General features: G+C 45.5%; 57 protein-coding genes and 1 pseudogene (2 of these 58 running past the window's edge). 22 read left to right on the top strand and 36 right to left on the bottom strand.

All coding sequences use genetic code 11. The annotated features are described in order from the left end of the window. A protein-coding gene (locus tag H7708_RS06490; RefSeq protein WP_223669664.1) for a DUF885 domain-containing protein crosses the window boundary here: on the bottom strand, window positions 1-1,085 show its 5' portion. The gene continues 697 nt to the left of window position 1, outside the view; the window shows 1,085 of its 1,782 coding nt (coding positions 1-1,085); its start codon is at window positions 1,083-1,085; the stop codon falls past the left edge of the window. A 168-nt stretch (window positions 1,086-1,253) separates the two neighbouring features. On the opposite strand from H7708_RS06490, the gene H7708_RS06485 reads away from it, so the two are divergent. Then, window positions 1,254-1,736, top strand: a complete 483-nt coding sequence (locus H7708_RS06485; protein ID WP_223669663.1) for an RDD family protein — start codon at window positions 1,254-1,256, stop codon at window positions 1,734-1,736. Here the strand turns inward: H7708_RS06485 and lptG are convergent. Together lptG and lptF are read right to left on the bottom strand one after the other, a co-directional pair. Then, window positions 1,733-2,839, bottom strand: coding sequence for an LPS export ABC transporter permease LptG (lptG, locus tag H7708_RS06480; protein WP_223669662.1), 1,107 nt, complete (start codon window positions 2,837-2,839; stop codon window positions 1,733-1,735). The genes H7708_RS06485 and lptG overlap by 4 nt on opposite strands. After that, window positions 2,836-3,948, bottom strand: coding sequence for an LPS export ABC transporter permease LptF (lptF, locus tag H7708_RS06475; protein ID WP_223669661.1), 1,113 nt, complete (start codon window positions 3,946-3,948; stop codon window positions 2,836-2,838). The genes lptG and lptF overlap by 4 nt, the downstream gene beginning before the upstream one ends. 122 nt (window positions 3,949-4,070) lie before the next feature. Between lptF and H7708_RS06470 the strand changes: the two genes are divergently transcribed. The 5 genes from H7708_RS06470 to H7708_RS06450 all read left to right on the top strand — a co-directional run bounded on the left by H7708_RS06470 (window position 4,071) and on the right by H7708_RS06450 (window position 10,086). After that, window positions 4,071-5,561, top strand: coding sequence for a leucyl aminopeptidase (locus H7708_RS06470; protein ID WP_223669660.1), 1,491 nt, complete (start codon window positions 4,071-4,073; stop codon window positions 5,559-5,561). Between the two features lie 4 nt (window positions 5,562-5,565). Then, window positions 5,566-6,006, top strand: coding sequence for a DNA polymerase III subunit chi (locus tag H7708_RS06465; RefSeq protein WP_223669659.1), 441 nt, complete (start codon window positions 5,566-5,568; stop codon window positions 6,004-6,006). A gap of 185 nt (window positions 6,007-6,191) precedes the next feature. Beyond that, on the top strand, window positions 6,192-6,749 hold the full coding sequence (locus tag H7708_RS06460; RefSeq protein WP_223669658.1) for a class I SAM-dependent methyltransferase: 558 nt from the start codon (window positions 6,192-6,194) through the stop codon (window positions 6,747-6,749). 178 nt (window positions 6,750-6,927) lie between these two features. Beyond that, entirely contained in the window at window positions 6,928-9,711 is a 2,784-nt protein-coding gene (locus H7708_RS06455; protein WP_223669657.1) for a valine--tRNA ligase, read from the top strand. Window positions 9,712-9,723: 12 nt separating this feature from the next. Beyond that, entirely contained in the window at window positions 9,724-10,086 is a 363-nt protein-coding gene (locus tag H7708_RS06450; RefSeq protein WP_223669656.1) for a hypothetical protein, read from the top strand. On the opposite strand, the gene H7708_RS06445 is transcribed toward H7708_RS06450, so the two are convergent. The 5 genes from H7708_RS06445 to guaB all read right to left on the bottom strand — a co-directional run bounded on the left by H7708_RS06445 (window position 10,083) and on the right by guaB (window position 17,954). After that, window positions 10,083-10,880, bottom strand: a complete 798-nt coding sequence (locus tag H7708_RS06445; RefSeq protein ID WP_223669655.1) for an oxygen-binding di-iron domain-containing protein — start codon at window positions 10,878-10,880, stop codon at window positions 10,083-10,085. The two genes, H7708_RS06450 and H7708_RS06445, sit on opposite strands and share 4 nt — an antisense overlap. Before the next feature lie 82 nt (window positions 10,881-10,962). Continuing rightward, window positions 10,963-13,521, bottom strand: a complete 2,559-nt coding sequence (locus tag H7708_RS06440; protein WP_223669654.1) for a bifunctional aspartate kinase/diaminopimelate decarboxylase — start codon at window positions 13,519-13,521, stop codon at window positions 10,963-10,965. A gap of 237 nt (window positions 13,522-13,758) precedes the next feature. Further along, window positions 13,759-14,226, bottom strand: coding sequence for a tRNA adenosine(34) deaminase TadA (tadA, locus tag H7708_RS06435; protein WP_223669653.1), 468 nt, complete (start codon window positions 14,224-14,226; stop codon window positions 13,759-13,761). Window positions 14,227-14,673: 447 nt separating this feature from the next. Beyond that, complete coding sequence (guaA, locus tag H7708_RS06430) at window positions 14,674-16,251, bottom strand: glutamine-hydrolyzing GMP synthase (RefSeq protein WP_223669652.1); 1,578 nt, start codon at window positions 16,249-16,251, stop codon at window positions 14,674-14,676. Between the two features lie 242 nt (window positions 16,252-16,493). Continuing rightward, window positions 16,494-17,954 carry an IMP dehydrogenase gene (gene guaB, locus H7708_RS06425; RefSeq protein WP_223669651.1) on the bottom strand — a complete coding sequence of 487 codons (1,461 nt, stop codon included), beginning with the start codon at window positions 17,952-17,954 and terminating at the stop codon, window positions 16,494-16,496. A gap of 113 nt (window positions 17,955-18,067) precedes the next feature. Between guaB and xseA the strand changes: the two genes are divergently transcribed. Further along, entirely contained in the window at window positions 18,068-19,423 is a 1,356-nt protein-coding gene (gene xseA, locus H7708_RS06420) for an exodeoxyribonuclease VII large subunit (protein WP_223669650.1), read from the top strand. Window positions 19,424-19,427: 4 nt separating this feature from the next. Here the strand turns inward: xseA and der are convergent, their stop codons facing one another. From der to H7708_RS06315, 21 genes are all read right to left on the bottom strand, one after another. After that, window positions 19,428-20,843: a ribosome biogenesis GTPase Der gene (gene der / locus H7708_RS06415; protein ID WP_223669649.1), complete on the bottom strand. Its 1,416-nt coding sequence runs from the start codon at window positions 20,841-20,843 to the stop codon at window positions 19,428-19,430. A 5-nt stretch (window positions 20,844-20,848) separates the two neighbouring features. Further along, window positions 20,849-22,012 carry an outer membrane protein assembly factor BamB gene (gene bamB, locus H7708_RS06410; protein WP_223669648.1) on the bottom strand — a complete coding sequence of 388 codons (1,164 nt, stop codon included), beginning with the start codon at window positions 22,010-22,012 and terminating at the stop codon, window positions 20,849-20,851. Between the two features lie 38 nt (window positions 22,013-22,050). Then, entirely contained in the window at window positions 22,051-22,683 is a 633-nt protein-coding gene (locus H7708_RS06405) for a YfgM family protein (RefSeq protein ID WP_223669647.1), read from the bottom strand. Between the two features lie 30 nt (window positions 22,684-22,713). Beyond that, window positions 22,714-23,982 (bottom strand): histidine--tRNA ligase, encoded by a 1,269-nt coding sequence (gene hisS / locus H7708_RS06400; RefSeq protein WP_223669646.1) that lies wholly within the window; start codon window positions 23,980-23,982, stop codon window positions 22,714-22,716. Window positions 23,983-24,094: 112 nt separating this feature from the next. After that, window positions 24,095-25,231, bottom strand: a complete 1,137-nt coding sequence (gene ispG / locus H7708_RS06395) for a flavodoxin-dependent (E)-4-hydroxy-3-methylbut-2-enyl-diphosphate synthase (RefSeq protein WP_223669689.1) — start codon at window positions 25,229-25,231, stop codon at window positions 24,095-24,097. A gap of 91 nt (window positions 25,232-25,322) precedes the next feature. Continuing rightward, entirely contained in the window at window positions 25,323-26,288 is a 966-nt protein-coding gene (locus tag H7708_RS06390; protein WP_223669645.1) for a RodZ domain-containing protein, read from the bottom strand. A gap of 4 nt (window positions 26,289-26,292) precedes the next feature. Beyond that, entirely contained in the window at window positions 26,293-27,084 is a 792-nt protein-coding gene (gene pilW / locus H7708_RS06385; RefSeq protein WP_223669644.1) for a type IV pilus biogenesis/stability protein PilW, read from the bottom strand. A gap of 48 nt (window positions 27,085-27,132) precedes the next feature. After that, a complete protein-coding gene (gene rlmN / locus H7708_RS06380) occupies window positions 27,133-28,257 on the bottom strand; it encodes a 23S rRNA (adenine(2503)-C(2))-methyltransferase RlmN (protein WP_223669643.1) in 1,125 nt (374 codons plus the stop codon). Window positions 28,258-28,946: 689 nt separating this feature from the next. Next, window positions 28,947-29,378 (bottom strand): nucleoside-diphosphate kinase, encoded by a 432-nt coding sequence (ndk, locus tag H7708_RS06375; protein WP_223669642.1) that lies wholly within the window; start codon window positions 29,376-29,378, stop codon window positions 28,947-28,949. A 226-nt stretch (window positions 29,379-29,604) separates the two neighbouring features. Beyond that, window positions 29,605-30,588, bottom strand: coding sequence for a BsuPI-related putative proteinase inhibitor (locus H7708_RS06370; RefSeq protein ID WP_223669641.1), 984 nt, complete (start codon window positions 30,586-30,588; stop codon window positions 29,605-29,607). Between the two features lie 193 nt (window positions 30,589-30,781). Further along, on the bottom strand, window positions 30,782-31,465 hold the full coding sequence (gene queC, locus H7708_RS06365; protein WP_223669640.1) for a 7-cyano-7-deazaguanine synthase QueC: 684 nt from the start codon (window positions 31,463-31,465) through the stop codon (window positions 30,782-30,784). Between the two features lie 527 nt (window positions 31,466-31,992). After that, entirely contained in the window at window positions 31,993-32,634 is a 642-nt protein-coding gene (queE, locus tag H7708_RS06360; RefSeq protein ID WP_223669639.1) for a 7-carboxy-7-deazaguanine synthase QueE, read from the bottom strand. A 100-nt stretch (window positions 32,635-32,734) separates the two neighbouring features. Further along, window positions 32,735-33,484: a tol-pal system protein YbgF gene (gene ybgF / locus H7708_RS06355; protein ID WP_223669638.1), complete on the bottom strand. Its 750-nt coding sequence runs from the start codon at window positions 33,482-33,484 to the stop codon at window positions 32,735-32,737. After that, window positions 33,484-34,002 (bottom strand): OmpA family protein, encoded by a 519-nt coding sequence (locus H7708_RS06350; RefSeq protein WP_223669637.1) that lies wholly within the window; start codon window positions 34,000-34,002, stop codon window positions 33,484-33,486. Before H7708_RS06350 ends, ybgF begins: the two co-directional genes overlap by 1 nt. A gap of 39 nt (window positions 34,003-34,041) precedes the next feature. Beyond that, a complete protein-coding gene (gene tolB / locus H7708_RS06345) occupies window positions 34,042-35,406 on the bottom strand; it encodes a Tol-Pal system beta propeller repeat protein TolB (RefSeq protein ID WP_223669636.1) in 1,365 nt (454 codons plus the stop codon). A gap of 22 nt (window positions 35,407-35,428) precedes the next feature. Beyond that, a complete protein-coding gene (tolA, locus tag H7708_RS06340; RefSeq protein WP_235727533.1) occupies window positions 35,429-36,349 on the bottom strand; it encodes a cell envelope integrity protein TolA in 921 nt (306 codons plus the stop codon). A gap of 24 nt (window positions 36,350-36,373) precedes the next feature. Next, window positions 36,374-36,814 (bottom strand): protein TolR, encoded by a 441-nt coding sequence (gene tolR / locus H7708_RS06335; protein WP_223669634.1) that lies wholly within the window; start codon window positions 36,812-36,814, stop codon window positions 36,374-36,376. Between the two features lie 14 nt (window positions 36,815-36,828). Beyond that, a complete protein-coding gene (gene tolQ, locus H7708_RS06330) occupies window positions 36,829-37,491 on the bottom strand; it encodes a protein TolQ (RefSeq protein WP_223669688.1) in 663 nt (220 codons plus the stop codon). Between the two features lies 1 nt (window position 37,492). Continuing rightward, a complete protein-coding gene (gene ybgC, locus H7708_RS06325) occupies window positions 37,493-37,954 on the bottom strand; it encodes a tol-pal system-associated acyl-CoA thioesterase (RefSeq protein ID WP_223669633.1) in 462 nt (153 codons plus the stop codon). A 182-nt stretch (window positions 37,955-38,136) separates the two neighbouring features. Continuing rightward, entirely contained in the window at window positions 38,137-39,159 is a 1,023-nt protein-coding gene (gene ruvB, locus H7708_RS06320; protein ID WP_223669632.1) for a Holliday junction branch migration DNA helicase RuvB, read from the bottom strand. 370 nt (window positions 39,160-39,529) lie between these two features. Beyond that, complete coding sequence (locus tag H7708_RS06315) at window positions 39,530-41,452, bottom strand: ATP-binding cassette domain-containing protein (RefSeq protein WP_223669631.1); 1,923 nt, start codon at window positions 41,450-41,452, stop codon at window positions 39,530-39,532. A gap of 170 nt (window positions 41,453-41,622) precedes the next feature. Between H7708_RS06315 and H7708_RS06310 the strand changes: the two genes are divergently transcribed. Next, a complete protein-coding gene (locus H7708_RS06310; protein ID WP_223669630.1) occupies window positions 41,623-42,624 on the top strand; it encodes a cupredoxin domain-containing protein in 1,002 nt (333 codons plus the stop codon). 130 nt (window positions 42,625-42,754) lie between these two features. Then, window positions 42,755-43,063 (top strand): hypothetical protein, encoded by a 309-nt coding sequence (locus tag H7708_RS06305; protein ID WP_223669629.1) that lies wholly within the window; start codon window positions 42,755-42,757, stop codon window positions 43,061-43,063. Between the two features lie 21 nt (window positions 43,064-43,084). On the opposite strand, the gene H7708_RS06300 is transcribed toward H7708_RS06305, so the two are convergent. Further along, window positions 43,085-43,495 (bottom strand): hypothetical protein, encoded by a 411-nt coding sequence (locus tag H7708_RS06300; RefSeq protein ID WP_223669628.1) that lies wholly within the window; start codon window positions 43,493-43,495, stop codon window positions 43,085-43,087. Window positions 43,496-43,868: 373 nt separating this feature from the next. Between H7708_RS06300 and H7708_RS06295 the strand changes: the two genes are divergently transcribed. The 11 genes and pseudogenes from H7708_RS06295 (at window position 43,869) to H7708_RS06250 (ending at window position 49,158) form a co-directional block, all read left to right on the top strand. Then, entirely contained in the window at window positions 43,869-44,369 is a 501-nt protein-coding gene (locus H7708_RS06295; RefSeq protein WP_223669627.1) for a VF530 family protein, read from the top strand. Between the two features lie 44 nt (window positions 44,370-44,413). After that, entirely contained in the window at window positions 44,414-44,806 is a 393-nt protein-coding gene (locus H7708_RS06290) for a hypothetical protein (RefSeq protein WP_223669626.1), read from the top strand. A gap of 96 nt (window positions 44,807-44,902) precedes the next feature. After that, window positions 44,903-45,280, top strand: a complete 378-nt coding sequence (locus H7708_RS06285; protein WP_223669625.1) for a cupin domain-containing protein — start codon at window positions 44,903-44,905, stop codon at window positions 45,278-45,280. A 99-nt stretch (window positions 45,281-45,379) separates the two neighbouring features. Then, window positions 45,380-46,012, top strand: coding sequence for a Vat family streptogramin A O-acetyltransferase (locus H7708_RS06280; RefSeq protein WP_223669624.1), 633 nt, complete (start codon window positions 45,380-45,382; stop codon window positions 46,010-46,012). Window positions 46,013-46,043: 31 nt separating this feature from the next. Beyond that, window positions 46,044-46,304, top strand: coding sequence for an acyl carrier protein (locus H7708_RS06275; RefSeq protein WP_223669623.1), 261 nt, complete (start codon window positions 46,044-46,046; stop codon window positions 46,302-46,304). 24 nt (window positions 46,305-46,328) lie between these two features. After that, window positions 46,329-46,628, top strand: a complete 300-nt coding sequence (locus tag H7708_RS06270; protein ID WP_223669622.1) for a hypothetical protein — start codon at window positions 46,329-46,331, stop codon at window positions 46,626-46,628. Window positions 46,629-46,702: 74 nt separating this feature from the next. After that, on the top strand, window positions 46,703-46,945 hold the full coding sequence (locus tag H7708_RS06265) for an RNA recognition motif domain-containing protein (protein ID WP_223669621.1): 243 nt from the start codon (window positions 46,703-46,705) through the stop codon (window positions 46,943-46,945). A 120-nt stretch (window positions 46,946-47,065) separates the two neighbouring features. Then, complete coding sequence (locus H7708_RS06260) at window positions 47,066-47,644, top strand: GNAT family N-acetyltransferase (protein ID WP_223669620.1); 579 nt, start codon at window positions 47,066-47,068, stop codon at window positions 47,642-47,644. A 257-nt stretch (window positions 47,645-47,901) separates the two neighbouring features. Beyond that, a pseudogene (locus H7708_RS13535) lies at window positions 47,902-48,042 on the top strand (tetratricopeptide repeat protein); the annotation flags it as partial. A gap of 71 nt (window positions 48,043-48,113) precedes the next feature. Further along, entirely contained in the window at window positions 48,114-48,716 is a 603-nt protein-coding gene (locus tag H7708_RS06255) for a YdeI/OmpD-associated family protein (RefSeq protein ID WP_223669619.1), read from the top strand. Window positions 48,717-48,768: 52 nt separating this feature from the next. After that, window positions 48,769-49,158, top strand: a complete 390-nt coding sequence (locus H7708_RS06250) for a VOC family protein (RefSeq protein WP_223669618.1) — start codon at window positions 48,769-48,771, stop codon at window positions 49,156-49,158. Window positions 49,159-49,185: 27 nt separating this feature from the next. On the opposite strand, the gene H7708_RS06245 is transcribed toward H7708_RS06250, so the two are convergent. Next, entirely contained in the window at window positions 49,186-49,692 is a 507-nt protein-coding gene (locus tag H7708_RS06245) for a hypothetical protein (RefSeq protein WP_223669617.1), read from the bottom strand. Between the two features lie 145 nt (window positions 49,693-49,837). Between H7708_RS06245 and H7708_RS06240 the strand changes: the two genes are divergently transcribed. After that, window positions 49,838-50,386, top strand: coding sequence for a hypothetical protein (locus H7708_RS06240; RefSeq protein WP_223669616.1), 549 nt, complete (start codon window positions 49,838-49,840; stop codon window positions 50,384-50,386). Window position 50,387: 1 nt separating this feature from the next. Here H7708_RS06240 and H7708_RS06235 read toward each other — a convergent pair whose 3' ends face one another. The 5 genes from H7708_RS06235 to aspS form a co-directional block, all read right to left on the bottom strand. Next, window positions 50,388-51,833, bottom strand: a complete 1,446-nt coding sequence (locus H7708_RS06235) for a tetratricopeptide repeat protein (RefSeq protein WP_223669615.1) — start codon at window positions 51,831-51,833, stop codon at window positions 50,388-50,390. A gap of 3 nt (window positions 51,834-51,836) precedes the next feature. Beyond that, entirely contained in the window at window positions 51,837-52,457 is a 621-nt protein-coding gene (ruvA, locus tag H7708_RS06230) for a Holliday junction branch migration protein RuvA (RefSeq protein ID WP_223669614.1), read from the bottom strand. Beyond that, on the bottom strand, window positions 52,454-52,984 hold the full coding sequence (ruvC, locus tag H7708_RS06225; protein WP_223669613.1) for a crossover junction endodeoxyribonuclease RuvC: 531 nt from the start codon (window positions 52,982-52,984) through the stop codon (window positions 52,454-52,456). The genes ruvA and ruvC overlap by 4 nt, the downstream gene beginning before the upstream one ends. Window positions 52,985-53,361: 377 nt before the next feature. Further along, window positions 53,362-54,105 carry a YebC/PmpR family DNA-binding transcriptional regulator gene (locus H7708_RS06220; RefSeq protein ID WP_223669612.1) on the bottom strand — a complete coding sequence of 248 codons (744 nt, stop codon included), beginning with the start codon at window positions 54,103-54,105 and terminating at the stop codon, window positions 53,362-53,364. Between the two features lie 121 nt (window positions 54,106-54,226). Continuing rightward, the gene (gene aspS, locus H7708_RS06215) at window positions 54,227-55,987 is read right to left on the bottom strand and encodes an aspartate--tRNA ligase (RefSeq protein WP_223669687.1); all 1,761 of its coding nucleotides are present in this window, start codon (window positions 55,985-55,987) and stop codon (window positions 54,227-54,229) included. A gap of 261 nt (window positions 55,988-56,248) precedes the next feature. Here aspS and H7708_RS06210 point away from each other — a divergent pair, with 261 nt between their 5' ends. Next, a protein-coding gene (locus H7708_RS06210) for a lysophospholipid acyltransferase family protein (protein ID WP_223669611.1) crosses the window boundary here: on the top strand, window positions 56,249-57,671 show its 5' portion. Its footprint extends 281 nt past the window's final position; the window shows 1,423 of its 1,704 coding nt (coding positions 1-1,423); its start codon is at window positions 56,249-56,251; its stop codon lies beyond the right edge, outside the window.

The following is a 57,671-nucleotide window of genomic DNA, read 5'->3' as shown; positions in this document are numbered from 1 at the left end:
TAGGGTTGGCGAGGCAACTTACCAAAAAACTTTGGCAACTGATGATCCATTTTCTTGGCCATATAAGCCGCTTCTTTCAGCAGCTCTTCGGGCGTTTCGGCATAAAACTGTTCATCGGTACGAAGGAAGTGTAAAAACTCTTCGAAGCTACCTTCAAACCCTGTCGTTTCAATAACCTCTTCCATCTCCTTGCGAATTCGAGCTACTTCTTTTAAACCGATTTCATGAATCTCATCAGGTGTTAAATCCAAAGTGGTATAGAGCTTAATCTGATTTTGATAGAAAGCTTCACCATCTGGGTAATCCGTTGCGGCTATGGTTTTCTTAGCCGCAGGTAGGTATTCGTTTTCGAAGAATTCCAGATAAGCTTGGTACTGAGAAACGACTTTTGAATTGATCACTTGAGCAGCTTCTTTTCGCAAAGCCGCTTGCTCGTTACTATTTATCGTTTTCGGCATCGAGCTCAATGGGCGATACCATACGGTCTCCTCGGCGTTATCCTTAATATAAACCTTTATACCATCAGTGTAACCATCCAGCACCGCTCTTGGCACTGTAAAGCCGCGCTCCATTCCCGCTCGCATGTTAGCAATATTCTGCTCAAAAAATGTCGGGATAGCACCTAAAAGAGCAATGTAATCCTTATAATCCTGAACCGTTCGGAAGCGGAAAGAATTGGCAAGGTTAGTGGTCTGAGCATGGAAGCCATATTCAGATGTTAACGGCATTTCATACGTTTTAAAATCTATTTCTGCCACGGACTGCTTCAGCTGAGTCATCATCATGTCATAGCTGATTTGTTCATCAGCAGAAAGATCATCACGATGGATCGCCTTCAGCTCTTTAATAAAAGCTAAGTATTGTTTTTTACGCTGCTGATATGCTTCAGGGCTCACATCCCGGAGCTTGCCTTTAGCTGACTCGTCGCCTTCACGCGCCGCCCATACTGGGTTTTGTGATTGCTTATATTCTTGGACGTCCTCGAAGAACTCACCTAACCACTGACTGTAATCTTCACCGGCGCTGGCATTAAAGCTACCAGCCAATAGTGCACCACAAACAATTATTTCTTTTATTAATTTCATAGGAAACCTACCTTAACTCACAATTCGTCATTTATAGCAATATTTAGGTAGGGTTAAAAGCTCAAGGTAGAAAAAGCTCCGCTCCTATATCGTAAGCGGATGTTTCAAGTGGTGGACTTCATAAGGTTTTGCTAGACTAGCGTCCATTACAGACAACTGAATACGACTATGAGTACCGAAGCTCAACCTTCTCTGATTACGACTCCCGCGCCGCTAACCAAAAAACTCGGCGCATGGCTTTATGACATGTTGATCAGCGTTGCGATATGGTTTCTATGGGGCCTCTTCACCTTTCCACTGATCCGCTGGTTTTATGGTGTCGAGGATATGCATGCACAAGGTGGTTGGGAAGGCAGCTTAGCTCACCAGATATACTCAGCTTTGCCAGTTTTATTGCTGCTGTTCTATTTTGTTGGCACCCACGTACGCTTTGGACAAACGGTTGGTATGAGTGCCTGGAAAATCATGTTGGTGCAGAATGACGGACGACCGGTGACCTTTAAGCAGGCACTACCGAGAACTCTTTTATCGGTGTTAGGAATCGGTATGCTGTTCAGCCCCTTTAACAAAAAGAACCTGGGTTGGCATGACATGTTGACGAATACTCGAGTGGTCGCACTACCTGATAAAGACAAAAACAAGAAAGGCTAACCCGCTTTTTTAAGCAAATACCATGCCGCAACTGCAAAAATCAGTGGCGGCATCATGGCTCCCAGAAAAGCCGGCACGCCAGCAACCAGGCTGACAGGACCAAACGAGCGCACCGCAAAGAAGTACACCATTCCAGTTAGCACCCCAACCAGAACTCGAGCTCCCATGGAGACACTGCGCATCGGGCCAAAGATAAAGGAGGCGGCCAGAATAATCATAACGGCTGTACTGATTGGCTGAAAAACCTTTTGCCAGAAAGCCAGATCATAACTCTTCGTATCCAAGCCATTGCCTGCTAAATACTGTCGATACTGATAGAGATTCACAATATTCATGTTTTCCGGCTCAACACGCAGCGCAGACAGGTTGTCCAGATTGATTGAGGTTTCCCATTGCTGATTACTGAACGGTATCCGGCTCACGACATTCGTCCCTAACCTGCTTTCCTCGTCTGAATTAGTTTCTACTTCAACGCCTAGCTGGGTCACGTCACCATTTTGCAAAGTCCACACCGCATCATTCAGGCGAGCCGTGTCAGCATGGATCAAGCGCGTAAGCTCATTAGCACGATTGAATTCATAAACCGTCACATCGCTCAGCTGCGACGAACCCATGACCTCGCCCACATGGACCATATGTGCCCCGTCTTTTAACCACAGTCCCTGATTACTGTCTACAAACTGTTCACCATAGAGCGCGCGATTCCGTATGTTTTCTGCCATCAGGGTCGTTTTTGGGGCAACATACTCCCCGAGGAATACCGAAAAAGCGATCAGCAATAAACCATAACTTAAAGCGGCGCCAATAATTTGCCAGGTGGTTTTCCCCGCTGCTCGCATCACGGTGAGTTCACTGTGTGAAGCCAGTATCCCCAAGCCGGCAATACTACCGATAAGGATAGCCATCGGGAAAAACTCATAAATATATTGGGGAGACAGTAGTAGCGCATAGGACAAACCATCCATGAAGGCATAGCTACCCTTGTCAAAATCACCACTTTCATCAATGAGCGCGAACAAGACGCGAATAATAGCTAACGTCACCAAGGTAATAATCGACGTTGCTAAGATGGTTTTGCCAATATAAAAACGCAAAATATTCATGATGATTGCCTCTGGGATTTCTTTTCTTTCCCATTTTTCTTAGTATTAGCGCGGCCGTGAGCATGCAGTAAGCGGAAACCAAACAGTGCCATCACCAAGTAAATCGGCGTAAAGCCTAACCAACCAGGAATTTTTTCCGCCTCAACCCACTTTCTAAAGACAACGATCAACACGATATAACCGATGTACACCATCAGTGCTGGTAACATCTTGGCAAACTTACCCTCTCTCGGTCGAACCCGACTTAAAGGAACGGCCAGTAGAAGCAAGAAAGGTACGGACAAAGGCACTGCAAGTCGCCAATGGAATTCCGCCCAGCTGGCTCCATCGGCAGTTGCTAATAACTCCATGGTCGGTGTCGCTGAAATTTTGCGGCGAGAGACGATGGAGCGCTCGGCTTCCAGCCTCGCGTAATAGTGTGCGAACTCGGTGATTTTACGCACGTTCTTATTGCCATCCAGCTCATACACATAACCATCATTCAACTGTAAAAAGTTTTTATCCAAGGCCTCATCATAATAGCGCTCAGCAGATTTAGCCGAAATGATCCGGGTAAAAGGACTGTTATCGGTTGGCAGTTCCGCCAGAAAAAAGTTACCTAAATGACTGGAGCTTTCTGAGGAATCTGCATAAACCACGCCCTCGCCTTCCTGAAAGATCTGAAAACGCCCAGGCTCCAACATACTCAATTCCAATTTGCTGGCATGCTCATCACGAATTTGGTAAGTGGTCTCGTTAGCCATCGGTGCTAACCACATGGATACAGCGCCACCACTCAGAGCAACAATTACGGAAATGGGCAGCAGTAAACTGATTAGTTTTTTCTCGCTGACGCCAACGGATCGTAACACCGCCATTTCGCTATCAACGTACAACCGGCTAAAGGCAAGCAGACAACCGAGAAAGAAAGCCAGCGGCAATAAAAACCCCAGTAAAACAGGCGAATATAACAAGACCATCTGCCACACCATGGTACCGGAAATATCACCGGACGCGGCCTGTGCCAAATACTTTACAATGCGCTGACTGATAAAAATAGCGAATAAAACCCCAAGAATTGCCAGGGTACTGGTAAAAACTTCGCGATTTAAATAACGACTTAGAATCAAGGTTTTCTCAGTATGTTAGCCCGCTTGAGAACTGGTATTTATGACAATATCAGTTAAACTATGGGCACGGTTTATGCCAATATCGGCATTATAAACGAAAATTAACAATTTGCAGGTGATCTATGGAATTCTTTGTAAAGAGTGGTAACCCAGAAAAACAAAAAACGGGTTGCTTAATCGTAGGTGTTTTTGAATCTCGTAAACTCTCTGCTCCAGCACAGCAGATCGACGATATTAGTGAAGGCTACATCAACGCTATCGTGAAACGCGGCGATATGGAAGGTAAGTTTGGACAAACTCTGTTGCTTCACAGTATTCCGGGCACCAGCTGTGATCGCGTATTGCTTGTGGGTTGCGGTAAAGAGCGTGAATTCGACGCAATTAAATACAAAGAGATTTGCGGGAAAGTCATCAAACTACTCAACGAAACAGGCGCTACCGACGCCATTAACACCCTGCCGTTACTGAACGTCAAGGGCCAGGAGCTCTATTCAAAAGTTCGTTTTGCTGTCGAAGCAGCGAACAACACCCTGTATCTGTTTGAACAATTGAAGAGTGAAAAATCAGAAACCCGTCGTCCATTGCGTAAAATGACGCTGTTCATTGAGTCGCGCGCCGACTTACAGGAATCAGAAAGTGCCATCAGACATGCCTGTGCCATTACGGCGGGTCAATCACTAACTCGTGATCTGGCGAACCTGCCAGGCAATATCTGTAACCCAACGTTTCTGGCAGAGACAGCTGAGCAGCTGAGCCAGGACTACTCATCGATCACGACCAATATTATTGATGAAGCCGAGCTTAAGGAAATGGGTGCAGGTGCTTTTGTTTCGGTTTCACAAGGCTCTGATCAGCCTGGTAAATTAATCTGCATGGAATACAACGGCGGCGATAAAGGCGATAAACCTATCGTTTTCGTGGGTAAAGGTATCACTTTCGACACTGGTGGTATTTCCTTAAAACCTGGCGCCAAAATGGACGAAATGAAATTTGATATGGGCGGTGCCGCTTCTGTCTTTGGTGCCATTAAGTCAGTAGCTGAAATGGGGCTGTCCATTAATGTTATCGGTGTTGTTGCCGCGGCAGAAAATATGCCAAGTGGTAAAGCCAGCCGTCCGGGTGATGTCGTAACATCATTATCAGGTCAAACGATTGAAATTCTGAACACTGATGCCGAAGGACGTTTAGTCTTGTGTGACGCTCTAACTTATATTGATAAGTATGATCCTGAGATTGTAATTGATATTGCGACACTGACTGGTGCCGTTATCGTTGCTCTGGGTCACGAAGCGTCAGGCGTGATGAGTAACAACAACTCTCTGGCAAACGAAATCGAGACAGCCAGTGACATGGCAACCGATCGCGTATGGCGTTTACCGTTGTGGGATGAATACCACCAGCAGCTTAAGAGTAATGTCGCCGACTTTACAAACTTAGGCGGTCAACCAGCAGGCACAATTACCGCCGGTTGCTTCTTGTCGAAGTTTACTAAGAAGTATCGCTGGGCCCATATTGATATCGCCGGTACAGCATGGAAAAGTGGCGCGGAAAAAGGAGCAACAGGTCGTCCAGTACCGCTGTTATCACAAATCATGTTGAACCGAGCGAAGTAATCATATGACGCAAGTCGGTTTTCACTTGTTAGAAAGTCAATCAGGCGAAGAAGCGTATCTTCGCCTGATTGGTAAGTGCGTTCAAAGTTTATACAAACAGGGACGCAAAGTTTATATCCATGCCAAAGATGAAGAGCAAGCTCACGCTGTCGACGAATGGCTCTGGACGCAAGAGCTTGATCAGTTTGTACCGCACAATTTAGTCGGTGAAGGCCCGAACAAAGCACCGCCTGTCCAAATTGGTATTGCCAGTTCCGAGCAACAACCTCCAGAAAACCAGCATGACTGCTTAATCAATCTCAGTGGTGAAGTACAACCATTTTTCAGCTACTTCCTCAAGTGCTTTGAAATCGTACCCAACCAGGAAAAAGATAAAGAACTCGCGCGGGAACGTTATAAATTCTACCGCGGCAGAGGTTATCCACTGGATCATAAAAAATACTAGGAACCACTTACCGTTACGTTCAATTTAAAAAGCTGAACAAACGGATGATACAGCAAACCTTACACAAAATTCATATGAATGGGTTCAACAGAAAGTTTGTATTCTTTTTTCAGGGGTGATATTACTTCTGGAAATAAAGACAAAAAAACGCCACACTATAGAAATATGATCTGGTTAGGAGCAACATGAAGGGCTTTACACGATACGCACTAAAAAATTTAAAAAGCACAGGCAGTGTTGCCCGTAGTTCTAAATTTTTAGCTAAAAACCTGGCAAAACAAATCCCTGCTGACGCAAAGACCGTTATTGAATTAGGTGCTGGAGATGGCATTATTACCAAACAGCTGCTGGAGTATATGCCACAGAATGCCACGCTAACTGCTTATGAAATTTCAGAACAGCTGTTACCGTTATTAAAACGCATCGATCACCGGAGGTTTAAACTCAAACACGCTTCGGCAATGGATATTGTTCAAGATTTTGCAATCGACAGCGTCGACTGTCTCGTATCCTGCCTGCCTTTGGCTTTATTTCCTCTGGAAATGAAGCATGAATTACTGAGCCATATCAAAGCAGTACTGAAACCCAACGGCACGTTTTTGCAGTACCAGTACTGGCTGAGCGACAAGGCTTTAATTCAAGAGTACTTCCCTCAACTGAAACTCAACTGGGTACCTCTAAACATTCCACCATCGTTTGTCTATACCGGAACCAAAGACAACAACCTTGAACCAAGAAAATAACTCAGAAAATCAGCAGGTTAGCTTTTCCACCCAGATAAAGTACTGGCTAACCATCGCTACAGGCTCGTCCAGCAGGGCAATCTTTTACGATAAATTCAGTGTCTGATATAGATATCTAGCGCACAGGCGTTATAATTCAAGGCTTTGTTACAGAAACTGCATAAGATCCGATAAAACCATGGAAAAAGCATACAACCCGCAAGCAATCGAGCAAGAAACCTACAAAAAGTGGGAAAGTAACGACTACTTTTCTCCTAAAGGCGGCGCCACTGAGAATAGCGACAGCTATTGCATCATGATTCCTCCGCCAAACGTCACTGGCAGCTTGCACATGGGACATGCTTTCCAGCATACGATCATGGACTCCCTGACCCGCTATCACCGCATGAAAGGTGACAACACCTTGTGGCAACCGGGCTCGGATCACGCCGGTATCGCGACACAGATGGTAGTCGAACGTCTTTTAGACCGCGAAGGTAAAAGCCGTCATGACCTTGGTCGTGAAGCCTTTATCGACAAGGTATGGGAGTGGAAAGAGCAATCTGGCGGTACCATCAGTCAGCAAATGCGCCGTATGGGCGACTCCTGTGACTGGTCGCGCGAAGCTTTCACCATGGATGACGACCTGTCTAACGCAGTTCTGGAGACATTTGTTCAGCTTTATGATGAAGGCTTGATTTACCGCGGCGATCGTTTGGTGAACTGGGATCCGAAATTATTAACCGCAGTGTCGGATCTGGAAGTTGAGTCACATGAAGAGAACGGTCACTTATGGCACATGCGCTACCCGCTTAGCGATGGTTCGGGCTATGTCATTATTGCTACGACCCGCCCAGAAACCATGCTCGGTGACAGTGCAGTTGCAGTTCACCCTGAAGACGAGCGTTATAAAGACTTAATCGGTAAAACCATCGACTTGCCACTGACCGGCCGCCAAATCCCGATTATCGCCGATGACTATGTAGAAAAGGACTTTGGTAGTGGTTGTGTCAAAATCACTCCTGCGCATGACTTCAATGACTATGAAATGGGTCAGCGTCATGATCTGGAAATGATCAATATCCTGACGCCAACAGCGCATGTCAATGATAATGCGCCAGAAACATATCGTGGCCTGGATCGCTACGAAGCGCGTAAGAAAATCGTAGAGGATTTTGAAACGCTCGGCTTAATGGAAAAAATTGAGCCGCATAAACTGAAAGTCCCACGCGGTGACCGTAGTGGCGTGGTTATTGAGCCATACTTAACGCCGCAGTGGTACGTGAAAATTGCCCCTCTTGCTGAGCCCGCATTAAAAGCAGTCAAAGATGGCGACATTAAGTTTGTGCCTGAGAACTGGTCAAACACTTATTATCACTGGATGGAAAACATTCAGGACTGGTGTATCAGCCGCCAGCTATGGTGGGGACACCAAATCCCAGCCTGGTACGATAACAGCGGCAAGGTTTATGTCGGTCGTAGCGAAGAAGAAGTTCGAGAAAAATATGACCTGGGTGATATCGAGCTGCGCCGTGATGAAGACGTCCTCGATACCTGGTTCTCTTCTGCTTTATGGCCGTTTGCCACACTTGGCTGGCCGGAAGAAACTCCTGAACTGGAAACGTTCTTACCCACAAGCGTGTTAGTTACCGGTTTTGACATCATTTTCTTCTGGGTTGCCAGAATGATCATGATGGGTCTTAAATTTACCGGCAAGATTCCATTCAAAGAAATCTATATCACTGGTCTTATCCGCGATGAGCAAGGCCAGAAAATGTCGAAGTCCAAGGGTAATGTACTCGATCCGATAGATATTATCGACGGCATTGATATTGAGTCATTAGTTGCCAAGCGTACGACCGGTATGATGAATCCGAAAGCCGCGGAAAAGATTGCCAAGCGTACTCGTAAGCAATTCCCTGAGGGTATCGAAGCCTATGGCACTGACGCAATGCGCTTTACTTTCTGTGCCATGGCGTCGACTTCACGCGACATCAACTTCGATCTTAATCGTGTCGAAGGTTATCGTAACTTCTGTAATAAAATCTGGAATGCAGCGCGTTATGTGCTGATGAATACTGAAGCTCAGGATACCGGATTAAGCAACGACTCCATGGAGTTTAGTCTGGCCGACCGCTGGATTAAAAGTGAGCTACAAAAAACGATTGTCGAGTTTGAAAAAGCTATCGAGACCTACCGTTTTGACTTAGCATCTAACGCCCTCTACGAATTTACCTGGAATACCTATTGTGACTGGTATTTAGAGTTATCTAAACCGGTTCTTTACAGCGATGAATATTCCGAAGAAGCAAAGCGTGGCACTCGCCATACTCTAGTGAATGTGCTTGAGTCACTAATGCGTTTATTACACCCGTTCATGCCATTTATCACCGAAGAAATCTGGCAGCGAGTAGCGCCACTGGCAGGAACCAGCAGCGAAGAGCGTCCAAGCGTTATGCTACAGGACTTCCCTCAGGTCAATGAAGCGCTAATTGATGATAAGGCAGAAGCCGATATTGAATGGCTGAAGAAAGTCATCGTCGGAGTGCGCAATATCCGTGGTGAAATGAATATTGCTCCGGGCAAGCCTTTAGATGTCATGTTTAGAAATGGCTCTGAGTCAGATAAAGCTCGACTGGAAGCTAATAAAACTTTCCTGTCAAAGCTGGCAAAATTAGAATCGACCCAATGGCTTGAGGCTGGCGAAGAAGCTCCTATGTCGGCGACAGCATTGGCTGGTGACATGGAGATACTGATCCCTATGGCTGGGTTGATTGATGTCGAACAGGAACTAGCTCGTTTGGATAAAGAGTCGGAGAAACTGGAAAAGGATCTACAACGTATCTCTGGTAAATTAAATAACCCTAACTTTACCGATAAGGCTCCAGAAGCTGTTGTTGAAAAAGAGCGAGGCAAACTTGCAGAAGTTGAGTCAACGATAAAGAAAATCGAAGAGCAACGTACTCAATTAAAGGCACTATAAGTGAGGAGAAATATGATGCGAAACACTCTACTGTTAGTTGGTTTAACCGCTGGCCTGTTACCGATTCAATCCGTCAGTGCAGAAGAAGAGTCATCGCATCATATTATCGTCACGACAAACCAAAGACAGATTGGCGAAGCCTGCCCTGAGCTCAAAGCTGGGCAGGTGTTACAGTTTGAATTTAAAGCCAAGCGTACAGTTGAATTTAACCTGCACTATCATCAGGGTGATAAAGTCAGCTACCCAATAGAGCGCCAAGAGTTAAAAACCTTAAAGCAAAGCTATACCGCTCCAATTGACCAAACCTACTGCTTGATGTGGGAAGGTCTTAAAGATGATACATTGGTCCAAGTCAAATACAGCATCAAGGATTAAACCGGTACGGTATAGTCCCTTTGTGAAAACAAGTCGACGCCACAGTCGAGTTCACTAATCCAGTCAAGAAACTGACTAACCACTTTCTTGCCTTTAAATGGCGCGCCGTGTTGAGGCACAATCATTTCCACGTCCAAATCACGAATCATATTAGCCCAAAGTTTGCAGGTTTTATTCGCCACCATATAGCGCTGGTGGAAGCCTTTCATATATTGAGTATGCTCTATAAAGCTTTCTACTGGCGCAAAATGCTCAGAGTCTTTTAACGACGCTCCCATATCACCACTGAATAATATTTTACTGACAGGATCATACACCTGAAAGTTACCCACCGAGTGTAAAAAGTGCGCTGGCACCATCACTAAATTGGCAGAACCTAATGACAGTATCTCCCCTCGATCATCCAGTGGTTTAATGCGTTTCCCAAGCTCGAGATGATCAATCTGTGAGAAGTACGATGAAGCAAAGTGGGGTAAAAATCGTTGCCACAGTTTTGAACAGACGACTTTTGCATCCGTTTGCATCATCCAGCGACCAATAGAAGCAATAATATCCGGATCCTGATGAGACGCGACGATATACTTCAGCCCTTGGCGCAGATCAATTAACTTGTTGAGCTCAATACTGAGTTTAGCAAACGTTAAATCACCTCCCGGATCAATTAATGCAGCTTTATCCCCGTTAACGATTAGAAATTGGTTGGCCTGAACCGCTTCGCCTGCCACCAGTTCATGAAAAGCGTAGCATTTATGGTGTCCATCATTATAGAGCTCAGTTGCTTTTGTCGAAAACATAAAATAGTCCCAGCTTTGTTTTGCTAGGACTATAAAGACTCCCATCGGTGATATATTGATTTAGATCAAGAGAGCTTGATGATTAGATACAAACTTCTTCTGCTGGTGAGCGCATATTATATTGAGTCGCCATAACACGACCATAAGCCCCGGCATTTTCGATTAAAACCAAATCTCCTTCCTTTGTTTCAGGAAATGGTATTTCAACGCCTAACTTATCGGTACTTTCACAAATCGGGCCAACGATTGTTGCGAGATGCTCCTTGCTTTCGTCCAGACGACTTAAGTTGACAATATTGTGGTAAGAGCCGTATAGCGCCGGACGCATCAGGGAGTTCATCCCAGTACTCAAGCCAACGTAATAATAGTTCTGCTTTTGTTTTACTTGAGTTACTCTCGATACTAACACCCCTGTATTGGCTGAAATATACCGCCCCGGTTCAATCCACAATTCATAGTGAGGGTACTCTGCCTTCACTTGCTGTAGAGTATTATCGATTTGGCTCATAGTTAACTCAGTCTGTTGTGCTCGCTCCTTGATACCAAAGCCTCCGCCCAGGTTTAAATACTTAACGCTTGGGAATATTGATGCGGTTTCAGCCAGTAACCGGGCATGCTCCGCCCAATGCTCGTTTGTCAAGATACCGCTACCTGCGTGGGCATGCAGGCCGACCACCTTGATATCATACTGCTCAATAATCGGCTTTAACTCTTCCAGCTCATAAATCGGAATACCAAACTTGGACGTTGCTCCCGCAGTACGGACATTCTCATGGTGTCCTTTACCAATATTCGGATCGACTCTTAAGAAAACTTCTTTACCACTGAATATTTCAGGCCATTCCTTGATTGGGTAAGTACTATCCAAAGTTAATCGAATGCCCTTTTCAAGAATCGTCTGATACTCCTGCCTTGCTGCAAAATTAGGCGTAAAGAAAATTCTCGATTTATCGATTGTCGGGAACAAGTTAAGAATATGCTCCACTTCTCCGCAAGAGACAGTTTCAAAGCCTATTTCATTATCGTAAGCAACCTGAAGTACGTCTGGATTATTATTCGACTTAACCGCAAAGAAAATTCGCTCGACAGCATCAATAGACTGCAGATTATGAATATTTTGTCTCACCGAATCGAGATGATAAATATAGGCGCTGTCCCGCTTAGCCAGACACATACTGATAGTCTCTTTGTTATCCTGCCACCATTTGCTGCCGGTATCAGCTTGCTCAACCTGCTTAAGCTCCTTAGCGGTCGGTCCCAATATTTCACTGTTAGGGTTATTGGTAATCAATAACTCATGAAGCGCCGTAATGACTTTATTACAATGTTCATCGTCAATGACAAAAGTCAGGTTCAAGTCTGAAGCCGCTTGCGATAACAGGTAGACTTTGTAGGTTTCAAAAATAGAAAATGCCGGTGCGATTTTATGCAGAATAGCGCGGACATTTTTCCCCACGATAGAGACGGCTGAGCAGTTTTTCATGATGTTAACACGACACATCCTTGATAAGTCTAGCGACAGATTTTTGATTTGCTTTTCTGAGACGACCTGAGTCAAGTTATCCAAACTCACCGTGATATTGGTTTCTGAGGTCGACACTAAATCAACCGAGACCTGGTGCTGTTTAAAGATAGAAAAAATATCGGCTAAGAAGCCTGGCTGTTGCCACATCCCCTGGCTCTCCATGGAGATCAGGGTAATATTTTCTTTAGCAGTAATCGCTTTTACCATACCCCAACGATTTTCTACGTCATTAATAATGGTGCCAGCAATACCGGGCTCGATAGTCGAACGAATATACAAAGGAATATTGCTGATTTGAGCTGGCCTGATGGCTCTTGGGTGCAAGATCTTGGCCCCGGCCGAGGCCATTTCCTGTGCTTCATCATAGTTGAGCTGTTTCAGTAAACGAGCGTTATTGACGTGATTGGGGTTAGCTGTAAAGATACCGGGCACATCGGTCCATATTTCAAGCCGCTCAGCTGCGATCTTTCCAGCAAAATACGCCGCTGAAGAATCTGATCCTCCTCGCCCTAACAGTACCGTTTCCTCTTCACTGGTACTGGCAATAAACCCCTGGGTAATCACAACCGGCGTTGCATTAATCGTCTGAATTAAAGCATCATCCTGCAAGAAGTCGCAGCTCGCACAAAGGTAGTCAACCCTATACTCTTCGTTAGCTACCAGAAAGTCTCGAGCGTCTAACCGATTAACCGGTTCTTCTAACTGTTGATTCAAATAGGTCTGCCCTATGGTAGTCGACCACAACTCACCTTGCGACATGACCAAAGCCCTGATGCGATCGCTTACCTCCCCCAACAAGTGAATACCGTCCAGCAAGCGCTTTAAATAGGCGTACTGCTCATCCAGTAACATTGCCGGCAACTCCATCTCCTGCAGCAATCGTTGGTGTAAACTCACCAGCTCCTGATAAGGCTCGTCATAATGACCGCTTTGCGCCAACGTGATAAGCGCTTCCAGCCGGTTTGATACAGAACTGACCGCCGAGTGAACAACAAACACTTTTTTACCCTTAGCTCGTTTTCGTTTGATGATAGCCGCGATCGTATTCCAGTTATCACGACTGGATACACTGGTTCCACCAAACTTAAGCACCTGCCAAGAGTTATTATTGCTCATTCCCACTTCCTCAAATCATTGTCATCATTATCGAATTTAGGCACAAAAAAACCCGCAGAGGATTTTCCTGTGCGGGTTTAATAAATGCGTATTTATCGTTTTATTTACCCACAGCAGTACAGGACGCGTTTTTTTAGCGCCTTCTTGCTGTGGATCTCTTTGTAATTAGCAACGATTAATACAGTATTCATAATTTCGAATATAATTTAAAACTGAAATTTGTCAAATATAAATTGGTTATTTACTTCTTTTCGCCTTAAAAAATGCTTTTAACTGCGATGAACACTGCTCCTTTAGTAATCCAGAAACAACATCGCAGCGATGATTAAAAGCATCATTATTCAGGACATTAAGCACACTACCGCCAGCTCCGGTTCTAGGATCTTCCGTGGCATATACTACACGCTCTACTCTGGCATGCACCAGCGCCATGGCACACATTGCGCACGGCTCCAAAGTTACGTAAAGCGTCGTACCAACCAAGCGATAATTCTCCAGACTCTTACCCGCCTCACGCAAAGCCACGACCTCTGCATGTGCTGTTGGGTCATTACCCAGTATTGGCTGATTAAACCCCTCCGCAATGATTTCGTCACCCTTCACCAAAACCGCACCCACAGGCACCTCGCCCTTCTCCTTAGCTATTTCAGCTAACTCAAAGGCTCGTTGCATATAGTGTTCGTCAAGTTCAGTGAAGTCGTTCATATCGATTATGTATTAACTAATGTCCCTAATTGATAATGTTCCTAGTTTAATGATTACCCTTTTCTTTACTCGTCTAAAGAAAAGGGAGAAAAGAAATGACGTCCCAGTCGTTTGATGCTTCGCATTTCCCTCTATTACTAAAATTATTACGCGTCGCAAAACGAAACCTCCTGTTTCGGCTTTGCTAAATCAGGCAATCCCTGCCTGATTTACGCTATAATTTTATCAATCTCGGCAAACTCCAAAGGGGAATCCGCTCAGCCTTTAGGCTAGATGCAATTCTTTAAAGCTCTAAACAGTTTTGTCCATTAGCGAGAAGAAACGTTAGATTTTTCTATTTTTGCTAGGCGGAAACTCGCGCAAAGAAAGAGTGTACCAAGAGTACATGACTGATTGAGCAAGTTTCTAACACCGCAAAAAATGAAAAAGATATGTTTATTCCGCTAATTATTCCCATTCGATCGTAGCTGGCGGCTTTGAGGATATATCATACGTAACACGAGATATACCATCGACCTCGTTAATAATACGACCCGATACATGCTCCAGGAAGTCATACGGTAAGTGCGCCCAACGCGCTGTCATAAAGTCGATAGTTTCAACCGCTCGTAGTGCAACCACATAATCATACTTACGGCCATCACCCATGACCCCCACCGAACGCACCGGCAAGAAGACCGTAAACGCCTGGCTGGTTTTATGGTATAGATCGTTTTTATACAGCTCTTCAATAAAGATGGCATCCGCTTTACGCAGCAAATCAGCGTACTCTTTCTTCACTTCACCCAGAATACGAACGCCCAGACCCGGTCCAGGGAAAGGGTGGCGATATAGCATGTCGTATGGCAAACCGAGCTCTAAACCGATCTTACGTACTTCGTCTTTAAATAGCTCACGTAATGGCTCAACCAGTTTCAGGTTCATTTTTTCGGGCAAACCACCTACATTGTGATGTGATTTAATCACGTGCGCCTTGCCAGTCTTAGCCCCAGCCGATTCAATCACATCGGGATAAATCGTGCCCTGAGCCAGCCATTTTGCATTAGTCAGTTTATGCGATTCCTCATCGAAGATATCAATGAAGACTTTACCGATTATCTTACGCTTCGCTTCCGGTTCATCGACACCTTTCAGCTCATCGAGGAAACGGTCTTCAGCGTCTATACGAACAATGTTCAAGCCAAAGTTATCACCGAACATGGTCATCACCTGATCGGCTTCGTTAAGTCGCAACAAGCCATTATCAACGAAAACACAGGTGAGCTGCTTTCCGATCGCGCGGTGTAATAACATCGCCGTTACCGATGAGTCGACACCGCCCGACAATCCCAGCACAACTTCGTCATCACCAACCTGTTCTTTGATCTGCTCAACGGCATCTTCAATAATATTTTCTGCTGTCCATAAACGCTCACAGCCACAAATCTCAGTAACGAAACGCTCCAGTATACGACCACCCTGCTTGGTGTGCGTGACCTCAGCGTGGAACTGGATACCATAAAATGGCTTTTCTTTGTGTGCCATAGCAGCGATAGGCGCATTATCACTCGATGCAATAACTTCAAAGCTTTCAGGCACTTCTAATACTTTATCACCATGACTCATCCAAACGTCCAATAGTGCCTTGCCGGATTGATTAAAGCGATCTTCAATACCATCTAGCAAAGCATTGTGCGTATTGATATAGACTTCGGCATAACCAAACTCTCGTTTCTCTGAGCCACCAACTTTGCCACCGAACTGATACGCCATGGTCTGCATGCCATAACAGATGCCAAGTACCGGAATACCTAACTCAAAAACCAACTCTGGTGCACGCGGTGTACCTTCTCCGGATACCGACTCAGGTCCACCAGAAAGGATGATACCTTGTGGATTAAACTCACGAATATAATCGTCGCTAACATCAAAAGGTACCAACTCACAGTAAACACCAATTTCACGAACACGACGCGCAATAAGCTGCGTGTACTGAGAGCCAAAGTCAAAAATCAATATACGATGATCATGAATATCTGTTTGCATATTCTTACCTTTCTCGGTTAGGTATCCAATCGACGCTTAGTACCCCAAACGCCTTATTAAAAAAATCAAAAAGCCGCAGTCTAATTTCTGCGGCTCAAAAACTTAGGACTAAGGAGTCCTTATTTTAACGCAGGTAAAATGTTTAAGATCGAGGAAAATTAAATTGAGTTTGCGGAGTTTGTTTATAACAAATGAGCAAAAACTCAATTTAATTTAACAAAGATATTAAGCACTTTAGCCAGTTATACGCGGTAGTTTGGTGCTTCCTTGGTGATAGAAACATCATGCACATGACTCTCACTCATGCCCGCATTCGTGACACGAACAAACTGAGCTTTGGTACGCATTTCTTCAATGTTCTTACAGCCAGTAAGTCCCATGCTTGAACGCAAACCGCCCATCATCTGATGCACAATACTCGTCATGTAACCTTTATAAGGAACACGACCTTCGATACCTTCAGGTACCAATTTGTCAGCCGCATTAGAGCTCTGGAAATAACGGTCTGCAGAGCTATTCTTTTGAGACATAGCTCCTAAAGAACCCATACCACGGTATGACTTATAGGAACGGCCCTGATATAGCTCGACTTCGCCCGGCGCTTCCTCGGTACCAGCCAGCATAGAGCCAACCATCACGCTGTAAGCACCAGCGGCTAATGATTTACACATATCACCTGAGAATCTAATACCGCCATCTGCGATGAATGGTATACCGCTACCTTCCAGCTCTTTAGCAACACTTGAGATTGCAGAAATCTGCGGAACACCGACGCCCGTTACAATACGCGTGGTACAAATCGAGCCAGGTCCAATACCGACTTTCACGCCATCGGCACCTGCATCTACCAATGCTCTGGCACCAGCGCCAGTGGCAACGTTACCGCCAATAACCTGCTTGTCCGGGTAATTGTCTTTAACCCACTTTACGCGGTCTAGAACACCTTGTGAGTGACCATGAGACGTATCGACCAGAATAATATCGACACCGGCTTCAACTATTGCAGAAACGCGATCCGGGGTTTCTGCACCAGTACCAACCGCGGCACCAACACGTAGATGGCCATAACGATCTTTGCAGGCATTTGGCTTGGTCTCGGCGTTATTAATATCTTTAACTGTGATTAGCCCTTTCAAATCAAACTTATCATTGACGACAAGTAGCTTCTCGATGCGGTTCGTATGCAACTTATCCAGGATTTCTTCCTGACTTGCACCTTCTTGCACCGTCACCAAACGCTCTTTTGGCGTCATCACTGATGAAACAGGTTGCCCATCTCGGGTTTCAAAACGGATATCACGGTTCGTTACGATACCGACTAACTGATCCCCCTCAACAACTGGCATTCCTGAGATTCCATGTTGCTGAGTCATTTGTTTCAGTTGGCCAACCGTAGTTTCAGGAGTTACCGTTATAGGATCGCTAACAATACCGCTCTCAAACTTTTTCACGCGGCGAACATGATTGGCCTGCTGCTCAATCGACATGTTTTTATGGATAAAGCCCATCCCACCTTCTTGCGCCAACGCAATTGCAAGACTTGATTCAGTCACAGTATCCATCGCGGCGGAAACAAGTGGAATATTTAGAGCGAACTCGCGGGTAATTTTAGTACGCAGGTCTGCATCCGCAGGCAGGACAGTCGAATGTCCAGGTACTAATAAAACATCGTCAAAGGTTAGAGCTTCCTCTATAATGCGCATAAGGTGTACCACGTATTATTTAGCGTCAGCACGACAGGCGCTGACTAGATGAAGCGCGTTATTATAACGTGCCTGCACCGCTCAGGTAAATAACTAATTCAGCGATTTAAGGCATGATACAACCGATTTTAAAACCTCAAGAGCCCACAGAACAGCGTAAAGTCTATTCGGTGACGGAAATAGCGCTAAAAGTCCGCCGTCAGCTGGAAAGTGAAATTGGGCAAATCTGGATTACAGGCGAAATTTCTAACCTGGCAACCCCTCGCTCCGGTCACTGGTATTTTACCTTGAAGGATGCTGATGCCCAACTGCGCTGTGCCATGTTCAAAAACCGTAACCGCAGTGTACGCTTCACCCCTGAAGACGGCCAGCAGGTGCTGCTGAGAGCCAAACTGAGCCTATACGAACCTCGCGGCGACTTACAGCTGATTGCAGAGTATATGGAGCCAGCGGGCGAAGGGGCGCTGCAAATCGCCTTTAATCGACTCAAGGAAAAACTTAATAGTGAAGGGCTGTTTGCCCCTGAACTCAAACGCCCAATTCCAAGCTTTCCTAATAAAATCGGCATTATCACCTCTCCCACGGGAGCAGCGATACGCGACGTATTAACCGTTCTAAAACGCCGCATGCCGCAAGTGCCAGTCATGATCTACCCCAGCCAGGTACAGGGTGATAAAGCAGCCAAGACCATTATCGAACAGCTACATATTGCGAATGAGCGTCAAGAATGCGACGTTTTGCTGGTTACCCGTGGCGGTGGTTCCTTAGAGGATATGTGGTGCTTTAATGATGAGCAGCTGGCCAGAGAAATCCGTAACAGTGACATCCCGGTGGTTTCAGCAGTCGGTCACGAGGTAGATACCTCTATCAGTGATCTGGTCGCCGATCTGAGAGCCCCGACACCCTCTGCGGCAGCCGAAATGATGGTCCCCAATCGCATGGATATACTTCATAAATTCCAGACCCTCGAACGGCGCATGCTAAACGAATTCCAGCACAGGCTCGAAGTTACTCATGCCAGGCTGGATAAACTAACCTCTCGCATCGTTCACCCTAAGCAGCGACTGGCGCAAAGTCAGACAGACCTGCAAAGGCTGAGCAAGCAGCTGAATGCCGCACAAAACCGTTATTTAGAGCAAAAAGACACTAGCCTGGAATCACTATCAGCCCGTCTGAAAAGTTATCAGCCACATAAACATCTGGAGCAATCTAAAGAAAGATTAAGTACAAGAGAAAAACAACTGCAGCAGGCAATGAAGCAGCAACTGAACCGCTCACAACAAACCTTCGCCCTGGCAGCGCAAAAACTCAATGATATCAGCCCCTTGGCGACGCTCAAGCGTGGTTACAGTATTACGCAGGATGAAAGCGGCAAAGCGCTAAAAACAGCTACAGAAGCGAAAAAAGCCAAGGTATTAGTAACGAGATTAGGTGAAGGTACAGTGAAGAGCAAAGTGATCGATAGTTAGTCGATCACTTCCTACCAAACTTTTTAATCGCGCGTTTTTTCTTTAAGCGTTGTCGACGTGTTAATTCACGACTCTTGTTTGCCTTATCGGCAAACGGGTTATCGCCTTCCTTGGTTTCCAGGCGGATTGGCGTTCCGATCAGGTTCAGTTTTTTTCGGAAGAAATTAATCAGGTAACGCTTATAACTTTCCTGCAATTTACTCACTTGTTTGCCATGCACCACAATAATCGGCGGGTTATGGCCTCCCGGGTGAGCATAGCGTAACTTAATACGACGCCCTTTAACCGCATGTGGCTGGTGCCGCTCGTACGCCTGCTCCAATAAACGAGTCAACTTAGATGACGTCATCTCCACTAATGCGCTTTTCCATGCCTCATCCACAGAGTCCCACAAATGACCCACGTTCGAGCCGTGTAGCGCAGAAATAAAGTGAATACGGGCAAAATCGACAAAGCCCAGGCGGCGATCGATTTCCAGCTTAACATCATCGCGATCTTCCTCGGTCATGCCATCCCATTTATTGATAGCGATCACCATGGAACGGCCAGCCTCGATAATATGGCTGATTAAGCTTAAGTCCTGATCGGTGATCGGCTCGCGTGCGTCCATCACCATAATCACCACATTAGCGTCGCCAATAGCCTGTAGTGTTTTTAAAACAGAAAACTTTTCGACCGCTTCTTTGACCTTACCGCGGCGTCGTACGCCGGCGGTGTCAATTAACGTATACGGCTTACCACGACGCTCCATCTCAATATAAATACTGTCACGCGTCGTTCCCGGCATATCAAAAACGACCACTCGTTCTTCACCGAGGAAACGGTTGATCAGGGTCGACTTACCAACATTTGGGCGTCCCACAACCGCCAGCTTAAGGCCCTGAGCCTCAAGCTCTTCAACACTTTGCTCTTCCTGTTCTTCCTGCGCCAGATTAAGTTCGCCCAGCACAGTATCAATTAACGTAGATACGCCTCGTCCATGCTCGGCAGCTATAGGCAGAATCGTCTGGTAGCCAAAACTATAGTACTCGGCTAAAGCAGCATCGGCATGAACGCCATCCACTTTGTTTACTAACAAAATCACTGGTTTCTTCTGACGTCTTAACTCTTCGGCAACATACTCATCAGCCGCAGTCATACCGGTCCGAGCATCAACCATAAATAAAACAATGTCGGCTTCTTCCACCGCCAGCAGCGACTGTTTCGCCATCAGGTCATCAATGCCTTCTTCATCACCCGCAATACCGCCGGTATCAATGATAATGAAAGGGTGCCCTTTTAATTTAGCCTGCCCATACTGTCGGTCACGAGTTAATCCAGGAAGATTAGCCACAAGGGCATCGCGCGACTTGGTCAGTCGATTAAACAGCGTTGATTTACCGACGTTGGGACGACCAACGAGCGCAATGACAGGAAGCATATCGTTTACTCTTCAGAATCTTCTTCAGCTTTGTTGATGACGTACATAAAACCAAAGCGGCTTGTCATAACTACTTCATCATCAGTTACAAGTGGCTTATGGGCAAAGCCATAATCATCCAGGTGATCACGGGCAACAAATTGCCCAGTGGATTTATCCATGAAGTGCACGTACCCCTCAAAATCGCCGACCACAATATAATCACCAAAATCGGCAGCAGCCGTTGGTCTACGGTAAAGCAGCCCTTCCTGCTTCCAGGATACATCACCCGTTGCACGGTTTATTGCTACAATCGTACCGTCATTTGTCACAGCGTAAACACGAAATGCATCAACCAGCAAATCTTTTACTGTCGAAAGTTCCTCTCGCCACAAATAACGCCCGGTGGTTAAATCCATGGCAATGGCATAGCCATTATAACCGGCAGCGTACAGAGTATCGCTGTACACCACAGGGGTCGCATCCACATCGACGATACGTGAGATTTCAGAGCTACCTCGAGGGGAGGAAATACGTTGTTCCCACAACATATCCCCGGACTCAAGGTTAAAGGCGGCCAGTTTACCGTTCGCAAAGCCAGTCAGCACAACACCGTTAGTTGCCAGTGGTGCCGAAGTACCACGAATGGTCAAATTAGGGATAACACGATCATAAAACCACTCCTGCTCACCATCAGTAATATCGAGTGCAAAAATACGTCCGTCCGATGTTCTCACCACGACCTTGGTGCCATCAATAGCCGGCTTAGCTAAGACTTCACTGGAAACGTCTGCCCGCCACAACTCACTGCCATCATCAACATTCAGCACAATGACCTGAGCTTTCTTGGAGCCCACGGCGACTAATCCGGCATTTGCCGTAATACCGCCAGACAAAGGTTGCTCCAGATTAACTTCCCACACAATATCGCCAGACTCACGATCGAATGCTGTAACCAGACCGGACACATCCGCCATGATGACATAATCGTTCCAGATAGCAGGCATTAAGTCGCTATACTTTTCTCCAACTCCATCTCCTACTGACTCAGACCAGCGCATATCAAGCTCAAACTGAGACTCGATATCCTCAAGCTCTGTTGGCACATTGATTTCCTCATCGGAACAGGCGACCAACAATGCACAGGCGGCGAGTGATGTTAAAAGTTTTGACTTAATGTTCAATATCATACTGTTATCCTATATTTAGAACGATTTTGTATTTTTGGTTATTTTTCGATCCCAAACTCAGACAAACGTAGCGCTAATAATGGATGAGGCGCCGCTTCTGAAGCATCACGCGCTTCAATAAATGCATTTTTAGCCGCTTCGTTATTGCCTTTGGCCAACAATGCCTCGCCTTTAATAAACAAGGCGCTGGACTTATAAGCTTCGTTACTGACACTATCCGCCAGCTGAATGGTTTCATCGTATTTTTCCTGAGCCAGAAGTACTCGACCCAATCGTATTTGCGCTACCGGAGCAAAGGTCTTGTTACCTTGGTCAACAACCCAGCGTAATTGTTCCGCTGCGGCATCTAAATTATTGTCTGAAACTTTGATTTCAGCGAGCTTTAACGCGGCTAGAGCGGCATAACTGGTCGCACTATGTTCTTGCTTAATAGCTTCTGCCTTTTCAACAAACTGGCTTTGCTCATCACTTCCCGCCTCGATGGTTTGCATCGCTTCGGCATACTGCTGGGAAGCGATTTCAGCCTGTGCTTGTTTATAATCTTTGTAATAGTCCCAACCGAAAATACCACCAAAGCCAATAATTGCCCCTAAGATAATGGCCTTGCCATTCTCTTTCCAAAACTCTTTGATCGCTTCAACCTGTTGTTCTTCTGTTTCATACTGAGCCATTGCTGGCCTCCTGACATCTTACGTTTTCTGTTAAATTAATGATTTCAGCGTCTCAACCAACTCTGACTGAGAAACTTGTAACTGCTCTTTTTGCTCGCGCAAGAATTTAATACCGATAGTGGCGTCCTGAACTTCCTGCTCACCCAGCACTAAAGCAATGCCCGCACCGCTTTTATCGGCACGTTTAAATTGCTTCTTGAAGTTACCGCCGCCAAAGTTATTGCGAATGCGCAGCTGCGGCATCTGGTCACGCAATGTCTCCGCGACCTGGATTGCGTTAACCTCTGCACTATCCCCTAACGCTACTAAATATACATCAGCGACGCTAGGCTTAATTGGCTCGATTTCTTCGATTAAGGCCACGATACGCTCAATCCCCATGGCAAAGCCACTGGCAGTCGTGGCGTGGCCACCAAGCTGCTCGGTCAAACCGTCGTAACGACCACCTGCACAAATCGTACCCTGCGCCCCTAATTTATCGGTAATCCACTCGAACACAGTCCGGTTATAATAATCCAGCCCCCGCACCAGATTGGTATTCACTTCATACTCAATACCGTTGGCCTCAAGAATACGACACAGTGTTTCAAAATGTGCTTCCGATTCTTCATCCAGATGCTCTGACATTTTCGGAGCATCTTTAACCAGCTTCTGCACTTCTGGGTTCTTGCTATCCAGAATGCGCAGCGGGTTGGTCCCCAGGCGACGTTGGCTGTCTTCATCCAGCTGATCTTTAATAGGCTCTAAGAAAGCTAACAATTTATCACGATAGGCAACTCGCGCTTCATTCGACCCCAGCGAGTTAATCTCGAGACGGACCGAATCAGCGAGCCCTAATTCCCGCCATAAGCGTGCTGTCATCAAAATCAATTCGGCGTCGATATCCGCGGTAGCGATCCCAAACGTTTCTACGCCCAGTTGGTGGAACTGACGATAACGTCCTTTTTGTGGACGCTCATGGCGAAACATGGGGCCCATATACCATAAACGCTGCTCCTGGTTATACAGCAGACCGTGCTCAATGCCTGCACGTACGGAACTGGCTGTACCCTCTGGTCGTAAACTCAAACTGTCGCCATTGCGATCCGCGAAGGTATACATCTCCTTTTCAACAATATCCGTCACTTCGCCAACGGCGCGCTTGAACAGTTCCGTTTTCTCCACGATGGGCGTACGGATCTCTGAATAGCCGTAACTGTCCATTAGACGACGTAAAGTCGACTCCAGTTTCTGCCAATATGGAGTTTGCCCCGGCAAAATGTCATTCATGCCGCGAATTGCTTGAATTTTTTGCGCCAAAATCAATCCCGATTCATTATGAGTGAATTTTTAGATAAGTGCGGAATTATAGCGAATTTGGCGAAAAACAGTAGTTATTTCGCCGGAAATTCGGTAAATACTGGATTTTTGATTAAATTTCTTCGACTGGAAGCTGCTCAGCGCCTTTCGTTTTTTCGTCCTTTTGTGCCAACTTCTCCGCAATTTGCTGACGAATCCGGGCCTCCAGCTCATCGACCAGGTCTTCGTTAGCAATTTTATGGCTTTTCTCACCGTCCTGATAGAGCATACTTTTCTTAAAGCCACCGGTCAGACCGACCGATACTTCCTTGGCTTCTCCCGGACCATTAACGACACAACCAATAACGGCCACATCCAAATGCTCATTAACATCTTCCAGGCGCTCTTCCAGGGCATTAACGGTCTTAATGACGTCAAACTGCTGGCGCGAGCATGATGGGCAGGCAATCAGGTTAATGCCACGTTGGCGCAGGCCTAAACTTTTTAGAATATCGTAACCAACTTTAACCTCTTCTACCGGATCGGCTGCCAGAGAAATACGGATAGTATCGCCGATACCTTCGGCTAACAACATACCCAAACCTACGGAAGACTTAACAGTTCCCGAGCGGAAGCTACCCGCCTCGGTAATCCCCAGATGTAGCGGATTATCGATTTCTTTAGCGAGAATACGATAGGCCGAAACCGTCATAAAAACATCAGAGGCTTTAAGACTGATCTTATAATCTTTAAAGTTGTGACGCTCCAGGATTTCGATATGACGATAAGCCGATTCAACCAAGGCTTCTGGTGTTGGCTCACCATACTTTTCCTGTAAATCTTTTTCCAGAGAACCGGCATTAACACCGATACGAATCGGAATATTACGTTCTTTAGCCGCATCGACCACAGCTTTGACGCGCTCTTCGGCACCGATATTACCCGGATTGATACGCAAGCAATCAACGCCATACTCGGCAACTTTCAGCGCAATACGGTAATCGAAGTGAATATCTGCCACCAGCGGCACTGGAGATTGCTTTTTAATCTCTTTAAATGCTTCCGCAGCCTTCATGGTCGGCACAGAAACGCGCACAATATCGGCGCCAGTCGCTGCCAAGGCTTGAATTTGCCTGACCGTGGCGTTGACATCGCAGGTATCCGTATTCGTCATACTTTGTACTGCAATCGGGGCGTCACCACCTACTGGAACATTACCGACCATGATTTGACGCGATTTGCGGCGTTGAATCCAGGATTGACCGTTCATACTCTTACTCACTGGTTGCTTGAAAAAGCAACATGTTAAATCAATTAGTTACAATAAAATGGGCTCTAGGGTATAACCAGGATTACAGAGGCTATTCGTCGCCCAAAGTTAACTTGGCTGCGCGGCTATCCGGGTAACCCGACAAATCAACCATTTCACCATTATAGGTTAATTGTACCGCTGATGCCTTACCCAACGTCAAGCGATATGGAGGTTGTCCTGATAATTGCAAGTCGGAACCAGCGGCTTTAATGCCTAACGCCAGCACCTTACCGGTTGAATCTTCGATTCTAACCCAGCAATCCCCCGTAAAACTCAAGACCAGGCTTTTGCTGGTAGCGACAGGATTTGAAGCAGGTTTGGCTACCGGTTCGGTCGTGCCCGTATCTACCGCCTGACTCGGCTGCTGTGTCAGGCTGCTCTCTCCAGAGTCAGCTGCTGTGGCTTCGTCGACAGTGCTATCCACCGTATTCGACTCACTCTCTGCCGCTACCTCATTGAGCTGCAACTCATTGCCTGACGTTGTCTCAGCACCTTGCGGCAATGTCAACTCCGACGATGTTTCACTATTTAAATCTAACCCGGTAGAACTGCTCTGTTCGGCATCAGGCTGCTGGCCTACAATTTTCTTCCACAGCCCCTTTTCAACAACGACATAATAAATAGCTGCCACAAGAACTAAAATAATAACCGCAGTAATCACCTTAAAAAACCAATTACTGGAGTTCATCGGCTTATCAAGCTCCACCCCCTGCAATTTAGGTGGTGGCGTGGTGAAGAGATTATTTTGTTTGCAATACTGTTGGAAGTTGGCAACGATATCGACTTCTTCGAGCTTTAACAGCTCGGCATAATTTTTAAGGTAGCCACGAAAGAAAGTAACCGGCAGATCACTTTCATAGTCATCTGCTTCTATCTGTTTTAGCACTGGCATGGTCAACTTTAAACGCGTTGAAACTTCATCAAGCGACAAACCTTTCTCTTTTCTTGTGCGCTTTAATAAAGCCCCTGGACCAAATCCATGCTCATCAGAGGTTTGTTGATTTTTTTCAGTCATGAAATTATCGGATCGTTAAGTATTCATTAGCTTGACCAGAATCAGGGAATAGCTGCATTAACTTTTCTCCGTAGCTTCTCATGTTGGTGCGATGGTTTAGTAATTTCGCGACCTTATACCCCAATAATAACGAATTAGCGGTGGGTCTACTTTTACCTTCAAAGCGATACAGGTAATCGGAAGCACGACGGGCATTCCCTCTTTCGTAGTGAGCCTTAGCCAGCCCATACAGCGCTTTCGTCAAACCAGGGTTCAGTGTCAGAGCTTTTTCGAAATACTCTGAAGCCTGTTCAAACTGTCCGTCACTGACACTACAAAAACCAGCATTCTCATAAGCTTCACCGACGGAGGTGTACTCTGGCTGCTCAATGGCTTCTAAAAAATACTCAATACCTCTCTGATACTCTTTTTTTGACTGGCATAAAAAGGCACCGTAAGCATTGAGGTAGTCAGGGTTATTGGGCGCTTCGTCCAGTGCCTCTTGATAATATTTATCAGCTTTATCGTATTCATAAACCGATTGATAGTAATAACCCAGTCCATATAACACATCAGGCAAGTCTGATTTATGTTCATAAGCTTTCATCAGATTTTGCTTGGCCCGCTCCATATAGCCGCTCTCAATATATTTCAACCCTAAGGCCAGCCGGGTCTGAGCTGCTTTGGTTGCGTTATACTCGCTTTTAGAAACCTCAATACGATCGTTCGTGGCCGCAGAGGTTTTTGTGCGTGTGGTCGTTTGACAGCCCACTAAAACCGTTGTAACAGCTAGCAAAATCCAATTTATTCGTTTCATTTATACCTACCTGCATAATCAAAAGCACAAGACTCTTAAAACTGTTAGTTACACCAAAGCCCTAACATCAATATCGTTTGAGAATTGTGTGCGCCTTTGTTGACGCTTTGTTTTATCATTAATTTTTCCCGCCAATTGACCACAAGCAGCGTCAATATCATCACCACGCGTTCGGCGGACCACAACCACAAAACCATTTTTATGCAAATAATCGCTAAATGCATCAATTGCTTTTGGTGTTGACGTTTCGTAATGCGACTGTGGAAACGGGTTGAATGGAATAAGATTAATCTTACAGGGGGTGTTTTTCAACACCTTAGCCAGTTCTTTTGCGTGTTCTAAGGTATCGTTAACATCTTTGAGCATAACATACTCAACCGTCACCTTACGCGCCGCGTTGGATTTGTCCATATAACGGTGGACGCTGGCCATAAACTCCTTGATTGGGTACTTTTTATTAATCGGTACCAATTCATCACGCAGTTCGTCGTTTGGGGCGTGCAATGAAATAGCTAAAGCTACATCAATATCATCACCCATGCGATCCAGCTGCGGGACCATACCTGAGGTACTAAGTGTTACTCGGCGCTTTGATAAACCGTAAGCAAAGTCATCCAGCATCAAGCCCATGGCATTAATTACTGGCTGATAGTTAGCCAGCGGCTCCCCCATGCCCATCATCACCACGTTAGTCACGGCGCGATCATCACTCTTATGTTTACCGTTCAGGTAACGCGCGGCATGCCACACCTGACCGATAATCTCAGCGGTGGATAAATTTCGGTTAAAGCCCTGATAGCCAGTGGAACAGAAGCTACACTCTAAGGCACAGCCAACTTGCGATGACACGCAAAGCGTTCCGCGATGGCGTTCTGGAATAAATACGGTTTCAATAGCCTGCCCACCGGGAATTTTCAATGCCCACTTAATGGTTCCATCGCTCGACTCCTGAACGCTCAAGACTTCAGGACCTTTAATTTCAGCGACTTCGGCAAGCTTTTGGCGGCTGGCTTTACTGATATTGGTCATTTCGTCGAAACTTTCGACACCAAACTGGTGAATCCACTTCATGACCTGTTGAGCACGAAATGGTTTTTCACCAAGCTCTACAAAGAACTCAACCATTTCGTCGCGTGTCAGGTTGAGTAGATTCGTTTTTTCTGGGTTACTCATTATGATTACCTTTTTGCGACTACAGGTTGGTATACGCAGCAACCTGTATAAATTTTACGCTATTCTAGGCGTTTCACACCTTAATAGCAAAGTTACTCTGTTATCATTCCGTACCATAGTGCGAAATGCAATTTAATAGTGTTCGTTAGACGACAGTCATAAACGAGCCTACCTTGGGTGCGACATCAATATGTAAACTCATTTTAAGTAGACTTTCTATCATCAACTTTGTATTTCGCCCGACGGCGAGTTACTTTCTCTTGAGTAGTCAAGAGAAAGTAACCAAAGAGAAGACTCCCCCTAAAGTTAGGTCCAAAGGACTTCCCGCAAGCGTCAACATTACTGTTCGAGCCGTCAAACGAAACCTCCCTGTTTCGTCTTGACTAAACTGGGCGGTCCTGCCCAACTTGCTCGGTAATATTGATGTTTGCGGCTAACTTTAAAGGGGGTCAAGTGCCTTACCATCAACACTTTCGCTACATATTAACGATTAAAACCACTATCACATTAAAAAATGCAGGCCAGGCCTGCATTTTTTAACTCACAGCCAGTAGCTGTAAAGTTATTATAAAACTTAGGGATTTTTCTTTAGTTCGAGGCAAAGCCTTTTGTGAGACTTGGAGTTAACAAGTCGTTAATGAAACTCGAACAAAAGGCTTTAACAAAGAAATTAAGAAAAATAACCAGTTTTATCGTGTACGAGGGCAAATCTCGTCTGAAGAGAAAAAGTAGCTAATCTCACGCTCGGCAGACTCAGGGCTATCAGAGCCGTGTGCAGCGTTTTCATCAACAGAAACCGCATAATCTGCACGGATAGTACCGCGTAGCGCTTCCTGTGGGTTCGTCGCACCCATGATTTCACGGTTTGCTTTGATGGCGTTTTCGCCTTCTAGAACCTGAACCATTACTGGGCCAGACGTCATGAAGTCTACCAATGCACCGAAGAAAGGACGCTCTTTGTGTTCTGCGTAGAAGCCTTCTGCTTTTTCGCGAGAAAGGTGAATCATTTTTGAAGCAACGATGCGAAGACCTGCACGCTCAAAACGAGTGTAAATCTCACCAATTACGTTTTTTGCTACAGCGTCTGGTTTTACAATAGAAAAAGTACGTTCAACAGCCATTTTAGACTCCCGTCAATAAAGTTAAATATCAATAAATTCAGTTCATTGCTAAATCGATGTTTAGCATGAGCCTGACACGCCAGACCCATAAAATTCTTTCCTATGCTAGGACTAACCCTAAGCATGGTACAAAAAGGGGGATAGCGTGAGCTAACCCCCTTAAAAATCGCGCGTATTATACTGAATGTGTATTATTTGGGCAATGACCCGGGCACCAAATATCGGCCTATTTATCCAGCGTCATCATCTTATCGATATACAATGGTGCTTCAGCGCTCAGATGTTGCTGGCTAAAAGCACTCGCTTCTGGGCTATAGCTACCAACGATTTCAACTTTCAGGCGATAAGTCCCGATGTCCAGAGGCTTGCCGTTTTGATCAATAAGCTCAACCTCATCACCAAAACGCTTAACCTCCCCTGGCTGAATATCTATCGTCTGCAGCGCCTGTGTGAACATTCTGTCCCGCGACCATTGCTGTACGAGCTGGTCATGCTCGTCATAGAGATAGATATCAAATGTCTGCCCCGATCTAAAGTCTAAGGATACGGTTCGTTCGGAGTGATTACGCAGCGTGATATACGCTTCAACCGTTGATTGCTGCCCACCAATGATTGGCTCTGAAGGAAACTGAGCAGTCAGCTCGAGGCCCTTGTGATTAGGTACTGTCATGCCGTCCACCTTAGCATGCTGCAACTCAAAAGCAACCGAACCCAGAATCGAGTCCTGGTTCCATCGAACCAGGCCAATTTGTGGTACAAACCAGGCAGATTCCAGCCCTTCATCAAAACAATATCCAGAAAAGCTCAGCTGTACCGCATCTTCAAACTGTCCTGCAGACGATGTTACCGTACCGCCCTTTTGTGCCAAAGTAGCACTATGAGTACACCCGCCAATCTGAACGTCATACTTTGTCCCGATGGTATCATCGAAGTCGACTAGCAATTGCTTACTGCCGTCGTCATTTTTCCAATACAGTTGCTGCCCGTCACTCGAGACCCAAAGCCACGCATTCTTCTTCCCTAAAAAATTAGAATACTGTTTCCAATGGGCCCCTTTTGCATCAATGATTGAACTGGTTATGGACGTATTATGGCTACTCTTGAACGACTGGTAGTCGTCGGGTGAGACCATAATATATGGCGCGGCCACCGCCATTTGTGAAGCTAACAATAAAGATGATACTACTGATAATCGAGTCGATATTTTCATAACTTTTCTCCTTAAAAATATGATGGTTGGCTTAAAGCCAATTCCATTATTTCTAAAGAGAACATTAAGACCAGTTAAGAAAATTTGTCACTTATGACAAAGAGGTTTCACCCTGAATTACCTTTACTTTTCATAAAGTTACAGCAAGTCATCAGTGCATTGAATTATGACATTTTCAGTAGTGTGATCGTGCTCACTGGTAGGCTGTAGGATCCTCAAACCCCTGCGACTCGAAGCCTTGTTTACGCAATAGACAGGAGTCACACTGACCACAGGCCTTTCCATCGTCCGTCGCATCGTAGCAGGAAACGGTCAGCCCATAATCAACGCCTAGCTCCATACCCTTTTTTATAATTTCAGCTTTGGTCATGTCGATAAGCGGTGCTTCGATATGCAGCTTATGACCTTCTACGCCAGCCTTGGTAGCCAGATTAGCCATTGACTCGAACGCTTTAATAAACTCCGGACGACAGTCAGGATACCCCGAATAATCCACCGCATTAACACCAACGAAGATATGGTGTGCCTCTAACACCTCAGCCCAGCCAAGTGCAATCGACAAGAAAACGGTATTACGGGCAGGAACGTAAGTCACGGGTATAGCGTCTTCCTGTTGTAATGCTTCGCCAACAGGTACATCAATCGAATGGTCGGTTAGTGCTGAACCACCGATCTCGGTCATATCCAGATTAACCTCGATATGTTTTTTCGCACCAAACTGCGTAGAGACTTTCTTTGCCGCTTTCAGCTCAGCTACCGTGCGCTGGCCATAGTTAAAACTCATGGTATAGCATTCAAAATCACGCTCCTGAGCAATTGCCAGAGCTGTGGTCGAATCTAAACCACCGGAAAGTAAAATTACCGCTCGTTTTACCATGGTTACTATACCTTTAATGTTTTAGAACAACGTAATTGAGAGTCCAGGCTTCAATTTTTGCCAATGCTTTCGCTTAATAGCGAGTTCCTTTCCTTGTTTGGCCAAGAAAAGGAACCAAAAGAAAGCCACCCTGATATTGGGGCCATTTAAACATGACTACCTGAATCATTTTAAAAATACTTTACGCACCAGAGTTTACAGCACGTCCATATGCTGAAAACTCTTATCAAAATCGTCCTGATTTTGATTGCTATATTTTTAAAACAATCCAGCCCAATATAAAGGGACTTAACACCGCTTTAACGCCTCTGCCCCATGTTTAGGAGCTTGCGCCAGTTAAAGGCTGATAAAACTCTATCAGGCGAGGCTTATTAATTTGCTCGGGTTTTATCCTAAACTGATTGGAAGCAGGGAAAATGCTCAGCCTGCGCGGCATTCAATTAATTCAAACACGGAGCTTACTAAAGTAAGTGAGTATTTTGAATTGATTAGAATAACAAAGCAGATGAGTATTTTAACAATTCCAATCAGACGCCTTGCTTCTCACCCCAGATGACTTTATGCAGCTGAACTTGCATTCTCACTCTCAGCTTATCCTTTAAAATCCATTCGGCCAAATCGGCGTACTCGACCTGACCATAACTGGGTGAAAACAATACCTCACAGCGCTCGGTTAAGTTGTATTTATCAATCGTCATTTTACACCAGTCATAATCCTTACGACTGCAGATAACAAACTTCACCTGGTCGGTGGGTTTGAGGAGATCGATATTCTTATACAAGTTACGCGACATCTCACCCGAGTCAGGTGTTTTCAGGTCCATCACCACCATCACGCGCTTATCAAGCACCGAAATATCATGAGCGCCGCCAGTTTCCGTGGAGACCTTATATCCCTTCTCACACAGCATCTCATAGAATTCGTAAGCGCGCTTCTGAGCCAACGGCTCGCCACCGGTCATGCATACATGCTGACAGTTATACTGCTCGATTTCAGCCAAAATATCGTCATACGTCATCCACTCGCCACCGCCGAAAGCATAATCGGTATCACAATAAGTGCAGCGTAAGGGACAACCGGTCAGGCGTACGAAAACGGTTGGCAAACCAACGGTTAAGCTCTCTCCCTGAAGCGAGTGGAATATCTCTGTAATTCGTAATTTACTCAAAATGGGCCTGAAAGAATGAGGAATGTCTAAAAATTGTGCGGATTGTAACAAAAAAGCTGTCTAAAGAGACAGCTTTTCGTGTTTTTTTAAGCGCTATCGCTTACAGCGAGCCAAGCTTTACTTTTGCCAGCTTGCCGGCTGTGGTATTAGGAAAAGCCTTAGCCAAGCTTTGATAAGTCTTCTTAGCAGCGGCCTTATCACCGCGAATTTCGTGTGTCTGAGCTAGCTTCAGCATCGCTTTATCTTTAATGCTGGTCTCGGGAAACTGCGCATAAACCGCCTCAAACTCAAATGCCGCTTTATCGTATTCTTTATCATTAAAATGTAATTGACCAAGAATATAGTGAGCATTCGATGCTAACGGATGTTTAGGATAATCTTTGACAAAACCTTTGAACGAGCTTTTAGCAAAGGCATACTTCTTGTCACTGAACTGTGAAAATGCCTTGTTGTAAGCAATTTGCTCTTCGCTCAGGTTTTCGTCAGATGAGGACTGAGAAGCACCGCTTTGCGCAGAGTCTTCTGCGCCTTCAAGCCCTGTCATCGACATGCCGCCCTGAGTCGCTTCCGTCAGTCGGCGATCAAGATCGGTATATAATTCTTTTTGCTGACGTTGCAGCTTCTTTATCTGATAGCCCTGCTCTTCGGTTTTACCACGAAGATAGCTAACCTCTTTCTGCAGCTGCATAACTTGGCGCATTAATTCGCCAACCAGCTGATTTTGTTGACTGGTCTCTTGCTGTCTTACCGCATCAACTGCTTTGCCATCGACCACTGGCGCCGCAGCATTACTCACAGCAGATGCTGTGAGTAATGAAAACGCGATTGTTTTAAATAATCTATAATTCATTATTGATATTTAATTTTTACGCGACGGTTTTCTTGCCATGCTTGCTCAGTGTGTCCTGGGTTAGCCGGCGACTCTTCACCAAAGCTGATCACTTCAATTTGACTGTCAGCAACACCATAAGTTCTCATTAATTGAGCAACTGATTTACCACGACGCTCACCTAGAGCCAAGTTGTACTCAGGAGTACCACGCTCGTCGGCATGACCTTCCAATACAACTTTCTTACCAGTCGCTTGGATGTGTTTCGCGTGAACTTCGATTAACTCCATATCACCACCACGGATAGCATCGCTATCGAAGTCGAAGTAAATCGTAGTATTTTCCAACAATGCAGCGATACGTTGTCTTTCTGCTTCTTCAGCCGCACGTTGACGTGCTAATGCTTCAGCTTCTGCATCAGAAGTATCATCTTGTTGAACGGTTGTGTCAGTAGTATCTTCTGCTGGCTCAGTTGTGCTACAGGCAGCTAATGTTGCAGCTGCAAACAAAGCCAATAGTAATTGTACCGAACGTTTCATTGTCATCCTCCAGGATTGTTATTTCACTGTTTTTTAAGTTTACAAAATAAATGGCGACCAGGCCGGCGCTTTAACCTCACCAACATTCGCTGGCAGTCTTGCTTTAAAGCGTCCATCCATTGATACCGCACTTAAAACTTTTTGCCGCCCGTCGACAGTAGAGAAAATAATCATGCTACTGTTAGGAGCGACTGACAACGATTCATCTAGACTCGTCTTAGTTAAGACAGTCAGGTTCCCCGTCTCGATGTCTTGTGCGGCCACATGGAAATTACCATTGTTCTGGTGAACCATCACAATAGTCTTTCCGTCCGGCGCAAACTCAGCCCCGGCATTATACCGTCCTTCGAAGGTTACCCTTTCTGCATCACCTCCTGCAAGCGAAACTCTATAAATTTGCGGTTTTCCTCCTCGATCTGAGGTGAATATCAAACTTTTGCCATCTGGATGCCACGAAGGTTCGGTATCAATCGAGTAATGTCTCGTCAATCTTTTCAGCCTTTTTGATGCTAAATCCATCACATACAGCTCTGGATTACCGTCTTTTGACAATACCATAGCCATTTTAGTGCCATCGGGCGACCAGGCCGGAGCACTGTTAAAGCCTTTGTAGCTGGCGACTAACTCACGCTCGCCTGTGGCAATCGTCTGAATATATATTTCCGACTTGCCATTCTCAAAGCTGACATAGGCCAACTGGTTTGCATCAGGAGACCAGGTTGGCGACATAATCGGCTTAGGCGAAGAGAAGACTAACGTCTGGTTAAAGCCATCGCTATCGGCGATATTCAACTGATAAGGCTTCGCTGCCAATCGATCGACCTGAACATAGGCAACCTGCGTCGCAAAAGCCCCTCGTTCGCCTGTCAACGCCTCATAAATCTCATCTGCCGCGATATGAGCACCCCAGCGGAAATTATCATTATTGATCAGCTTGGTCTTCAGCACCATCAGATGAAACGCCTGATCAACCAACGGATAACTTCCCGAAGGAATTTCTGACTCCATAACGGCTTTATCGTTATAAGGATCGATCAAGTCGTAAGAAACCATATACTTTCCCGGCGCCGTCTCTTTAACCGTGCCATACACGACTCCATCGACACCCAGTTCTTTCCAGGCATCCACATCCACTTCAGTAATGCTGGTTGGTGCCTGAGGCAGTTCCGACAACTCCTTAACCTTAAACTTACCGCTACGCTCCAGATCATCGGCAATGATCTTGGAAAAATCATGCGGCGGTTTCACCTGAACCTCAGACGAACTCTCAAATTTGAACGGTACCACCGCCACAGGTCGAGCATCATCCCGACCCTCGGTAATATAAATCTGGATTTCGGCGTGTGCCGCAAAGGCCGCCAAGCCCAACCACAATACCATCAATGTTTTACAAATTTGTTTCATAGAGTTATCACTCACTGTTGTTTTAATCTTTCAAAGTTGGATCAAACGTAAACCTTATACTGCGCAATTCTTTTATCACTTCGGGATTTTCCGAGTACGGTAAAGGCGCTGCCCGATTAATGGCCGAAATACCGGTCTGGCAGTAAGCCTCATCACCACCGACCACGATAGTATCTAATACCACGCCTCCCGGAGCTGTCTTAATGGTAATGGTGCAGCTGCCCGGCGTCGATGGCATATTCCATAAACGCGCCAGTTTGTCACGAATTCGAACTTTCAGCTCTTCCAGCTCCGTTAACGCCTGCGCTTTTTTCACATCACCTTCCATCGCATCATAGAATTCAGACTCCTGCGCCTCCAATTCTTTCTGTAAACGTTCAAGCTCTTCCTGACGTTTACGCTCTTCTTCCTCTTTGCGCTTACGCTCCGCTTCGGCTTTTTTGCGCTTCTCTTCCGCTAATTTTTTCTTGCGAGCCTCTTCCTCTTTACGTTTCCGCTCCGCTTCGGCTTTTTTGCGCTTCTCTTCTTCGAGACGCTTTCTCTCCGCCTCTTCTTTTTTCTTACGCTCTTCTTCCTTTTTCTTTTCCAGCGCAAGCTTCTTCTTACGCTCAAGCTCAGCCTGCTCTTTAGCTTTACGCTCTGCTTCGGCTTTTTCTCTGGCCTTCTGTTCAGCCAGCTCTTTCTCACGCTGGAGCTTTTTCAGGCGTTCCTGTTCTTTACGCTGCTTCTCCAGACGCTCCTGCTCCAGTTTTGCTTTATCCACCTTTGGCGGTGGCGGATTGTTTTTTGGCGCCTGCGCTATTCTTGCCTGAATCGGTGCGTCCACGTATTTATGCTCAGGAATATTGGGCTGCCAGATAAACTTCCATATCAGCACCATGATCAGCGCTAAATGCAGCACAATCGAAATAACAATGGGCAGAATGTTCTTTTTATTCGACAAAATGGTCACCTAGCAAAACAGTACCTAATTGGGTTGTTGCGTCATCAAACCGACGTTTTCTATCCCTGCAACCTGCCTTAATTGGTCCATCAATTCTACCACCTCACCATAAGGCACAGACTTATCACCATTGATCAAAATCGGCGCATTAGGTGTTTTATCCAATTCAAGCAATACCTTATCAAGTAACTCTTCACGACTCAGTGCTTCAGGACGGCCTTCGGCAGAACTGCCAATCTCCAGGTAATGCTGACCATGCGAATCAATCGACACAATAAAAGGTGTCGTTTCATCAGGCGACATTGGCTCGGCTTCCGCCGTGGGCAGGTCCACTTGAATACCCGCCGTAATCAATGGCGCCGTAATCATAAAAATGACCAGCAGCACCAGCATGACGTCAATGTAAGGAACCACATTGATTTCAGCGTTTAAGCGGCGTCTTTCTCTACGTACCAGTTGTGGCATAGCAATACCCTATCTTAACTGTGCGCTTTACGATGTAAAATTCCTGAAAATTCTTCAAGGAAGTTTTCGTATTGCGTTTCGATGCGCTGTAAGCGGTTAGTAAAGCGGTTATAGGCGATAACCGCCGGAATTGCTGCGAATAAGCCCATCGCCGTCGCAATCAAAGCTTCGGCAATACCTGGCGCGACCATCGCTAACGTCGCCTGCTTAACGCTACCAAGCGCAATAAAGGAGTTCATAATACCCCACACGGTACCAAACAGACCGATATAAGGGGTGACCGAGCCCACTGTGGCTAAGAATGACAGGTTTTGCTCGAGCTTTTCGACTTCACGGCTGTGCGCCACTCGCATCGCACGATGCGTACCATCCATCACTGCCTCGGGGTTGACGCCTTTTTGCTGACGCAAACGCATAAACTCGCGATAACCGGCGATAAACAGGGCTTCAAGACCACGCGCCACCTTATTACCGGCGGTTAACTCAGACGACAACTGGCTTAAGTCAACACCAGACCAGAAGCGGTCTTCAAACTTTTTGCTCTTACGTGCTGCCGTGTTGAGAACACCGGAACGCTGGAAAATCAATGCCCAGGACATCACAGAAATTAACAGCAATAACACCATGATTGCTTGTACTAAAAAACTGGCCTCTAAAAACAGACCAGCAATTGACATGTCATTCGCACCATTCACGTGCAATCTCCTCTTGTAAATACTTAGGCATAGGCGCAGGGATCATGGTAGTCATATCTACACAAGCCACTCGAATTATTGCCTTATTCACTAATTCTTCATTCTCAGTCGCCGAATCATCGGCAACCACCTTAACCACTTCCTGCTCAAAGATAACGCTCGCCTTTCTAACCGAGACGATACGAGTTTTGACCAGGAGCTTATCGTTAAACCGAGCAGGTTTCAGGTATTTTGCATCGACATGGGCCACAGCGAACGCTAAACCTTTATCGATCAAAACGTCCTGTTCCCACCCTAGGGAGCGCAACCATTCGGTTCGCCCTCGTTCGTAAAACTTCAAGTAATTCGCGTAATAAACCACGCCAGCCACATCGGTATCTTCGTAATAGACCCTAACTGGCCAAATAAATTCACGCTTATTCTTTAGCGCTTGTTGCTCTGTCATCGAATCACCACTATTGCGTGGAAAAATTTTGTTAATCGAGGCATTGGGGACGCTGTTTAGTCATCTAAACGAGTGACCCACAACAAAGAGTAACGAAATTTTAGCCGCAATCCTGTTATTATAACGTCTCACTCTATAAATAGTGTTAAAACTATCTCGAAAAAATTATTCTTATTGATCATTTATTCATTGAACAAATCGCCTGAGGAAGGAATGATCCCGAAATGTTCATACGCCAGCTTAGTCGCAATACGGCCACGCGGCGTACGCTGAATAAAGCCCTGCTGGATTAAAAATGGCTCCAGCACATCATCAATGGTATCGCGCTCTTCACCAATCGCTGCCGCCAAGGTATCCAGCCCAACCGGCCCACCACCGAACTTCTCGATAATAGTCAGTAATAACTTACGATCCATGGTATCGAAGCCTTTGGCGTCGACATCCAGCATATCTAACGCCCGATCAGCCACTTTATCGGTGATTAAGCCATCCGACTTAATCTCGGCATAGTCTCGAACCCGACGTAACAAACGGTTTGCAATCCGCGGCGTACCACGAGACCTTCGGGCGACTTCAAGCGCGCCTGACTCTTCCAAACGAAGCCCCAGAATCTGCGCCGAGCGCATGACGATACCCGTCAGATCTTTAATATTGTAGAACTCAAGGCGCTGCACGATTCCAAAGCGGTCACGCAGTGGCGAGGTCAAGAGTCCGGCACGGGTTGTCGCACCGACTAAGGTAAAGGGTGGAAGTTCAACCTTGATTGAACGAGCTGCAGGACCTTCACCGATCATAATATCCAGCTGATAATCCTCCATCGCCGGATACAGTACCTCCTCAACTTGAGGGCTTAAGCGATGGATTTCGTCGATAAACAAGACATCATTAGCTTCGAGATTGGTCAGCATCGCCGCTAAGTCACCGGCTTTTTCCAGCACGGGACCCGAGGTATGCTTAATACCAACGTTCATTTCATTAGCGATAATATTAGACAGGGTCGTCTTACCCAGGCCAGGAGGACCAAAAATCAAAACATGATCCAACGCTTCTTTGCGCATTTTAGCGGCTTGCAGAAAGATCTCCATCTGCTCACGAACTTTCTCCTGCCCCACATAGTCATCTAACGTGGTCGGGCGAATAGCACGATCAAACTGATCTTCGTCAGTCGTTTCGGTTGGATTTATTAATCGGTCATGCTCAATCATGGGCTACAAAGTGCCTATAGCACTAAATCTTATAATGCGGTTAAGTCTACCAAGGGTTATGCGGATATGGAACCACGAGTTATGCATTTCCACATTTGAACAGAATCCGCCTTTTTCCAGCCAATTTAAGGGGTTAGGAGAGATTAAATCGTCATTTAGCCATGTCATCCTGAACAATGCTCAAAACTTAAGGCACTGGATCCCGCGGTCGAGCCGCGGGATGACGCATCTAATTTAGATTTGAGTATTTTGACTTAAGCTATCGTGGGAAATAGGTAGGTGTTAATTAATAATAAGCTTTAGCAGTTATTTGACGACTAACTGTCATCCCGCGGCTCGACCGCGGGATCCAGAGTCTTTCTAAAGAAACCTAACCAGCCTCTTCCAGCTCTTCGTGCAGCATCAACCAATCTTCTTCCAGAGCCTCCAGACGCTGATTAACTTCGCCATACTCGGCGCTCAGTTCAGCCAGCTTGTCCTTGTTCGATTCTTCATACAGGCTCTGATCGGCCATCAGCTCATCCAGCTCCGCCTTGCGCTTCTGCTGTTTATCCAGCTCCAGCTCGACCTTTTTCAACTTATTCTTCAGCGGCTGCAAAGCCTTACGCTTCTCGGCGTCAATTCGACGCTGTTCTTTACGCGACACTTCCGGCTGGCCAGCAGAGGACGACTCAGACTCGCTACCCGAGTTATTAGAACGACGCTCCATCGATGACTGTTCCAGAGACCACTTGGCGTAATCATCCAGGTCACCATCGAATGGCTTAACCTTACCACCAGCTACCAGATGCAGTTCATCAGTGACCATACGCAGCATATGCTTATCGTGCGACACCAGCACCACTGCCCCTTCGAAACCCTGCAAAGCCACGGTCATGGCATGACGCATTTCCAGATCCAGGTGGTTGGTCGGCTCATCCAGCAGCAGCAGGTTGGGCTTTGAATAAACCAGTAACGCTAATACCAGACGGGCTTTCTCGCCACCCGAAAACGGTGATACCGGCTCCAGAGCCTTATCGCCATGAAAATCAAAGCCGCCTAAGAAATTACGTAGCTCTTGCTCGGTGGCATCGGGATATTCACGCTGAAAATGCTGAATCGGTGACATTTCTGGGTGTAACTGCTCGAGCTGATGCTGAGCGAAATAACCAATATGCAGATGCTTGGCTTCAACTCGCTCACCGCCCTGCAAGCCCAGCTCGCCCGCTAACACTTTAATCAAGGTCGATTTACCGGCGCCGTTTTTACCCAGCAGTCCAATCCGCGCGCCCGGTAACAAAGTAAAACCAACTTTGTTCAGAATCGTAACTGGGCCATTCTCGGTATCGTAGCCAGCGCTCACTTCTTTGAGCTGTAACAAAGGACTCGGCACATGCCCCAGTTCAGGGAAACTAAAATTAAACGGCGAATCGACATGCGCCGGAGAAATTTTCTCCATACGCTCCAACGCCTTAACCCGGCTCTGCGCCTGCTTGGCCTTACTCGCCTTGGCCTTAAAGCGATCGACATAAGACTGCATATGCGCAATCTCTTTCTGCTGTCGCTCAAAATTCGCCTGTTGTTGCGCCAGCTGCTCTGCACGCTGCACTTCAAAATCGGAATAGTTACCGCTATAAAGCTTAATATGCTGTTGCTCGATATGCGCCACGCGATTAATCACGCGATCGAGAAAATCCCTATCGTGTGAAATCAGTAAGACCGCGCCCTGATACGATTCCAGCCATTTCTCCAGCCACACCACCGCCTCGAAATCGAGGTGGTTGGTCGGCTCATCGAGTAATAACAGGTCGGAACGACACATCAGCGCCTGCGCCAGATTCAGACGCATACGCCAGCCGCCCGAGAAGCTGGAGACGGGCAGCTGCTCCTGCTCGGCAGTAAAACCCAGACCATGCATCAAGGCGCCCGCTCGCGCTCGCGCCGCATAGCCCTGAATCGAATCCAGCTGTTGATGCAGCTTACCGATGGCGTGTCCGTCTTCTTCCGCCTCAGCCTTCACCAAAGCCGCCTCAATCTCACACAGCTCGACATCGCCCTGAATCACATACTCCAGCGCCGAGTCTTCCACCGCCGGCGTTTCCTGACGCACGCTCGAAATCGTCACGTTCCCCGCCATCGAGAAATTGCCCGAGTCCTCCTCAAGCTCCCCACGGATCAAAGCGAACAACGACGACTTACCGGTACCATTAGCCCCGGTGACACCAACCTTATCTTTCGGGTTAATGATAAAACTCGCGTCTTCAAATAAAACTTTTTTACCACGGCGAAGCGCCATGTTCTCGAAAAACAGCATGGAATGTGTGATTAATAGAAGTTGCAGACATTATAAAGGTTAGTCATAGCAGTACAATCGGATTGTGAAAATAGCATGGTTCCCATTGCAAAAAAGCATTTCACCAACCTGTAAGATTTTGATAGCATTCGTGACTCAAAACCGTATCAGAAAATACTAAGGATTAGTAAATGAAATATATATTATTAATAATAACTATCGTCTTCAGCATTACATCTACCGCATCAGAATCTTTTAGAATTTTTATCTCTCCATCAGGTAGTGACCAAAACGAAGGATTCACCTATTTTCAACCAATAAAAACTCTCAAGCGTGCTCAAGAAGTTCTTAAATCATATAACCCAAACGAGCCGATTGAAATACATATTGACCCTGGCACATACTACTTCCAATCTGTTACTTGGGATTATTCAAATGGACACTCAATCACTTTTACTCCAACCTCATTTATTAAAGAAAGACCAGTTTTTGACGGAGGAGGATTAGACACCTGGTTTAAACTCAGAAAGAGTGGTGGCACAGCAAGCAAACTAAAATTTAGATATATCAAAGTACAAAATTATAATACTGCTATGTCATTTAATGGAAATAGGAATTATGTAAGCAGCTGGAACTCAGCGAATGAATTATATGGCATGTACTTTTATAGAATTGGGGGAAAATATAGTAACTCTGAATATTCTACTGCTGCCGTAAGATTCGTAAACTCTAGAAATAACTCTATAGTCAATTCTCATTTCGTGGATATATTAAACACCCCTGAATGGAGTTCTGCTATCCATGCAGTTTATATCGCGCACCACTCTTCAAATAATGAGGTTTTAAGAAACCGCTTCTTAAATATAAATGGTGACCCAATAAAAGTTAGAGATGAATCAAATTACAACTATATCGCAGACAATAGGTTTTATTCATCAGGAAAAGAAGCTTTCTACCAAGCCTGGTACTGTAATGCAGATGAAAGAGGTTGGAATCTTGATGGCAATAACGATGGTGGCTGCACATTAGAATCTGGCGAGTGCCCTTCCATAGGAAACGAATTCAGAAATAACGATTTATATGGTGGCTACAGTGGTGCTATTAATGTTTTTAGTGTAAGAGAAGATAATAACTATTGTGGCTCCCTTTCTGCTCCTAGGTTAAGAACATCTGGAAACGTAAAATACTATTAAAATCAGCTCAGGGTGCGTCGAAACGCACCCTGCTTTTACTGCATTTCCTTTAACACACTGACTTTGCTAGTATCACTTTAACAAACAAGGGATTAATGTCCGATAATATAATGTTATGCATAAGGTGGAAATGGAGCGACTGAAAGAAACCAATCAATCCCTAGGGCAGAAAATAGACCTCATCGTCAAATTGTTTTTTCTGGCTTGGGCCTTTGGGATACTCGGCTGGTGCCTGGCGCGTAGCCTCGATAAATCTGAGTGGCTAATTGCACATTCTCATGTCCTGGAAGAACACTTGGAGCTCTATGTTTTAATCATGTTTCAGGTTGTTCCTGTTACCTTCGCCATTCTAGGGGCATTTGCTCTTCGTAAGTCTACTCCTGCAAGGGCAGCTTTATTTTTCATTGCTTCAGTAGGATTATTTATTTGGTTGGGGTAAAGCTTGCTCCAACCCCACTATTTAATTATTTATGTAATCAATTGACACATAAAAATCATCCAGGCTGTTACTGGGGTAGATTACCGTAATGGCTTTATTGCTAGCGGAGTCATCACTTAAGGTATAGCTCCTGGCTTGGTTTTCTTCGTCCTTGATATTCATCAGCGTTGCAACGCCAGTATTGGTCAGGGTAAACCCTGATTTCTCGATCAACTTGTCGATTAATTGCTTTTCCGTAAACAACACATTACCTGATTTCCTAGCTTTAGTATCAACCACACAGGTTCTATTCTCATACGTCGAAACCCCGACATTAAGACCATTAATATCGGCTACTAAAACTTCTGGGTAGTCTTTGTCTGGCTTCCACTGTGATTTATCAAGCTTGTCAAAAACATCTTTCCCGCCTTTATTCTCATAGCAGTACTCCATAAATACATCCACAAACGTGGTTAGATAACGGTCGTTGTTTGTTTCTTGACTCTCACTTTGTTCAGAGGAATCACTACAAGCGGTCAACGGTAATATTAAAAAAATAATAACACGCAAAAACATAATACGGTTTATCCTGTTGTTAACAAACTGAATGCTTACCTACACACTGTTTAATGAAGCGATAATACAAGATTTGTCTGATTAACGACAATAAGCGTTAAACAAGCGTAGCTGGGATGATAAATGAAACAGCTCTTTCATGACAGGTTCATGATGTATTCTTCCCGAGTTCATTAACTTCTAATGTGCTAATCAGTCCTATCCCAGTTATAATGGTACGAAATCGCTTCCTCTTCTGCTGGAAATTTGTATGTCTGATGAAATAAATTATAAGAATAACCCTTTGAATGGCGTCGGTTTAAAAGCCTTAGTCACTGAATTAGTTGAACATTACGGTTTTGAGATTCTTCACGCTTATTTGAATCTTAATTGCTTTAAGACCAACCCCAGCATTGCTTCCAGTATCAAGTTTCTTAAGAAAACGGATTGGGCGCGAGAGAAAGTCGAGGCTTTTTATATGTACCAGTATAAGAGTTTACCGCCCGTCTCTTCCGAAGAGTTTCATATTCCCCCCAGAGATCGGATAGTACCGGACGATCAAAAGCCGGGTGAACCAGCCGAGTTAAGCCTGGAAGACGCTGAAAAACAGCGTGAGAAGCGAGAAAAGAAAGCGACTGAATACAGTAAAGGTGGCGGAGCCCGTCATAACAAAGGTAAAAACACTCGTGGTCAACACCACCAAGACTCTAGCAAGGGTCCAACGAAGAGTAACGACCCTTGGGCGCGATGGAGAAATAAATCAGAGGATTGAAATTACGTCGGTTGGAGTGAATAATTAATCCATCAGGGACAGAAATGAAAAAAATAGCTACCTCAACATTATTAACACTGCTCTTTATTTTTGTATTTTGCTTCTCGCTCGGTTTGGGTGCAAAAATAGGACACAGTCCTGCCGGACTGGATGGTGCATTAATGATTGCAACGTGGGGAGCAGGTATTGGACTGATAGCCTTTATAGCTTGGGGAGTCCCAGTCCACTTGTTTTTCATTTATAAAGGCATCAAAGGCTTTCACTGGTATTTTATTAGCGGCTTACTGCCAGGGTTTGTGATTATTTTTGTTTTCAACTTCTTTGGAAATGATTCAACCTTAGAAAAATTACTGCAATCAGTATCCCTTGGGCTAATTGGCTCGATAACGGCTACTGTATTCTATATTTTTGTGAGAGAGAAAAATGCAAAGAAGTAAACCAAAATCGAGCTAGAGAACACTAATTTTTTCCAGGTCTGGTATTCTTATAGTTAGGCTACTCATTAAACACAGCCAGCAGTGAGGTAATCAACTATGACGTATTTTCAGAATTTGGAGCAAATCGTCGCGTCCCTCGAGACTGATGAATCTACCCGAAACGATCCCATTAAGAGAACGTTTGTTTTCGATGGCGAGCACCTGACGGCTAATGTTGGTATTATTGCTGATAGCGGCAATGCACTTCATATTCAAAAAAACCATGATGAATTACTGGTCATTATTGAAGGCAACGTGGAGTTTAAGGTCGGCGATGAAACGAAGAGCGTAAAAAAAGGAGATCTTATATTCATCCCCAAGGATACACTCCACGGTCCCATCCTGAAGGAAGGGCAAAGTTTCGCCGCGCTTTCAGTTTTTGCTCCTCACTTTGATCGAATGAAGAATAACATTCAATGGGATAAAGATTCTTAAACACCGACTTAATGTATAGGTACGCCAATAAGGGGTTAGCACACCTATAATCGATATTTACTTGAATAGAAGACTAAGATTTATAAAAAGGAGCATGCATTGTTTGGTCCAAACCCAGATAACAAAGAGCCGATGAAGGGATTTCCCCAAGTCGGCTATTTAAAGAACTTTATAACACGCGAAAATATCATTGCTGGTGACTATACTTACTATGATGATCCCGATGGTCCGGAGCGCTTTGAAGAGAATGTGCTTTATCACTTCCCGTTTATTGGCGATAAACTCATAATCGGTAAATTCTGTGCCATTGCTAAAGACGTAACCTTCATCATGAATGGTGCCAACCATAAGATGTCTGGTTTCTCGACCTACCCTTTCCAGATTTTTGGTAACGGTTGGGAGAAAGTGATGCCCGAGGAAGGCGAGTTGCCTTTTAAAGGCGATACCGAAATCGGTAATGATGTATGGATTGGCTATGACGCAACCATTATGCCCGGCGTTAAGATTGGCGATGGCGCAATCATCGCCAGTAAGTCGGTAGTCACTACCGATGTTCCGGCTTACAGTATTTATGGTGGTAATCCAGCAGTTCACATTAAAGATCGATTTGAGCCATCAGTCGTTGACGACTTGCTGCAAATAGCTTGGTGGGACTGGTCACCAGAAAAGATTACCAAAAACTTGGAAGCTATTGTTGGGAGCGATCTCGTTGCGCTTAAAAAAGTGAAATAATGCTAAGAAACTTACTTAAAAGGTTAAGTAAATGGGGCTAGATACAGTAGAGTTCATTCTGGATATTGAAGCAGAATATAGAATCTCGATTCCTGATAGTGATGCAGAGGGTCTTGGTATTTTAGAAGAATTAGCCAAATACATAGCTAATAAAACAAATAAGGCTCAGTATAAGGATAAACCTGATGCTGTAATGGAGACCTTGGTAACTTTATTATCAACGCGCTATGAAATCCCTATTGAGCAAATAAAACCTAACTCACACCTGATACGGAACTTAGGTCTAGACTAAAAATTTAAATTAAACAAAATTTTTATGGCATATTATCAAGTACTCATTCACGGGGCCGACTTCATACTCAATTTAGATGGTAAAAGTAATGAGAAAGGTGGGTTTTATACCACTAAAATAGTAAGAGCAGATAACCATGAAGAAGCAGAGTCAAAAGGCATTGAGCTAATACGGTCAGACAAAAATCTAAATGATGTTTCTGTACACCAGGAAGGAAACGAACCCAAACTGTCTGTAGAAGAGTTAGCCACTATTTCCTGGTCCCGGTACTTTAGGTACAAACCGGGCACTGGCTATGTATTCTATACTGGAGATGATGAGTAGATATCATATTAACCAGCTATCTACAGCGACTAGTGATATGATGTGGTAAATACTTTTAGAGAACATCCTTGCAAATGAAATTACTCGTTAGAAATCTAGCTCGCTCAACCACTGAAGATCAAGTCAAAGCGCTGTTTGAAGAATATGGTACGGTCCAATGGTGTAACTTGATCATGGACAAAGCCACTGGCGGCTCTAAAGGTTTTGGTTTTGTCGAGATGCCAAAGCCCGGTGAAGCCAAAGCAGCAGTTAAGAACCTGAATGCTCGTGAAGTTGATGGTAATAAGATCCGCGTTAAAAAAGCGGAAAGTAAGTGACTATCCACCTCCGGGGATAAGAAAATCAAAAAACAATAATCATTAATAATATTGTCGCTGCTACCTTAGGTTTTGAACTGTTAGTATCAATATCGCTTGTCCATATGTTACTCTAGAATCATGCAAATTGAGAATGCCTACCCCAAAGATGCTAGCGAACTGGCTTATTTAATTAACTTAGCAGGTGAAGGAATTCCTGAGTACTTATGGTCAGGAATGGCAGAAGGCGCCGAGCCCCCTCTCGAAATAGGCGCACAGCGAGCCGCTCGCGAAGAAGGGGGATTCAGTTATAAAAATGCCCGAGTTATCAGAGACAAATCCGGGCTACTGGGGATGATCATTTCTTACCAACTCGACGATCCTTATATTCTCGACGATATAGATGACTACCCTGAGATTGTTAAGCCACTAGTAAAGCTCGAGTCAAAAGCCCCCGGAAGCTGGTATATCAATGCAGTAGCAACAAAGGAAAATCACCGCGGGAAAGGCATCGCTAAGGCACTGCTAAGCGAGGCCGAATCAAAGGCGAAAGCTCAGGGTGTTAAACAAATGAGTCTGATTGTTGCTTCTGAAAATACAGTGGCAAGGAAACTGTATACTAAACTCGGCTACCAAACCACAACGTCACTTCCAGTCGTCGATTATCCCGGTGCAATTCATGGCGGTGACTGGGAACTCATGATAAAACAACTATCCTGACGTTCAGAAACTACTATCCCAATAAGCTTCCATAGAACAGGCCTTATATAATTGCCTACACCCCAAAAAATACTTTTAGTTTTTTGATAGGATCAATTTATTGGTTAATTATATTCGGGAAGTATATGAAAGCCTCATTACCTCTGCGAAACATTGCCTTGCTAATTCTCGGCAGTATTATCCTGAGTGGCTGTTTGGGCTATTATGATCGTCATCCCCATCCGAGATCAGGTCCTCATCCTAAACATTCACCACATATCCCTGAAGGTCATATGCCACCACCTGGTAAATGTCGCATCTGGTTTCCGGATAGACCTCCAGGTCATCAACCTCCTCCCGGAAATTGCTACGAATTAGAACATCAAGTTCCTCCGGAAGCGATACTGGCACATGGTTAACGGTTTTTGCTGTTAACCGAGGTAATCTATGATACAAAGATTACGGATTAACAAGCGACAAGGAGCCTTTCATGAGTCAAGACGTAAAAACCCGTACCAACCCTACCGTTGATGGTTTCTTTTATAAATCCAAGCAGTGGCAACAAGAACTCGAGCAACTAAGAGCAATCGCTTTAAGCTGCGAGTTAACCGAAGAACTAAAGTGGGCCAAACCCTGCTATACCCACAACGACAACAACATCATTATTCTGCAGGGCTTTAAAAACTTCTGTGCACTGTTATTTACCCAAGGCTCACTTTTAAAAGATCCTGAAGGCGTCTTAGAAAAGCCTGGTGAGAACACACAGGCCGCCCGTCGTATGACCTTTACCAGCCCCGAAGAAGTATCCAGCATGGAGCCAACGATTAAGGCATACATCGAAGAAGCTATCAAAGTTAATCAGTCAGGAGCAAAAGTCGACTTTAAAAAAGAACCGGGGCCAGTTCCTCAGGAGTTAGAACAAAAATTCCATGAAATGCCGGCTCTGAGGGACGCTTTTGAAGCCCTAACCCCCGGCCGTCAACGAAGTTATATCCTCCACTTATCTTCAGCCAAACAATCTCAGACACGTTTTTCAAGAATAGAAAAATGTATGCCGAAGATCTTCGAAGGTAAGGGGTTTAATGAACAGTAAAGTTCATGAACCATCCAGATGATGAAGTACGTTAAACAAGGAGTTCTGACCGATGCTAAAAATACACGTCACCAGTGTGCCGGTAGATGATCAGGATAAAGCCTTACGATTTTATACTCAGGTACTGGGCTTTATCAAAAAGACTGATATTCCGATGGGGGAGCATAGGTGGTTAACTGTTGTCTCACCTGATGAACAAAATGGAATTGAATTATTACTCGAACCAACAGCCTTCCCTCCATCGCAAACCTATCAGCAGGAACTAAAAGATGCTGGGATCCCCTGGACTTCATTTCAGGTAAATGACCTGCAAAGCGAGTATAAGCGCCTCGCCAAGTTAGATGTTGAATTCATTGCCGATCCTAAGGAAATAGGCACAGTTAAGCTCGCCACCTTTGATGATACCTGTGGTAACTATATCCAGCTGATTCAAATGTTGTAGTGCTGTATAGAGCCATTAAAGCCAAGTCTATTCACCTGGCTTAATAGCACTCTTAAGTTCCTCAGGATCAGCTGTTGTGATCACCAGCTCACGTTTTTGCTCCTGGATTTTAAGAGTTATAGCTTTTTCTTCACGGCCGATATAGCCGGTCTGCTTAATCCCTATTCGGTAACCATACCCTAAAAAGTCGGCCGCAGGATTACCATCATAGTCTCTGACCGACTGAATGGACTCTAATAGGAATTGACGTTTACCGATCACGCCTAAACTCATGGTCAAAGACTCATCATCAACGCGAGTAATCATTTTTAGTCGTGAGACATAAAAGGTAAGTAGCGCAGTCGCAATAAAAATAATCAATGCCCAGTGTGTCGGTACGGAGTTCTCATCAACAGGCCGTCCCAGAAATTCCTGAGCAATATAAATATAGCCAAATAAGCCGGTCACAACTAGCAGTAGAGCCACAATTGCCCAAATCATTTTAGGCGGCATAATGGCTTGGATTTCAGTATATCGGTAGTCTTTTGAAGCCATGTTTATCCAGATTCGTTTTTTTCGTGACTAGTTTAGGGGAATGTTTAGGTAGGCTCAAGCATTGCTAAATCTGGCAAAATTGTCGACCAGTTCACAAGGTGCTAGACTGACCGAGCATGATTCATATAAGAACGATAGGACTTTCATGAAAATATTAATGAAAACTCGTGTATGGGGGCTTCTCGCCATATTGGTTGCAGCTTTCAACCTGCAGGCAGCAGATAGCAGAATCACTCAAGACGAGGCAGAGCTTTGGGCTGAGATGTTTAATAAGTCTTCCAAAAAGCCTCACAAGAAGAAATTAAAACCACATGCGATTAGTGGCGTTTGGGTTGGTTACTATGATTATCATGGGAACAGCTCGCAGCCTGACATCGCTTTTTCCATGCTCGTTAAGCAGCCTAACGATTCACAATTTGGTATTGTCTTTCTAGAGCCGAATACTGCTCGAGATGCCAAGCATTTTGCTCGAGTCGCGCAGGCTTTAAAGCCAAAGATTCATGATAACCGGACCATTAGCTTCATCAAGCAGTATCAAGACGGTGCGGCCCCAATCCGCTATACTCTGAACCTGTTTAAAGACAACACCGTTATGTATGGCACCTGGCAAATTGGTCAAAAAGCCAGCGGCAATGCTTTTTTTATTAAAACATCGCTTAAAGAATTAAAAGCGATTCGAAAAAGTTTTAAGTAGATTAATCTTTAACTTCTTTTAACTCTTTTTTGGCTTGCTCCGATCCTCGAGCGGCAGCTTCCTGCAGCCAAGCCTGATATTTACTGTTATCAGGCTTCACTCCTAAACCTTTTTTGTACATCCGTGCCACTTTGACCTGCGCTTCGAGATCTCCAAGCTCAGCTGCCTTTAAATACCAACGAAAAGATTCCTGCATGTTTTGCGGAATACCAAAACCGCTTTCATACATGTTACCTAGATTGTAGGTCGCAAAAACGTTATCCATTTCAGCAGCTTTTAACCACAGTCGACGGGCTTCAACCAGGTTCGTTTCAACACCTTTGCCTTCATAGTACATGTTAGCCAATTCATTCATGGCATCATCACTATTTTGCTCGATGGCTTTTTCAAACCAGTAAATAGCTTTCTGATAATCGACCGAAGTTCCCTCGCCAGCATAAAAGTTGTAACCGACATTGTACTGCGCATCAACATGTCCGTTTTCCGCCGCTTTCAAGTAATATTCATGTGCAAGCTTATCGTCTTCTTCCTGACCACGACCATTATCGATCATCCAGCCCGAGTTATATAACCCCACAGATAATCCCGCTTCTCCTGCTTCAATAAACCATTGCAACGCTTTTTTATCGTTCTGTGGTAGCCCCTTTCCTTCAAAGTAAGCAACACCCAACTTATTCATGGCATCAGTGCTACCTAAATCCGCGGCCCTAAATAGCCAGTTAATCGCGCGTTCCTGACTTTTCTCGTAAACATCGCCTTCCTGATAGGACATGGCAATATTATAGGCTGCATCTGGATGTCCCTGATTAGCGGCCATTTTGTACAGCTCAGCGGCTCTAAAGTAATCCTGTTCCACCAGCTCACCCGAGTCGTAAAGGTAAGCCAAATTAAACTGTGCCTGAGCATTGCCATTAAAGGCGGCCTTGGAATACCAGTACACGACTTTCTTGGCATCTTGCTCAACTCCATCACCATTCTGGTACATGCTTCCCAAGTTATTCTGAGCAATCGCAACGCCCTGCTCTGCAGACTTCAAATACCACTGCCTTGCTTTAGCATTATCAGCCTTTATACCCAGTCCCATATCAAACATATAGCCGACATAAAACTGCGCACTGGATTCATTTTCCTGCGCTAAAGGATAAAAGTACTTAAAGGCTTTCTCATAATTTTCCGAACGGTAGAACTCATAGCCTTTATCAAACCGCTCATCAGGGGTAAGCGTTGTCTCGTGTTTGACCTTAGCGTTCATCATGGCCAACAGTTCAGCCACGCTCATATTCGGGTCAATGTCCTCTTGTGTGATAACCGCGACAGGCTCTCCCATTGCCTCAACCTCTTCCTGCGACAAGCGCTTGCCCGTCACAGTCACCGCCTCCTCAGAAGCCAGGCTGATGCAGGGCAAGAGCGCAAGCAGGCTGAGAGCTGTTACCACAGACACTTTCATAGGCTAAGCCGCTAGTTGTCTCAAGGCCAGGCGAATCAGTTCTTCGCTCTTCAGGCCATCGGACTCTACCTGCGAAATGGCCTTACTCGCTTGCTGTGGCTTGTAGCCAAGCGCCACCAGTGCACTCACGGCTTCCTGAGTCACATCGCCGGCTCTTGACACCGTAGCGGTAGTTTCACCGGCTGTCTCGGCTGAGCTTGGCAAGCCAGAAACAGACCATCCTTTCAGCCTGTCCGACATTTCGACCAGCAAACGCTCAGCCGTTTTCTTACCAACGCCCGGCAGCTTGACTAAACGATCAACATTGCCATCGTGCACCGTCATCACAAATTCATCCGCTTCCATGCCCGACAAAATGGCCAGGGCAAGTTTGGGGCCAACGCCATTCACTTTAATCAACTCACGGAATAAGATTTTGTCCTTGTTACTGATAAACCCGTACAGTGCATGTAAGTTTTCAGAAATCGACAAGTGAGTGGCGACTATCGTTTCAGTACCCTCTTCCGGCAACTGATAGAAAGTTGTCATGGGAACCTGTATTTCATAGCCAACGCCAGCGCTGGTTTCGATAATGATAAATGGCGGTGTTTTTTCTATTAATGTGCCACGAATTCGACCAATCAACGTAATCGTCCTCTTGCTATTGTTTTTGCCCCCTTCAGTTGTGCCAGCCCCTGGCTGGTATTGGCATGACACAAGGCTACGGCTAAAGCATCAGCCGCGTCCGCCTGTGGACTTGAAGGCAGTTTTAAAATCATTTTCACCATGTGTTGCACCTGAGTCTTATCCGCGCCGCCAGTCCCTACCACAGACTGTTTAACTTTACGTGCCGGATACTCCGCGACAGGTAAAGCGTAATGGCCGGCTCCGACAATGGCCGCACCACGCGCCTGCCCCAGCTTCAGCGCCGAATCTGCATTTTTCGACATAAATACCGACTCGATGGCAAACTCATCAGGTTTAAACTCAAGGATTAACTCACAGACACTATCAAAAATTTGCTTTAATTTCAGATCCAGCGAACCCTCTTTAATGCGAATACAGCCGCTGGTAATGTAACGCGGTTTATTTGCAGGGATATCACCACCCACTTCGATAATACCGAAGCCAGTAATTCTTGAACCGGGATCTATTCCTAAAATTATCGGCATTAATAAGCCACTAAAGCAAAGTTATTGTTTGAAAGTTATCATACCATGACTGGAAAATATTGCTGCGAGGAATTAAAGGTGGGGAGCCTCTGGAGAACTTAAACCAGGAAATACAGCTTCTATGGGTTACGGCTACGCCTAACCCATCCTATAAACTAGGATTACTTAAAGATCACACAAATCAATTGAGTGCAGGTGAGGCGCGCCAAAAGTTTTATAAAAAGCCGAGTTTTCTTATTTGAACAGAACACTTAGCCAAAAACGCTCTAGACGATGCTGAGACGCGGCAAATTTCCTTTTCCGTTTATGAGTTTACACATAGTAAATGATGAAATGAAAAAGGAAATTTAACAATGTATCAGCAAGTATAGACGTTTTTACAGGTTGTCGTAGGATTCCGCAGGGATGTCAGCATTCGTATAAACATTCTGCGTATCATCCAGCTCTTCCAGGCGATCAACCAATCGAACCACTTTCGTTCCTTCAGACACATCCAACTCTGCCTGGGTCGAAGGTAGCATAGTTACTTCGGCATTTTCCGCTTCAAAGCCTGCTTCTTTCAGCGCGTCTTTAACGTCGAGGAAGTCTTCTGGAGCCGTTAATACTTCGAACGAACCATCATCGTGTGCAATAAAGTCTTCCGCACCCGACTCCAGTGCCGCTTCCATCAGTTCGTCTTCATTGAAGTTATCACCAAATACAAACTGACCTTTCTTATCAAACAGATACGCTACCGAGCCACTGGTGCCCAAGTTGCCGCCATGTTTAGTGAAAGCATGACGCACTTCACCAACAGTACGGTTTTTGTTATCCGTCATACACTCAACGAGAATGGCAACACCACCGGGACCGTAACCTTCGTAGTTAAGCTCCTCGTAGTTATCACCGTCAGCATTACCGGTACCACGGTCAACGGCTTTTTCGATGGTGTCTTTCTTCATGTTGGCGCCAAGCGCTTTATCCATTGCTGCGCGTAGACGAGGATTATCATTTGGGTCACCGCCGCCTTCACGTGCTGCAACCACAAGCTCACGAATGATTTTAGTAAATATTTTTCCGCGTTTTGCGTCTTGGGCTGCTTTTCTGTGTTTGATGTTTGCCCATTTGGAATGTCCCGCCATAATACTACCTCTTTTCTTTAGAAAACTTTCATAGCTTTCTCATATCTGGCTAACCAACCTCAACGGTTAGCCGTCATTCCCACCAAGGCGGGAATGACAAATGAAATTTACCTACTTTACCTTAAGACTCTTTCTTTTTAATGTCGATGCCTAGCTCATCCAACAACTTGTTTTCGATAGTGCTCGGTGCCTGAGTTAGCGGACAGCTTGCTGTGGTCGTTTTCGGGAAGGCAATAACATCACGGATCGAATCGGCACCCACCATTAGCATGACTAAACGATCCAGGCCGAATGCCAAACCACCGTGCGGAGGGCAACCGAATTTCAAAGCGTCTAATAAGAAACCAAACTTTTCACGCTGCTCGGTTTCTTCGATACCCAGGATGCCAAACACCACTTCCTGCATCGCTTCGTCATGGATACGAACCGAGCCTCCACCAACTTCGCTACCGTTCAATACCATATCATAGGCTTTTGACAAAGTTCCTGTCGGATCGGCCTTTACTGCCGCTGCGTCATTGTCCGTTGGCGCCGTAAACGGATGGTGCAATGCATGGATTTCACCGTCAATTTCCTCGAACATTGGGAAATCAACGACCCACAACGGCTTCCACTCATCTTTAATCAGCCCCAGATCTTCTGCTGTTTTTAAGCGCAACGCGCCCATGGCATCGGCAACCACCATGCTCTTATCCGAACCAAAGAAGATGATATCACCCTCTTCGGCACCGACTGTCTCAACCACCTTAAGCGCGACGTCTTCACCCAGGAACTTCAGTACCGGGCTTTGAATACCTTCGGCACCCGCGCCGTTGACCTTCATCCAGGCCAAGCCTTTCGCGCCGTACACACCAACATACTTGGTGTACTCGTCAATTTGTTTACGGCTGAACTGGGCACCGCCAGGTACTCGTAAAGCGGCTACGCGGCTCTTGTCATCGTTTGCCGGGCCAGCAAATACCTTAAATTCAACATCTTTCACTAACTCGTCGACAGTCACCAGCTCAGTATCCATACGTAAATCCGGTTTGTCAGAGCCATAACGCTCCATCGCTTCGGCGTAGCTCATGCGTGGGAACTCTGGTAACTCAATACCTTTCAGCTCACTGAACAAATGGCGAACCAGACCTTCCATCAGGTTCATGATTTCTTCCTGGTTCATGAACGACATCTCGATATCCAGCTGCGTAAACTCTGGCTGACGATCGGCGCGGAGATCTTCATCACGGAAGCACTTAACGATCTGATAATAGCGATCAAAGCCTGACATCATCAGCAGCTGTTTAAACAGCTGTGGCGACTGAGGCAGCGCGTAGAAAGAACCTTTGTGCACCCGGCTTGGCACTAAATAGTCACGAGCACCTTCCGGCGTCGCCTTGGTTAGAATCGGTGTTTCCACGTCAATAAACCCGTGCTCATCCATATAGCGACGCATGGCACTGGTCACTTTATGGCGAAAAATAATGTTATTCGCCATCTCAGGGCGGCGTAAATCCAGATAGCGATACTTTAAACGCTGCTCTTCTGAAGCTTCCAAGTTCTCGTCAATCGGAATTGCTGGTGGCTTGGCACGGTTTAAAATATCAATATCCTGTGCCAACACCTCGATTTCACCAGAAGCCATGTTTTTATTGACCATGTCTTCAGGACGGGCGCGCACCTGGCCTTTGACCTGAACCACAAACTCACTGCGTAATTGCTCGGCTAAACTGAAAAGCTCTTTAAAATCAGGATCAACCACTACCTGGATCACACCCGTGCGATCGCGCAGTTGTAAAAAGATGAGTCCGCCTAAGTCACGGCGACGATGAACCCATCCTGACAAAGTAACCGTTTGATTTTCTTCATTTTTCGTTAATTCACCACAGTAGTGGTTACGCATTTCAGTTGCCATAGTTTTCGTTTCTGCCTAACGATTGATTAAAAAACGGGGGCACATCGTCACTCAGGCCCCGAAAAGACGCCATATAGTACGTGAGACAAGGATTTGTCGCAAGTTACAAAGCATATCTGCCGCTCTTCAAACTGTATATTTTTTGTCACAAAAGCGTCTTATCCATGCAATTCGATTGTCATATTTGCCGAAGATAATGCCACTTATGAACACACTATGTCATCTGGCTGTAACGAACGAGGTGAAACGATGATTGATAGCAAAGAGGTGGTAGAGCAATTTCTGCCGAAGCTGGAGAAATCACCCAAACTTCAATCTGGCGCGACCCGGCTGCTAGCTAAATTGTTTCACCAGCAAGAAATTAATGACTTCATTGAACAGAATTATCACATGTCGCATGTGGACTTTCTGGAAACAGTGAACCAACGCTTGGGACTGAGCTACACCGTTTCAAATGCCTGTCTTGAGAATATTCCAGTTTCCGGCAGAGTGGTCATCATTGCGAATCACCCCCTGGGTTCGCTTGATGGTCTCGCTCTCCTGGCCCTTATTCACTCGGTTCGTAAGGACGTCCAAATTGTGGTGAATGATCTGCTATGGTCGATGTCACCGTTGCGTCCTTTCTTCCTGCCGATTAATAATATGAATAAGGCAGAAGGAAACCCGAAGCAGAAATTGCAAAATATTCAACAGGCACTGGAAGCCGACGAAGCAGTGATATTTTTTCCGGCTGGCGAAGTCTCTCGGCTGTCGTTTAAAGGGATCCGCGACGGCAAATGGCGCTCGGGCTTCCTCAAAATGGCGAAACAAACGAAATCCCCTATTCTGCCCATCCATGTCGGCGGCAAAAATTCACGATTCTTTTACGGCTTTTCTTTAATCGCCAAACCCTTAAGCACACTGTTTCTGGTACGTGAAATGTTTAAAAATGTCTCTTTAACCCTGCCCATTAAAATTGGCAAACTGATTCCATTCTCTTCATTCAGTGGCGTACTGCCAGCGAGCAAAGAAAGCATTGGTCGCTTTAAACAGCACGTTTATGGACTGAAACATGAGCGTGAGGAGCTGTTCGAAACAGAGCGTGCCATCGCCCACCCGGAGAACCGAAAAGTACTGATTGAGGAGTTGGGTAAGTGCCAGCACCTTGGTGAAACTGCCGATGGTAAAATCATTTATCTGCTAGAAGATACCACTGATTCGGCCTTACTACGTGAAATCGGTCGCCTACGCGAAGTGGCCTTCCGCGCAGTAGGAGAAGGGACTGGCAACCGCCGTGATATGGATAAATTCGATTACTATTACAAACACATCGTGCTATGGGATTCGAGTGACATGGAGGTTGTTGGTAGTTATCGAATTGCCGACATTAATAAGTTCGATAAAGAACAGACACTCTACTCCGAAACTTTGTTCAGTTACGAAGACAGTTTACAAAAGAAGTTTCCTACATCGATGGAATTAGGACGCAGCTTCATACAGCCCCAATACTGGGGCAAACGTAGCCTCGATTATTTGTGGTTCGGTATTGGTGCTTACATTCGCCAGAACCCTCATATCCGCTATCTTTTTGGCTCTGTCAGTTTGAGCAATGACTACCCTGCTTTCGCCAAAGACATGCTGGTGTACTATTTCAGCCGATACCATGGTGCGGCTATTAATTTGGTTCGCTCCT

The organism is Kangiella shandongensis (genome assembly GCF_020005365.1).
Taxonomy (GTDB): Bacteria; Pseudomonadota; Gammaproteobacteria; order Enterobacterales; family Kangiellaceae; genus Kangiella; species Kangiella shandongensis.
Note: the sequence above shows the minus strand (reverse complement) of the source record. Positions and strands in the feature narration are given on the sequence as shown.

Bases quoted from the DNA above. Each gene is read 5' to 3' on its own strand.
- H7708_RS06260 (WP_223669620.1), top strand. From the start codon at position 47,066: ATGCAAATTGAGAATGCCTACCCCAAAGATGCTAGCGAACTGGCTTAT.
- tolR (WP_223669634.1), bottom strand. From the start codon at position 36,814: ATGCCACAACTGGTACGTAGAGAAAGACGCCGCTTAAACGCTGAAATC.
- bamB (WP_223669648.1), bottom strand. From the start codon at position 22,012: ATGATATTGAACATTAAGTCAAAACTTTTAACATCACTCGCCGCCTGT.
- H7708_RS06445 (WP_223669655.1), bottom strand. From the start codon at position 10,880: ATGTTTTCGACAAAAGCAACTGAGCTCTATAATGATGGACACCATAAA.
- ybgC (WP_223669633.1), bottom strand. From the start codon at position 37,954: ATGACAGAGCAACAAGCGCTAAAGAATAAGCGTGAATTTATTTGGCCA.
- H7708_RS06370 (WP_223669641.1), bottom strand. From the start codon at position 30,588: ATGAAAATATCGACTCGATTATCAGTAGTATCATCTTTATTGTTAGCT.
- tadA (WP_223669653.1), bottom strand. From the start codon at position 14,226: ATGAACGACTTCACTGAACTTGACGAACACTATATGCAACGAGCCTTT.
- ndk (WP_223669642.1), bottom strand. From the start codon at position 29,378: ATGGCTGTTGAACGTACTTTTTCTATTGTAAAACCAGACGCTGTAGCA.
- ybgF (WP_223669638.1), bottom strand. From the start codon at position 33,484: ATGAATTATAGATTATTTAAAACAATCGCGTTTTCATTACTCACAGCA.
- tolB (WP_223669636.1), bottom strand. From the start codon at position 35,406: ATGAAACAAATTTGTAAAACATTGATGGTATTGTGGTTGGGCTTGGCG.
- H7708_RS06305 (WP_223669629.1), top strand. From the start codon at position 42,755: ATGGAGCGACTGAAAGAAACCAATCAATCCCTAGGGCAGAAAATAGAC.
- H7708_RS06275 (WP_223669623.1), top strand. From the start codon at position 46,044: ATGGGGCTAGATACAGTAGAGTTCATTCTGGATATTGAAGCAGAATAT.
- H7708_RS06250 (WP_223669618.1), top strand. From the start codon at position 48,769: ATGCTAAAAATACACGTCACCAGTGTGCCGGTAGATGATCAGGATAAA.
- queC (WP_223669640.1), bottom strand. From the start codon at position 31,465: ATGGTAAAACGAGCGGTAATTTTACTTTCCGGTGGTTTAGATTCGACC.
- H7708_RS06290 (WP_223669626.1), top strand. From the start codon at position 44,414: ATGAAAAAAATAGCTACCTCAACATTATTAACACTGCTCTTTATTTTT.
- ruvC (WP_223669613.1), bottom strand. From the start codon at position 52,984: ATGCCGATAATTTTAGGAATAGATCCCGGTTCAAGAATTACTGGCTTC.
- H7708_RS06470 (WP_223669660.1), top strand. From the start codon at position 4,071: ATGGAATTCTTTGTAAAGAGTGGTAACCCAGAAAAACAAAAAACGGGT.
- H7708_RS06455 (WP_223669657.1), top strand. From the start codon at position 6,928: ATGGAAAAAGCATACAACCCGCAAGCAATCGAGCAAGAAACCTACAAA.
- H7708_RS06235 (WP_223669615.1), bottom strand. From the start codon at position 51,833: ATGAAAGTGTCTGTGGTAACAGCTCTCAGCCTGCTTGCGCTCTTGCCC.
- H7708_RS06245 (WP_223669617.1), bottom strand. From the start codon at position 49,692: ATGGCTTCAAAAGACTACCGATATACTGAAATCCAAGCCATTATGCCG.
- H7708_RS06440 (WP_223669654.1), bottom strand. From the start codon at position 13,521: ATGAGCAATAATAACTCTTGGCAGGTGCTTAAGTTTGGTGGAACCAGT.
- pilW (WP_223669644.1), bottom strand. From the start codon at position 27,084: ATGAAACGAATAAATTGGATTTTGCTAGCTGTTACAACGGTTTTAGTG.
- xseA (WP_223669650.1), top strand. From the start codon at position 18,068: ATGATACAACCGATTTTAAAACCTCAAGAGCCCACAGAACAGCGTAAA.
- ruvB (WP_223669632.1), bottom strand. From the start codon at position 39,159: ATGATTGAGCATGACCGATTAATAAATCCAACCGAAACGACTGACGAA.
- rlmN (WP_223669643.1), bottom strand. From the start codon at position 28,257: ATGAGTAACCCAGAAAAAACGAATCTACTCAACCTGACACGCGACGAA.
- guaA (WP_223669652.1), bottom strand. From the start codon at position 16,251: ATGCAAACAGATATTCATGATCATCGTATATTGATTTTTGACTTTGGC.
- H7708_RS06465 (WP_223669659.1), top strand. From the start codon at position 5,566: ATGACGCAAGTCGGTTTTCACTTGTTAGAAAGTCAATCAGGCGAAGAA.
- tolQ (WP_223669688.1), bottom strand. From the start codon at position 37,491: ATGTCAATTGCTGGTCTGTTTTTAGAGGCCAGTTTTTTAGTACAAGCA.
- ispG (WP_223669689.1), bottom strand. From the start codon at position 25,231: ATGAACGGTCAATCCTGGATTCAACGCCGCAAATCGCGTCAAATCATG.
- H7708_RS06485 (WP_223669663.1), top strand. From the start codon at position 1,254: ATGAGTACCGAAGCTCAACCTTCTCTGATTACGACTCCCGCGCCGCTA.
- H7708_RS06270 (WP_223669622.1), top strand. From the start codon at position 46,329: ATGGCATATTATCAAGTACTCATTCACGGGGCCGACTTCATACTCAAT.
- H7708_RS06450 (WP_223669656.1), top strand. From the start codon at position 9,724: ATGATGCGAAACACTCTACTGTTAGTTGGTTTAACCGCTGGCCTGTTA.
- der (WP_223669649.1), bottom strand. From the start codon at position 20,843: ATGCTTCCTGTCATTGCGCTCGTTGGTCGTCCCAACGTCGGTAAATCA.
- H7708_RS06315 (WP_223669631.1), bottom strand. From the start codon at position 41,452: ATGCTGTTTTTCGAGAACATGGCGCTTCGCCGTGGTAAAAAAGTTTTA.
- H7708_RS06285 (WP_223669625.1), top strand. From the start codon at position 44,903: ATGACGTATTTTCAGAATTTGGAGCAAATCGTCGCGTCCCTCGAGACT.
- lptG (WP_223669662.1), bottom strand. From the start codon at position 2,839: ATGAATATTTTGCGTTTTTATATTGGCAAAACCATCTTAGCAACGTCG.
- H7708_RS06310 (WP_223669630.1), top strand. From the start codon at position 41,623: ATGAAATATATATTATTAATAATAACTATCGTCTTCAGCATTACATCT.
- guaB (WP_223669651.1), bottom strand. From the start codon at position 17,954: ATGCGCATTATAGAGGAAGCTCTAACCTTTGACGATGTTTTATTAGTA.
- H7708_RS06295 (WP_223669627.1), top strand. From the start codon at position 43,869: ATGTCTGATGAAATAAATTATAAGAATAACCCTTTGAATGGCGTCGGT.
- H7708_RS06350 (WP_223669637.1), bottom strand. From the start codon at position 34,002: ATGAAACGTTCGGTACAATTACTATTGGCTTTGTTTGCAGCTGCAACA.
- H7708_RS06405 (WP_223669647.1), bottom strand. From the start codon at position 22,683: ATGGCTCAGTATGAAACAGAAGAACAACAGGTTGAAGCGATCAAAGAG.
- H7708_RS06460 (WP_223669658.1), top strand. From the start codon at position 6,192: ATGAAGGGCTTTACACGATACGCACTAAAAAATTTAAAAAGCACAGGC.
- H7708_RS06255 (WP_223669619.1), top strand. From the start codon at position 48,114: ATGAGTCAAGACGTAAAAACCCGTACCAACCCTACCGTTGATGGTTTC.
- H7708_RS06240 (WP_223669616.1), top strand. From the start codon at position 49,838: ATGAAAATATTAATGAAAACTCGTGTATGGGGGCTTCTCGCCATATTG.
- H7708_RS06390 (WP_223669645.1), bottom strand. From the start codon at position 26,288: ATGACTGAAAAAAATCAACAAACCTCTGATGAGCATGGATTTGGTCCA.
- aspS (WP_223669687.1), bottom strand. From the start codon at position 55,987: ATGCGTAACCACTACTGTGGTGAATTAACGAAAAATGAAGAAAATCAA.
- H7708_RS06300 (WP_223669628.1), bottom strand. From the start codon at position 43,495: ATGGAGTACTGCTATGAGAATAAAGGCGGGAAAGATGTTTTTGACAAG.
- H7708_RS06265 (WP_223669621.1), top strand. From the start codon at position 46,703: ATGAAATTACTCGTTAGAAATCTAGCTCGCTCAACCACTGAAGATCAA.
- H7708_RS06220 (WP_223669612.1), bottom strand. From the start codon at position 54,105: ATGGCGGGACATTCCAAATGGGCAAACATCAAACACAGAAAAGCAGCC.